This is a genomic window from Brevibacterium renqingii, from assembly GCF_017808105.1.
Taxonomy (GTDB): Bacteria; Actinomycetota; Actinomycetes; order Actinomycetales; family Brevibacteriaceae; genus Brevibacterium; species Brevibacterium renqingii.
In genome coordinates this window covers 57,672-115,342 of record NZ_JADBHF010000007.1, presented here as the reverse complement: position 1 = coordinate 115,342, position 57,671 = coordinate 57,672, and the positions used below count along the sequence as shown (strand labels likewise).

Below are 57,671 nucleotides of genomic sequence, written 5' to 3'. Positions count from 1 at the left end.
TTCATCGCCATCCTCGTGCTGTCGCGCAGACTCGCCTCAACCGCCTGGGCCACCGGTCTCGGCCTCCTTCTGGGCGGGCTCTTCGGCAACCTCGTCGATCGTCTGTTCCGCGAACCGGCCTTCCTGCACGGCGCCGTCGTCGACTTCATCGATCTGTCGCTGTTCATCTGCAATGTTGCGGATATCGCGATCTCCGCCGCTGCAGTCACGCTCGTCGTCGCCAGTCTCAAGGGCATCGAGATCGACGGATCGGACTCCACACGTGTGAAAGAGGACTCCCATGACTGAACGCTCAATCCTGGTCCCGGAAGGGCTCGAAGGCCAGCGCGTCGACGCTGCGATGTCGAAGCTGCTGGGGCTCTCCCGCACCGCCGCCGCTGATATCTGCGCAGACGGGGGAGTGCAGATGTCCGGGCGTCCGGTCATCAAATCCGATCGCGTCATCGCCGGCGAACGGCTCGACATCATGATGCCCGAGCCGCAGCGGCCCTTGGAAGTCGTCGCGGATCCGGTGCCGGGAATGAAGATCGTCCACGACGAGGACGCCTTCGTCGTCGTCGACAAGCCCGTCGGGGTGGCCGCTCATCCCGCGCTCGGCTGGTCCGGGCGCACTGTCGTCGGGGGACTCGCCGCGGCCGGTTTCCGGATCGCCACCTCCGGCGCCCCCGAACGCCAGGGCATCGTGCAGCGCCTCGACGTCGGCACCTCCGGGCTGATGGTCGTGGCGAAGAGCGAATACGCCTACAGTGTGCTCAAACGGGCGTTCAAGGAACGCACCGTCGAGAAGACCTATCACGCGCTCGTCCAGGGGCTGCCCGATCCGGTGCTCGGCACCATCGACGCCCCGATCGCCCGGCACCCGAAGCACGACGGCCTCTATGCCGTGCGCACGGGCGGAAAGAACGCGATCACCCACTACGAGGTGATCGAAGCCCATCGTCGTGCCGCTCTCGTCGAGGTCCATCTCGAAACCGGCCGTACGCATCAGATCCGGGTCCACTTCTCTGCGACCAAGCATCCGTGCGTGGGCGATCTGCCCTATGGGGCCGATCCCGTGCTCGCCAAGGAGCTCGGACTCGAACGGCAGTGGCTGCATGCTGTGAAGCTCGGATTCCAGCATCCCGACACGCACAAATGGGTCGAATTCGAAAGCGGCTACCCGGACGATCTGCAGACGGCGATCGACCGCATCCGGCCGCACTGAGGCACGAATCTCCGCGGGCCCCGAGGTGCCGCAGGGAACACTCCTCCGGGCGGTCCGGACCAGCTGGGATGGACTAAGCTGGGGGCGCAACACAGGCCAGATCAGGAAGGCGGCTGCCAGTGCCGAACGAGGACTTCGTCCACCTCCACGTCCACACCGAATACTCCATGCTCGACGGTGCGGCCCGCCTCGGAGATCTCATGGCGGCGACGAAGGCCTCGGGCATGTCCGCGATCGCCACGACCGACCACGGCTACCTCTTCGGCGCGTTCGACTTCTGGTCGCAGGCGACCGCGGCAGGCATCAAACCCATCATCGGGGTCGAAGCCTATGTCACTCCGGGCACGGACCGGCGCGACAAGACGAGGGTGAAATGGCGCACCGACGAATCGCAGAAGCGCGACGATCTCTCCGGCGGCGGTCTGTACACCCACATGACACTGCTCTCGCGGAACAACACAGGCATGCGCAACCTGTTCAAGGCCTCCTCGTACGCTTCGTTGGACTCCGTGACCTCGAAATGGCCCCGCCTCGACCAGGACCTGCTCGAGACCTACTCCGACGGGCTCATCGCCACCACCGGCTGCCCCTCGGGTGAGATCCAGGTCCGTCTGCGCCTGGGGCAGTACGAAGAGGCGCGTGCGGCAGCCGGGAAGTACCGCGAGATCTTCGGCAAGGACAACTACTACGTCGAGCTCATGGACCACGGTCTGTCCATCGAGAAGCGCGTGACCAAGGACCTCATCCGTCTGTCGAAGGAGATGGACATTCCGTTGGTCGCCACCAACGACCTGCACTACACGCACGAATCCGATGCGAAGGCGCACGAGGCGCTGCTGGCCATCCAGTCCGGCTCCAAACTCATCGAACCCACCTATGATCAGGGCGGGTCGCGCTTCGCCTTCTCGGGATCCGGCTACTACCTGAAGTCTCCGGCGGAGATGCGCGCTCTGTTCAGGGAATTCCCCGAGGCCTGTGACAACACGCTCGAGATCGCGGAGAAATGCGAGGTGTCCTTCGACACCGAGGCGAACTACATGCCGAAGTTCCCCTGCCCGCCCGGTGAGGACGAGACCTCCTGGCTGATCAAGGAAGTCGCTAAGGGACTCGACTACCGGTATCCCGACGGCGTGCCCGAGGACGTGCGGCGACAGGCCGACTACGAACTCGACATCATCATCTCGATGGGCTTCCCCGGCTACTTCCTCGTCGTCGCCGACTTCATCAACTGGTCGAAGGACAACGGCATCCGCGTCGGGCCCGGCCGAGGCTCGGGTGCGGGCTCCATGGTCGCCTACGCCATGCGCATCACCGACCTCGATCCGCTCCAGCACGGACTGTTCTTCGAGCGCTTCCTCAACCCGGACCGCGTGTCCATGCCCGACTTCGACGTCGACTTCGATGATCGTCGCCGCGGCGAGGTCATCGAGTATGTGACCGAGAAGTACGGCGACGAACGCGTGGCCATGATCGTCACCTACGGCACGATCAAGACGAAGATGGCGCTCAAGGACTCGGCGCGTGTGCTCGGCAAGCCCTTCTCCATGGGCGAGAGGCTGACGAAGGCGCTGCCGCCGGCCGAGATGGCCAAGGACATTCCGCTCAAGGACATCGAGGACCCCGAAGCCAAGCGGTTCAAGGAAGCCGGCGAGTTCCGCGAACTCGTCGACACCGATCCCGAGGCGCGGGAGACCTTCGAGACCGCGAAGGGACTCGAAGGACTGAAACGCCAATGGGGCGTCCACGCCGCCGGCGTCATCATGTCCTCGGACCCGATCATCGACGTCATCCCGATCATGCGTCGGTTCCAGGACGGCCAGGTCATCACCCAGTTCGACTATCCGACATCCGAGGGCCTCGGACTGATCAAGATGGACTTCCTGGGTCTGCGGAACCTCACGATCATCTCCGACGCCGTCGAGAACATCAAGGCCAACCGGGACTACGACCTCGACCTCGAGCATCTCTCGCTCGACGACCCGGCCGCCTATGAGCTGCTCACCCGCGGTGACACCCTCGGCGTGTTCCAGCTCGACGGCGGCGGACTGCGTGCCCTGCTGCGGATGATGAAGCCCGACAACTTCGAGGATATCTCCGCGACGCTGGCCCTCTACCGTCCCGGCCCGATGGGCGCTGACTCGCATACGAACTACGCCCTGCGCAAGAACGGTCTGCAGGAAGTCACCCCGATCCACCCGGAGCTCGAGGAGCCGCTCAAGGACATCCTCGACACCACCTTCGGCCTCATCATCTACCAGGAGCAGGTGATGGCGATCGCGCAGAAGGTCGCCGGCTACTCTCTCGGACAAGCCGATATCCTCCGTCGCGCCATGGGCAAGAAGAAGAAGGCCGAGCTGGACAAACAGCAGGTCGGGTTCTTCAGCGGGATGAAGGAGCGCGGCTACTCGGAGGCCGCCGCCCAGGCCCTGTGGGACATCCTGCTCCCGTTCTCCGACTATGCGTTCAACAAGGCCCACTCGGCCGCCTACGGGGTCGTGTCCTATTGGACCGCCTTTCTCAAGGCCCACTACACGGCCGAGTACATGGCCGCACTGCTGACCTCGGTCGGTGACAACAAGGACAAGCTCGCGATCTACCTCAACGAATGCCGTCGTCTGGGCATCACCGTGCTGCCGCCGGACGTCAACGACTCGGCGCTGCACTTCACCCCGGTCGGCACGGACATCCGCTTCGGCATGGGCGCGGTGCGCAATGTCGGCTCCCATGTGGTCGAAGGCATCGTCGAGGCCCGGGGCGAGAAGGGCGCCTACACCTCGTTCACCGACTTCCTCGACAAGGTGCCCAGCCATGTGTGCAACAAGCGCACGATCGAATCCCTCATCAAGGCCGGCGGCTTCGACTCCCTCGGACACAGCCGCCGCTCGCTCGTCGAAGTCCACGAGGAGGCCGTGGACTCGGTCATCGGGGTCAAACGCCAGGAGGCCAACGGCCAGTTCGACCTGTTCGCCGGGTTCGGCGGGGGAGACGACTCGCCGAGCTTCTCCGTCGCCATCCCCGACCGTCCGGAGTGGGAGAAGAAGGAGAAGCTCGCCTTCGAGCGCGACATGATCGGGCTCTATGTCTCCGATCATCCCCTCAACGGACTCGAAGGCGTGCTGGCCGCCGAATCCGAGGCCTCCATCGCCGAGGTCGTCGACCCCGAATCGCACCGCCACGACGGATCGCAGATCAAGGTCTGCGGAATGATCACGCAGGTCATGCGCAAGGTGTCGAAGAACTCCGGGCGTCCCTATGCGATCGTCACCCTCGAGGACCTCGAGGCCGAGATCGAAGTGATGTTCTTCGGCGACACCTACGAACCCGTGGCGAGCCTGCTGGCGACCGACCTCGTGATCTCGCTGACCGGACGGATCCGGACATCGGACGACCGCCCGACGTCGCTGATGGCGATGTCGATGACGATTCCCGATGTCACCGATCCCAACGATCGGCCGCTGAATCTCATGATGCCCATGGAGAAGGCGACCGAGGAGATGGCGACCAAGCTCAAACGGATCCTCGAATCCAACAAGGGCCAGACCGACGTGCACCTGACCCTGTCCCAACCGGGACGGCAGACGGTGATGCGACTCGACCGCTCGATCCGCGTGGATCCGAATCCGAGCCTGTACGGAGACCTCAAGGCCCTGCTCGGTTCTCGCTGCCTCAGCGGCTGAGGCGCGCCCGGTCCGAAGCTTGGGCCGGGGGAGCCGGAGTGACGGACGGCGACTAGAATGGCTCCGTGAACATTCTGGACTTCCGTGGCGAGAACCTGAACAAGCGATTCCTGGCGCAGCGGCTTCCCCGAGCCGCCGAGGCCCATGCCGATATCGAACGTCGCGTGGCCGACCTGCTCGAGGATGTGGCGACCGATGGAACCGCTGCGGTCAAGGATCTCACCGAACGCTTCGACGGGGTGCGCCCCGAGTCGCTGCGCGTGCCGGAATCCGCGCTGGCCGCCGCCGAGGCGGAACTCGATCCTGCGGTCAAGGCCGCGCTCGTCGAGTCCATCGACCGTGCTCGGCAGGTCGCCGCCGATCAGCGTCCTGCGGATGTGCGCACCGAACTGGCCTCCGGCGCATTCGTGACCACCCGCCACCTGCCCGTCGAGCGGGTGGGGCTCTACGTCCCGGGCGGGCTCGCCGTCTATCCCTCGACGGTGATCATGAACGTGGTCCCCGCTCAGACCGCGGGGGCGAGCTCCCTGGCGATCGCCAGTCCTCCCCAGAGCAACGGGTTGCCGCACCCGACTGTCCTGGCCACCGCCCGCATCCTCGGTGTGGACGAAGTGTGGGCGATGGGCGGCGCCCAGGCCATCGGCGCCCTGGCCTACGGATTCGACGACGAGGAGGAGCTCGAACCCGTCGATCTCATCACCGGCCCGGGCAATGCGTATGTGGCCGCGGCGAAGTCCCTCGTCCGGTCCCGGGTCGGCATCGACGCGGTGGCCGGGCCGACGGAGATCATCATCCTCGCCGATGCTCAGGCGAATCCGCGCTTCGTCGCCGCCGACCTGATCAGCCAGGCCGAGCACGACGAACTGGCCGCCTCGGTGCTCGTCACCGACTCCGCGGAACTCGCCGCACAGGTCGATGCGGAACTCGCCGAACAGGTTCCACAGGCCGAGCACAGCGCGCGCATCGCCACGGCTCTGGCCGGACGGCAGTCGGCCATCGTCCTCGTCGACGACCTCGACGCCGGCGTCGCCGTCGTCAACGGCTATGCCGGCGAACACGTGGAGGTCCACACGGCCGATGCCGCCGCGGTGGCGCGAAGGATCACGAACGGGGGAGCCGTGTTCCTCGGCGACTGGGCTCCGGTCGCGCTCGGAGACTACTGCGCTGGGTCGAACCACGTGCTGCCGACCATGGGCACCGCCGCGCACGGTTCGGGCCTCGGCGTCCACTCATTCATCAAGGTCAGCCAGGTCATCGACTATGATCGTGAGGCCCTGGCCGCCGTCGCCGAGCACATCGATGCATTGGCCGCCAGCGAACAGCTCCCGGCACATGGCCGGGCCGTCGACATCAGGTTCGAGGAGTAGAGATGCGTTGTCCCTTCTGCCGTGAGTCCGATTCGCGGGTCGTCGACTCGAGGACCAGCGAAGACGGCGCCGCGATCCGCCGCCGGCGACAGTGCCGGCACTGCGGTCGCCGATTCACGACGATGGAGGCCACGAGCCTGTCGGTGATCAAACGCTCCGGTGTGACCGAGGAATTCTCTCGGCAGAAGATCATGTCGGGCGTGCGCAAGGCCTGCCAGGGGCGTCCGGTCAGCGACGACGATCTCGCGAAGCTGGCCCAGAGGGTCGAGGAGAACATCCGTTCGAAGGGCATCGCCGAGATCGATGCCGACGAGGTGGGGCTGTCGATCCTCGAACCGCTGCGCGAACTCGACCAGGTCGCCTACCTGCGCTTCGCCAGCGTCTATCAGGGCTTCGACTCACTCGAGGACTTCGAGGCGGCGATCGACTCCCTCCGGGCGGATGCGCTGCTGCAGGCAGGACAGACCAGGGAACCTCTGCCCGAGGACTTCGCCGACTGATCCTCCACCAGCTGATCACTGACTGGGAATGTCGAAAATTCCTCTCAGAAATCTTCCCTGCGAGTGCGTCGGCACCCGAATAGTTGTGTAGTATTGAGAGTGCGCGCTGCGGCGCGCGGCCGCTTGCGGTTCGGAGGGGAAGCCGAACCCAAGCGGCCTTCTACTTTTCGGGTTGATGATGAACTGGTTTTCCGGCTCAGCCGGCGCGGCGGTCGGCCTCGGGGGAGAATAGCTCGCTGAGCTCGGTGCGCGCGGAGGCGAGGATGCGCAGCCGCTCCGTGGTCCGGGTCAGAGCCACATAGAGACCGCCGACTCCCGCTTCGCTGCCGACCGGGGCGATGCGGCCGGGCTCGACGATGATCACCGAATCGAATTCGAGGCCTTTGGCCTGCTGCGGGGTGATGAGGGCGATCTGGTGGTCGAGCCCGCTGACCGCGCGGCCGAAGTCGAAGCCGGCGAGCATCTCGGCGATGGGCTCGATGAGGCTCTCATCAGCGATCACGGCGATCTTTCCGCCCTCGGCCGCCGCGCTCTCCGCAGCGATCGCCTCGGCGAGTGCGCTGAGCGTTTCGGATTCGGACGCGAAGGTGTCCAGCTGCGGGTCGGCGCCGCCCTGACGCACCGATTCGACGAGTTCGAGCTGCGGGAAATGGCGGTGCAGGTACCGATTCGCCAGGTCCATCACCGACTGCGGTGTGCGATAGGACACGGTGAGCACCTGCAGGGCGAAACGGTCGCCGACGAATTCGGAGAGGATCGACGACCAGGTTCGAGCATTGTCGACCTGCGAGGACTGGGCGAGGTCGCCGACGACGGTCGCCGACTTCGACGGGACCCGGCGGAACAGCGCGCGCCACTGCATGGGGGAGAGCTCCTGGGCCTCGTCGACGACGAGGTGGCCGTACGTCCACTCCCGGTCCTCGACAGCGCGTTCGGCCAGGGTCGTCGCCGGTCCTTCCTCCTCCCACCGGGCCGCGAGCATCTCAGCGGACACCATGCCGCCGGTCTCGGTCATGTCGACCACGGCTTCGGCGTATTCGCGGGCAGAGTCGTCCCGTGCCTGCGTCGGCTGCGGGCTGGTGCCGAGCAGCTCGGCGAGCTCGTCGAGCAGAGGCACGTCCTCGACCGTGAATTCCTCGCGCCGATGCTCGAGCAGGGTCGCCTGCTCGGTGGGGCTGAGCAGATCGCCGGCGGCGGCACGCAGCTTGTGCGGCTTGCCGAGCAGGGCCCGCAGGGCACCGCTGGGGCCGATGGGGAACCAAGCGAGGTTGAGGGCACGGCGAACGTCGATGCTCGACCGCAGCTCTTCGAGCAGCTCCGGCAGGCGTTCGCCCGCGGCATCCAGACCCATCTCGCGGGCGAGGTCTTCGGCGAGGATCTTCAGCAGCCCGGTCACGAAGCCGTTGCGCGCGGCGTTGTGGGCATCGCCGCTGCGACGGGACCGATCGCGGGCGCTGCGGACGTCTTTCCGGCGCAGCACGATCGTGTGAGATCCGACGCGCAGCTCCTCGTCGCGCTCCGGCACCCGCTGATAGTTCGCGATGTGGTTCTTCAGGACCTCGGCCATGACCGAGCGTCCCTTGATCCTCGCCACGGCGGGAGCATCGGAGGCGTCCGTGTCGAGCCCGGGATAGAGCTGACCGGGGGTGAGGAGGACGGCACCGGTCTCACCGAGGCTGGGCAGCACCTTCTCGATGTACTTGAGGAACACAGTCGACGGTCCCACGAGCAGGACGCCGGACTTCGCGATGCGTTCGCGGTGGCGATAGAGGAGGAAGGCGGCCCGGTGCAGGGCGACAGCGGTCTTGCCGGTGCCCGGCCCTCCCTGGACGACGAGCACGCCGGAGAGCGGGCGCCGGATGATCGCGTCCTGCTCGGACTGGATGGTGGCGACGATATCGCCCATCCGGCCGGTGCGGTGGCTGGTGAGAGCGGCGAGAAGTGCTCCCTCGCCCTGCAGATTCGAACGCTGCGCATCGTCGAGGGCGTCGATGTCGAGCACGTCGTCTTCGATGCCGGTGACCTTCCGGTTGCCGGTCACGAGGTGGCGACGACGGGCGACGCCGTCCGGGTTGGCTGCCGTCGACTGATAGAAGCGCTCCGCGGCCGGTGCGCGCCAATCGATGAGGATCTGCTGGCGCTCGGCGTCGGTGAGACCGATCCGGCCGATATAGGTGGGGTCGTCCTCATCGACGAAGTCGAGGCGACCGAAGCACAGCCCCTCCTCGGCACTGTCGAGGCGGATGAGCTGATCTTCGTACAGTGTCGCGAAGGCGTCGCGTTCGGTGCGATGCTGGTGGTTGCCTCCGACCTCGGAGATCCTCACCGTTCCCAGGCGGGCTGTCGTCTCCTCCCGCAGCTCATCGAGTCGGGCGTAGAGTTCGTCGAGCTTGGCCTGCTCGACGCGAATTTCTGAAGTTTCCGTCATCTCACCTTCTTGGGTCGGCATTCAATTATGCCGAACTTTCGTCGGTGACTGTAGTCGGGACGTCATTTCGCCTCGGGGCGTTTCTCACATCGGAGTCTCCGCTCGGCTCACAGCCCGAGGCGGGAGCGCAGTCCTCGCCCGCTGAGGAATGTCGCCGCACTGGCGGCGGTGCGAAGACTGCGGTCGAGACCGGCCGTGTCGAGCGGAGTGTTCGAAGCCAGTACGACGACGTTGCCGTGCCTGCGGCCTTTGAGGATCGCCGGTTCGGTGGCCGCGGCGAGATGCGCGAAATGCTCTCCGAGCGCGCCGAGCTCCGCTCTGAGGACCCGGTGGTCCCCGGCATCGGGAACATTGGCGACGTAGAGTCCGGAATCCTTGAGCACATCGGCGCAGGCGGCGAAGAACTCTCCCGTCTGCAGAGCCGCCGGCACACAGTCGTGGTCGAAGGCGTCGCGGACGAGGACGTCGAGGGCATCGGTTCTGAAACTCCCGATCTCCACGGCTCCGTCACCAGCGCGCAGGGCCAGAGCGGGGGAGCGGGGCAGGTCGAACCACCGACGGGCGAAGTCGAGCAGGGCGGCATCGATGTCGATCGCCGTCTGCTTCGATCCCGGGCGTGCGGCATCGAGGGCTCGGGCCAGCGCACAGCCGGCCGCACCGATGTGCACGGCCCGCAGCGTCCGCTCGGGGAGTGTGACGTCGATGGCGCGACGCATCCAGTCGAGGTATTCGAAATCCAGGCGCTGCGGGTCGCTCAGCGTGATCGAGGACGAAGGGACCCCGTTGACATGGAGGACGTAGGAGTCGAGCTCGCCGTCGAGCTTCTCCAGCCGCGCGGTTCCCGTCGATATGTCGACCACTTGCGAGCCAGGTGCTGTGTATATCCGTCTCTTCGCCACCCTTCACTTCTATGCCAGTCAGACGCTCGTGGCAATTCGGGCCGGATCCTCGTGGGGACAGCGACGGCGACTCGACCGCCGCCGGCCTGTGGATCGAATTCCGATGTCCACAGGGCGTCGGACGAACGTGGTCGCATGACTGCGGGATCGGATTCAGTGGAAGCTCGACCGCAGCGTCGCGGCCCTGCAGCATTCGAGACGAGGAGAACCCATGCGAACACCGGCCCGCTCACCCGAGGACATCATCGGCATCATCCCCCACACCCTGGGCTACACGCCGCGCAACAGCCTCGTGGCCCTCATCGTCGGCTCCGAGGCCGATGGGACCCAGAGCTGTGCGACGACCCTGCGCACCGACTTCACGCGGGAGACCGCTGCCCAGATCATCGCCGAAGGCGGGGACTGGTACGTCGATCTCGTGTCTCGCGCCTGCACCGTCACCGGCGTCTTCCTCATCCTCTACGACGAGGACTATCAGCCGATCGATGCGCCGGGCCCCGAGGGAATCGATCCTCTCGCCTCCGAGCCGATCGGCTCGGTCACTGGCGCGGCAGCCGAGGACGCAGACGCCGAGGCGACTGCCCGCAGCGATGCCGGGTCAGCAGGCGACAGCAGTGCTGAAGCGGTGGGTGTCGACGCCGAGGTGGGAGACGACGACGCCGAGGTGGGAGACGACTCGGACGACGAATACGCCGAGGTCCATCGGGGGCTCGTCCGCGCTGCGATCGACGAACTCGCCGAGTCGTTCGCTGCCGGAGGCATCGATACCCTCAGCGCCTGGTGGGTCAGCCGCGATCGGTTCGGACGCATCGACGACGGGGGATACGACAGCACACCGTTGATCGCGGCGACCACCTCGGTGTGCGCCACCGAACTCGTGGCCGGGGGATCCAATCCGGCCGAAGACCCGGAGGAGCTGGTCATCGCCCCGATGACGGCAGAGGCCTTCGCCCACAGTCGCAAGGGCCGGATGGACGAATGGATGGACATGGACGAGGCCTTCTCCATCCTCGCCGACGTCTACCCTCGTCTGGAGGCGATGCGCGGTGATGATGAGCCCTTCGACGAGGGGCGTCTGCACGGGCTCATGGACCTGCCGACGGTGATGGCGCTCGACGCTCTGCTGGCCGAGAAATGGTCCCGCGATGCCCTCGAGATGATCCTCAGCTTCGACCACCCCGACTTCCCGCCCGCGCTGCTCACCGGACTCGACGGCCGGAGGCTGTGCGAACTGTCGCGTCGTGTCGGTTCCCTTCCCGACGCTGCACGGAAACTCGTGGGACTCTCCCCGCGCTCGCCGCAGCCGCGGGACGTCATGCTGTCCATCGCCTTCCTCAAGACATATCTGTCGTTGGGACATCCGGAAGTCCGCGCCACCGCCTATGCCGTCATCGCCTGGTTCGAATGGGCGCTGGGCGGCTCGACGATGGCCGAGATCTACGCGCTCGCCGCGCTTGAACTCGACCCGGAACACGGGCTCGCGCGGCTGATCGCGCACGCCGTGGCCTCGGGCTTCCTGCCGCGCTGGCTCGCGGACACCGAACGCACACGCCGTGGCCTCGGGCTTCCTGCCGCGCTGGCTCGCGGACACCGAACGCACACGATTCTGACCGCTTCGAATCCGTCCCCGGAAGCCGGCGGGCGGTGCGGGCAGCGTTGTCCATGCCGGATCGCTTGCGGGCACCACTGCCCAGGTCGGCAGAGCCGCTCGCGCGCGCGGGGACGATTCGCAAACCCGGGAATAACATGCGAAAATTAAGCGTTGACCCAGTCATTGCAGGATGGGCGAGCTATGCGTTCGCCCCGGACCGTACGCGGCCCACTTGACTTGGGTCTTAGTACTGTCCGAATGCATGGGGAAGTTTCAACGCTCGCGAAAGGTGAACACGTGCCGAGAGTCGACAAGGAATCCACAACGGTGACGGAGAAGTCGGAGGGAACGGCCGGCACGACCTCGACCGGTGGAACCAAGACCGCTGCGGCGTCGAAGTCCACTGCGAAGAAGACGACGAAGGCGTCGGGCACTGCCGGGACCAAGAAGGCAGCGTCCACGAAGTCGGCGACGACCAAGTCGGCTGCCGCGAAGACCCAGACGGCTGCGTCGAAGAAGACCACGGCCGCGAAGAAGACGACCGCGGCGAAGTCCGCAGCAGCGAAGGCCGAGCCGAAGGCCGCCACGACGAAGCCGACCGCCGCCAAGGAAGCGAAGAAGACGGCAAAGACGAAGAAGACCGTCGAGGATATCGACACCACTGAAGAGGTCGAACCCGCCGCAGACGCTCTGGCGACCGAGGAGAGTCCCGCCGAATCGACCGAGACGAAGAACTCCGAGGAGAAGGAGAAGAACGCCGCCGTCGCAGAGGCAGGCGGATTCATCGTCTCCGACGCCGATGAGGAGGACGCTCCTGCCCAGCAGGTCATCTCCGCCGGCGCCACGGCCGATCCGGTCAAGGACTACCTCAAGCAGATCGGCAAGGTGGCCCTCCTCAACGCAGCAGAGGAGGTCGACCTGGCCAAGCGCATCGAGGCCGGCATGTACGCTGAGCACCTCCTCGACGCCGGTGAGGTCACCGATCCGCGGGAGACCATGGACTACAAGTGGATCATCCACGACGGTCGGATCGCGAAGAATCACCTGCTCGAAGCCAACCTCCGTCTCGTCGTCTCCCTGGCCAAGCGCTACACGGGCCGCGGAATGCTCTTCCTCGATCTCATCCAGGAAGGCAACCTCGGCCTCATCCGCGCCGTCGAGAAGTTCGACTACACGAAGGGCTTCAAGTTCTCGACCTACGCGACCTGGTGGATCCGTCAGGCCATCACCCGCGCCATGGCGGACCAGGCTCGCACCATCCGCATTCCCGTGCACATGGTCGAAGTCATCAACAAACTCGCCCGTGTGCAGCGGCAGATGCTGCAGGACCTCGGTCGGGAACCGACCCCGGAAGAGCTCGCGAAGGAACTCGACATGACTCCCGAGCGTGTCGTCGAGGTGCAGAAGTACGGACGTGAGCCGATTTCGCTGCACACTCCGTTGGGTGAGGACGGCGATTCGGAGTTCGGCGACCTCATCGAGGACTCCGAGGCGGTTGTGCCCTCGGATTCGGTCAGCTTCACCCTGCTGCAGGAACAGCTGCACTCGGTCCTCGACACGCTCTCGGAGCGTGAGGCGGGCGTGGTGTCGATGCGCTTCGGTCTCAACGACGGTCAGCCGAAGACCCTTGACGAGATCGGCAAGGTCTACGGTGTGACCCGTGAGCGCATCCGCCAGATAGAGTCGAAGACCATGGCGAAGCTGCGTCATCCGTCGCGATCACAGGTGCTGCGCGACTACCTCGACTGATCGTCGAGCGCAGCGACCGAGGAGCGGCGTCCTTGACCGGACGCCGCTCCTCGCGACTGGGCATCGAGTGCCTCGGACGGCAACTCGTTGTCTGTGGCCGCACCGGCCGGTTCGGCCACACTCATTTCCTCAGCTCCTCGGCGCAGTCAGCCAGCTCATCGCCGCGCTCAGCGAAGCCCTTCGAAGGCGAGCTCATCGTCGCAGTCAGCGAGCCTTTCGAAGCCGCCGGTGCCAGGCGAAGCTGTCAGTACCAGCCGACGATGCCCTGGTACAGGGCATCCGCGTACTTCGCCCGGCCGGTTTTCGACTCCATGAGCTTCGCCTCTGTGGGATTGCGCATCTCTCCGCACTCCACGATGACGGCCGGCACGGACGCATTGTTCAAGCCTGCCAGGTCGGGCCGTCGACTGATCGCGTCCTTCCCGTAGGCACTGTTCGGGCTGAACGATTCGCCCATCGAGTGCCCCAGCGACTTCGCCAGGGTCGTCGAGGCCCTCTCCGTCTTCTCGTCCGTACCCGGATCAGCGACGATGAAGTGGAAGCCCTTCGGCGAACTCGACTCGCTGCCGTTGGCGTGGATGCTCACGAGCATATCGGCCCCATCGGCGAACGTGCCCCGCTCGTCCACGCAGGGTCCGACGCTCGTGTTGTCCTTCCGACTGAGCACGACCTTCGCCCCAGCGGCTTCGAGGGACTCGCGCAGGCGCGAACCCACGTCCCAGGTGAAATCCGCCTCGGGATAGTCCGAGTCCGTCGACGTGCCCGTCGTGTTGCAGTCCTTCGTGCCGCCCCGACCGTCGGGCACCTGGCGGGTGATCTCCGAGGGATGCGATGCATTGCCGCCGTTGTGGCCGGGATCGATCGCGATGGTCTTCCCCTCCAGATCGAACTCGCCAGGATCGCTCGCCGAGGCGGTGCCGTGCCTGCCGTCTGCGGTCTTCCCAGCCTGGCCGCTCTCCGTCTTCGACTTCGCGGGGGTTCGTTCGGAGACCTGTGTCGTCGCGGACGCCGAGCCGGACGAGCCCTGGTCGCATGCGGCGAGTCCGGGCAGGAGGAACACGGCGGTGAGCAGAAGGCTCGGGGCGAGAAGGCGATGGGTCATGGTCCCCATTGTTCCAGCAGAACCGACCCGTCCGTCGAATGCGAGCAAAACTCGATTCGACACGACCCGCCGGGAATAGGGTCCGCGTCGTCGAACGATTAGAATTTAATCGAACGAGAGGAAATGTGTGGAAGACGAAAGCTACGGCGCCAGGCACCTGTCCGTCCTGTCCGGACTCGAGGCCGTGCGCAAACGCCCCGGCATGTACATCGGCACGACGGATTCCCGCGGTCTCATGCACTGCCTGTGGGAAGTCATCGACAACTCCGTCGACGAGGCTCTGGGCGGTCACGGATCCGAGATCCTCATCGAGCTCGCTGCCGACGGCTCGGTGGCGGTCACCGACAGGGGACGCGGCATCCCCGTCGACATCGAACCGAAGACCGGTCTGAGCGGAGTCGAGGTCGTGATGACCAAGCTCCATGCCGGAGGCAAGTTCGGCGGCTCCTCCTATGCTGCCTCGGGCGGCCTGCACGGTGTCGGCGCTTCGGTCGTCAACGCGCTGTCCGCGCGCCTCGACGTCGAGGTCACGCGCGGATCAAAAGTGCACAAGATGTCCTTCCACCGCGGCGTGCCCGGCCGCTTCGACGACTCCTCGGGCACTCCGAGCCCGGACAACCCCTTCGAGGCATTCCAGGAGCCGACCGGCCTCGACATCGTCGGCAAGGCCAAGCGCGGTGTGACCGGCACCCGCGTGCAGTACTGGGCCGATCCGCAGATCTTCCTGGCCAAGGCCCAGTTCGACTATCAGCACCTCATCGAACGCGCCCGCCAGACGGCGTTCCTCGTTCCCGGCCTCGAACTGCGCATCATCGACCGGCGCGGAGTCGCCCGCGACGAGACGGGCGCCGTCATCGCCGAACGCGAAGAGGTCTTCAAATTCGACGGCGGCATCACCGAGTTCGTCGATCACCTCTCCATCGACCCGCCCATCACCGATACCTGGCGGCTGCACAGCACCGGCACTTTCAAAGAGACCGTGCCCGTGCTCAACTCCTCGGGCCACCTCGAGTCCAAGGAAGTCGAGCGCGAGGTCGGCGTCGACATCGCTCTGCGCTGGGGGACCGGATACGACACGAAGCTCAAATCCTTCGTCAATGTCGTCGCGACACCGCAGGGCGGCACCCACCTCGCCGGGTTCGAACAGGCCTGCCTCAAGTCGATGCGCAAAGCCGTCGACGCCAATGCGCGCAAGCTCAAGGTCGGCAAGGACAAGCTCGAGAAGGACGATGTCCTGGCCGGTCTCACCGCGGTGGTCACCGTGCAGCTGGCCGAGCCGCAGTTCGAGGGGCAGACCAAGGAGGTGCTGGGCACGGCGGCGGTGCGACAGATCGTTGCAAAGACCGTCGAAAGCCAGCTCGGCGCCGTGCTGGCTTCGACCAAACGTGCCGAGAAGCAGCAGGCCGCAGTCCTCATGGAGAAGGTCGTGGCCGAGATGAAGTCCCGCATCTCCGCGCGCACCCATAAGGAGAACCAGCGGCGGAAGACCGCGCTGGAGGCCTCCTCCCTGCCGGCGAAGCTCTATGACTGCCGCGACAACGGGGTGGAGAACACGGAGCTGTTCATCGTCGAGGGGGACTCGGCGATGGGAACGGCCAAAGCGGCCCGCAATTCCGACCACCAGGCGCTGTTCCCGATCCGCGGGAAGATCCTCAACGTCCAGAAGGCGGCGCTGGCCGATATGCTCGCCAACGTCGAATGCTCGGCGCTCATCCAGGTCATCGGGGCCGGCTCCGGACGCAGCTTCGACACCGAATCCGCTCGGTACGGACGTGTGATCATCATGACCGATGCCGATGTCGACGGTGCACACATCCGCACCCTGCTGCTCACGCTCTTCTTCCGCTATATGAAGCCGCTGGTCGAGGAGGGCCGGGTCTACGCTGCGGTGCCGCCGCTGCACCGAGTCGAAGTGGTGACGAAGCGCGGCACGCCGAACGAGATCATCTACACCTACTCCGAGGCGGAACTGCATACGCTGCTGAAGAAGCTGGAGAAGCAGAAGAAGACCTACAAAGAGCCGATCCAGCGCTACAAGGGGCTCGGAGAGATGGACGCCGACCAGCTGGCCGAGACGACCATGGATCCGAGTATGCGCACCCTGCGGAGAGTGACGATGGCCGACGCCGAGGCGGCGGAGAACACCTTCGAACTCCTCATGGGGGCATCGGTGGGCCCGCGCAGGGAATTCATCGTCTCCGGTGCCGCAGTCCTCGACGCCGAGCGAATCGACAGCTGACCAAACGCCGGGCCGATCCTGCGCATCGACCCGGCAGGTTCGCCCGGGTGCTGAGCGTCGGGATCAGATTCCGAAGGCTGCGGGGGCGAAGATCAGCAGAGTCGGCACGAGCAGCAGCAGGGCGGCTACCCCGATCGACATCAGGCGCACCGGGACACGCGTCGTGTCCAAGGGCTGCGACAGACGACGGATGCGCTGGACCGAGAGATCGCTGCGATGCTCGGGGCTGATGGCTGCCGCCGAGCGCACGGCATGGGCCAGAATCTGCGGGTCCACGCGCTCCCGGGCCTGATCGTCGGCCATGAGCTCGATGAGCCGGTTGACCGAGTTCAGCCCGATCGCCGTGGCGGAGAAGTAGGGCAGGGCCCGGTGCCACGCGGCGAAGGGGATGACGAGCACGTCGTGGCGGAAGTCGAGGTGCGCCCGTTCGTGAGCGATCACCGCTGTGCGCTGCTTCTCGTCGAGCGCCTCGATGAGTCCTGTCGACAGGACCGCGGTGCCCTTCCTGGGTCCCTTCGGCAGACAGTAGGCGACCACCTCATCGGTGGTGATGATGCGGGTGTCGGGATAGGTGGCCGAAGGCTCACTGAGCAGGTGGAGGATCTCGTCGTGACGCAGACGGGTCTTGCGCGCCGAATAGAAGGTCAGAGCGAGACAGCCGAGCAGCCGGCCGATGAGCAGAAGCGCGATGACGAGGAAGATCCACGCCATGAGCGAGAGCTCCGCATGGGACTGTCCGCGCAGCAGCGCCAGGATCCCCCGGGGCAGACTCGTCGATCCCGGGGCGACGGCGAAAGCGAGCGCGGCGCCGATGAGAGAGAGGCCGCCGGAGAGACCGACGGCCTGCCACAGGACGACCTCGGAGACCGGATCGCCGCGAAAGCGCGCGAGCGCCGCTGGAATCGGCCATGCGAGCAGAAAAGCGAGCACAGCCAGGATCGACCCCACGATGGTCATGGAAGTGACCGATCTGGGTCAGGACTGGGCGGAGTGATTGCGTCCGAGCAGACTGCGCAGCGCCTTGGTGTCGGCTTCGGTGACGGTGCCGAGGAAGCGCGCGAGGACGGCCTGACGGTCCGGGGCCTGCGAGAGCATCTCCGTCATCAGCTCTGCGACGTGATCCTCACGAGTCGACACCGCGAGATAGCGGTGCGGTCGGATGCTGCGATCGCGGGTGACGAAGCCCTTCTTCTCCAGCCGGGACAGGACAGTGTGCACCGTCGTCAGCGCGAGTTCCCGGTCGGCGAGGACCTCACGGAGTTCGGCGGCGCTCAGCCCGTCGTCATGCACCCAGATGGCGTCCATGACGCTGCGTTCGAGTTCACCCAGTGTTCCCACAGTTCGTAAGCCCCACAGTCAGTTGTCGGTCGATTGCCTCGAGTATATCTCTACAGACTGTCGAATTCCAGGCGGCCGAGCTGTGTGCCGCCCGTGAGTCGAGTCTGTTCGCGGTCGGTGGACGGAGAGCGCATTTGGTATCGGGCGTCTTGGATGGTGAAACGACTGCGACACGACTTCTACCCGATGTAGAATTCTACGAGACGTAGAAATACTGCCGAGCTCGAACGGAGAGCCCATGGATCTGGACCCAGTTCTCATCGGACGGTGGCAATTCGGAATCACCACGGTGTACCACTTCTGGATGGTGCCGCTGACCCTGGGACTCGGGATGCTCGTCGCGATCCTGCAGACGATCTATCACCGCACCGGCAACGAGGTCTACCTGAGGAGCACGAAGTTCTTCGGCAAGCTCTTCCTCATCAACTTCATCATGGGCGTGGCCACCGGCCTCGTCCAGGAGTTCCAGTTCGGTATGGCCTGGAGCGAATACTCCCGCTTCGTCGGCGACGTCTTCGGCGCGCCCCTGGCGCTCGAGGCTCTCCTCGCGTTCTTCCTCGAATCGACGTTCCTCGGTCTGTGGATCTTCGGCTGGGGTCGGCTGCACCGAGCGGTCCACCTCGGTGCGCTGTGGTGCGCGGTCATCGGATCGTGGATCTCCGCCTACTTCATCATCGTGGCCAACTCCTGGATGCAGCATCCGGTCGGCGTCGAACTGGTCGACGGGCGTCCGGTGATGACCGATGTCTGGGCGGTGCTGGGCAACAACACGGCCATCGCCGCCTACACGCACACCCTGTTCGGCGCGCTGGCGGTCGGAGGCTCCTTCCTGCTCGGCATCTCCTGGTACCACCTCTACCACCGGCGCAAGGACGGCATCGACACCGTCGGCGCAGACGGCACGGTCGTCGTCGGGTCCTCCTCCGAGCTGCCCGGCCGTGACGAGATCGACCACCGGGTGTGGATCAACTCCCTGCGCATCGGCGCCGTCGTGGGCATCATCGCCTTCGCGGGAGTGTCCATCACCGGCGACATCCAAGCCAAACTCATGTTCGAACAGCAGCCCATGAAGATGGCCTCCGCCGAAGCGGCCTGTCACGACGGGACCGAATTCTCGGTCCTCACGGTCGCCGACCCGTCCTCGAACGACTGCGACGGGGTGCAGAACATCTTCGAGATCCCCGGGCTGCTGTCCTTCTTGGCCAAGGGCGATTTCTCCACGCCCGTGCACGGAGTCACGACCCTCCTGCCCGAATACCAGGACAAGTACGGCACCCACATCCCCGACGACCCGCGCTACGGCGACCACGCCGGCGAACCGATCGACTACCAGCCGATCATGATCGTCACCTACTGGGGCTTCCGGATGATGATCGGCTTCGGCATCCTCGCCGCCGGAGTGTGCGCGATCGGACTGTGGCTGTCGCGCAGGGGCACGGTCCCCGACTCGAAATGGCTCAGCCGCGGGTTCCTCCTGGCCATCACGGCGCCTTTCATCGCGAACTCGGCGGGCTGGATCTTCACGGAGATGGGACGCCAGCCTTTCGTCGTGGCCCCGAACCCGGCGCAACTCGACGGGGTGTACATGTACACTCAGGCGGCCCTCTCACCTGAGGTGACCCCGGGCATGCTGCTGTTCTCACTGATCAGCCTGACGGCTGTCTACGGGGTGCTCATGGCAGTCGAACTGCGCCTGCTCACCACCTACGTCAAGGGCGGAGTCGCCTCGGCGATGCCGGAGCTCGCCTCCTCCTCGACCAAACCGACGATCACCGACGACGGCGACGATGTGCTGTCGTTCGCCTACTGAGGAGAGTCACCTATGGAAATCCTCGCCACGATCTGGTTCATCCTCATCGTCGTGCTGTGGACGGGATACCTGTTCCTCGACGGCTTCGACCTCGGGGTGGGCATGATGCTTCCCTTCCTCACGCGCGGCGAACGCGGCAAACGCGTGCTGCTCAACACCATCGGCCCGGTCTGGGACGGCAATGAGGTCTGGCTGATCACGGCCGCCGGAGCGATGTTCGCCGCGTTCCCGCACTGGTACGCCTCGCTCTTCTCCGCCCTCTACATCCCGCTGACCCTGTGCCTGCTGAGCCTGATCTTCCGCGCCGTGTCGATCGAGTACCGCGGCAAGGGGCACACACCGGCCTGGAGGTCGTTCTGGACCTGGGCGATGGCCGTCGGTTCGGCGGGCACCGCGTTCTGCATCGGTGCGTTGCTCGTGATCACGACCACCGGTCTGCCTCTCAACGGCCATGGGGACATCGTCGGGGGAGCGTTCGCCTGGATGTCCTGGCCGGTGCTGCTGGGAGGGCTCGGCGGCCTCGGGTTCGCGTTCGTCCATGGCCTCGTCTTCCTCGGTCTCAAGACCCAGGGCGACATCCGGGCCCGGGTCCAGCGGTGGGCCGCACGGGCCATGCTGCCGGCCGCGGTGCCGTTCCTCATCTGGTTCGCGCTCTCGATCACCCACCGCGCCTGGCTCTCGATCCCCGTTCTCGTCGGAATCATCTCGCTCATCGCCGCCGTCGTCGCGGTGCGCGCCGGCGCCGAGAAGCGGGCCTTCGTCCTCCACGGGATCCACCTTGTGGCCGGATTCGGTGCGGTGTTCGCCGGAGCCTATCCGAACGTGCTGCCGTCGACCCTGGATCCGGCGAATTCGCTGACGATCGCCACAGCTTCGTCCTCGGACTACACTCTGACCGTGATGCTCATCGTCACCGTGATCATCCTCCCGGTCATCATCGGCTATCAGATCTTCAGCTACCGCATGTTCCTGGGCCGCATCGCCGAGACCCACATCCCCGAGGCACACCGCGTGCCGGTGGCGATCCGGTCGTGAGCTCGCCCCTGTCGATCCTGCTCGAACTGCCGTCCGGGCGACGGGGGCTGGCTCTCTCGGTGTCCGGTGCTCTGGCCCGGGCGGTGGGAGTCGTGCTCGTCGCCGAGGCTCTTGTGCGGGCGATCGTCGGTCACAGCGCGCCGGGCCTGTGGCTCGTCCTCGTGATCCTCGGCGCCGGTCTGCGCGGCGGCGGGCTGTGGATCGACCGCCGTCTCGGCACAGCCTTGGCAGCCGAGTCGAAACGGGGCCTGCGGGCGGCGATCCTGTCTGCGCTGCTGAGCGGCCGCGGCCGTCCGAGGACCGCCGCGGCCGTGACGGTCACCCGCGGCATCGATGATCTCGACGACTACTTCACCACGGTCGTCCCGGCGCTCAGCGCTGCGGCCGTGGTGCCGGTGGTCCTGCTCGTGCGGATCGTCTTCAGCGACGTGCTCTCAGCCGTCATCATCGCTCTCTGTCTGCCGCTGGTCCCGCTGTTCATGGTCCTCATCGGTCGGTACACGGCCGAATCGACGAAGCGGACGATCACGGCACTGGAGAAGCTGTCCGATCACCTGGCCGAACTCGCCGAAGGACTGCCGGTGCTCATCGGCCTCGGCCGCTCGCGGGACCACGCTCGCCGCCTGCGCGAACTGGGGGAGCGCTACCACCACGCGAACCTCGCGACCCTGCGCATCGCCTTCCTCTCCAGCCTCGCCCTCGAGCTCATCGCCACGATCTCGGTCGCTCTCGTCGCCGTGGTCATCGGCCTGCGCTTGGTCAACGGGACGATGGATCTGAGTTCAGGACTGTTCGTCCTCCTCATCGCGCCCGAGTGCTTCATCCCCCTGCGCGAACTCGGGGCCGGATTCCATGCCAGCGAGAACGGCCGCGAGGCACGAAGCCGGGCGCAGACGCTGCTCACCGAGGCAGCGGCGCCGGTGCCGCCGACACCCGGAGCGCAGGCGATGGCAGAACCAGGAGCACAGACGTCCAGCGACTCGGGGGCAGGCTTCGGCCCGGGCGATGCCCGGGAGCGGGACGACCACGAGGTGATCTACGGCGACGGCACCATCGTCGGCTGGACGGGTGCGATTCCGCCCGGGCCCGGAGTGACCACGATCAGCGGACCCTCAGGCGCCGGCAAGACGACCGTGCTGTCCGCGCTGGTCGGCGGGCTGCCGGCCGATGCCCGCGCGACCATCGCGCCAGTGTCCGCCGCCTATGTGCCGCAGACCCCGCGCATGTTCGCCGCCACCCTCGGCGCCGAACTCGCACTCTTCGGACTCGAGCGACAGCGCAGCCTTGGGGCACTGACGGCGGCCGGGCTGCCGGCCGATCCGTCGACAGCGACCGCAGCCCTGAGCCCCGGTCAGCAGCGCCGACTTGCGCTCGTGCGGGTGCTGCACCGTCTCGGCCAGGGAGCCGATGTACTCGTCCTCGACGAACCCACCGCCCACCTCGACGCGGACAATGCCGATATCGTCATCGCCATGATCGCCGAGGCGGCCGCCTCCCACCGGGTCGTCCTCGCCAGCCACGACGACCGCGTCCGGGCGCTGGCCGAGACGGAGATCCGACCGACGAAGAGTCGGCTGCGGACAGCAGCGGGGGCCGACGGAGCAGGCACCGCTGAGGTGTCGGCCCCGACGGCGGCCCGGTCCGGGGCGGGCGCGGATTCCCCCGATGCGCTCGGTGACCGCGCGGCGGTCGCGGACTCCGTCGACGCGACGGGTTCGTTCGACATGACGGGTTCCGTCGACGCGACGGGTTCCGCAGACGGGGCTGACTCCTTCGACACAACGGGTTCCGCAGACGCGGCGGCGCTGTGGGAGGATGATGCCGAGACCGGTCGCAGAACGGACGCGGGCGCTGCGGCGCTGCGCCGCAGGTGGTCGGTCCTGCGTTCGAGCCTGCCCCTGTTCAGCCCCGCGATGGCACTCGCCGCACTCACCGCCTGCGCCTCGAGCCTGGCGGCAATCGCGCTCACGGCAGTGTCCGCCTGGCTCATCGTCGAGGCCTCCTACCAGCCGCCGATCATGCTGCTCATGGTCGCGATCGTCGGCGTCCGCTTCTTCGGGCTCAGTCGGTCCGTGCTGCTCTACGTCAGTCGGCTCAAACTCCATTCGGCGATCTTCTCCGCCCTCGCCAGACTGCGGGCGAACCTGTGGGAGCACTTCGAACGCGTGGGCATGAGCGATCGGAAGCTGCTGACCTCGGATACTGCGCTGCGTGCCATGGTCGCCGATGCCGATGATGTGCGCGACCTCGTCCCCCGTACGCTCTTCCCGCCGCTCGTCTCGGGCCTGGTCGTCCTGGGCGTCAGCATCACGGCAGCGCTGCTCGACCTCGGATCGCTGCCGTGGTTCCTCCTGCTCGCCGCAGTCAACCTCATCGGGCTGGCCTGCATCGTCGTTCCCGCCGAGAGCAGGCTGGCGCACGGCATCAGGGATGACCGCAGCCGCATCCTCTCGCTGCTGACCCGCGCACTCGATGCCAAGGACGATCTGCACACCAACGCCGCAGATGGCCGGGTGCTCGGCCTGCTGGCGGGTCTGGAACGCAGCCTCGACGCGAAGCAGACGGCCTCCGCACGGAACTTCGGGCTCGCCCATCTCTGGCTGCAGCTGAGCACCTCTGCCACAGCCGTGATGCTGGCCGTGACCTCCGAGGCACCGACGGAGATCGCTGCGGTCCTCGCGCTCATGGCACTGGGCCTCAACGAGGTGTTCGCCTCGGGGCTCGACGCGTTCCGCCAGCTGCCGGCGCTCGGAGCCGCCCTCGACTGCCTGCCGCCAGCCGTCACCGGCGAGGATTCATCGGCACGGCGGACTTGCACAGAGCCCATCGAGGCGCTCGACCTGGCCTCGATCACCGTGGGCTGGGACGAGACGCCGGTCCTCGAGGGCCTCGATCTGCACGCTGAACGCGGCGGTTGGACCCTGCTCTGCGGCGACAGCGGCACCGGGAAGTCGACGAGCCTGAGTGTTCTGCTCCGGTTCCTCGATCCCTGGGCCGGCAGCTACACCGCCGCCGATTCCCAGGGGGCGGCCTTCGATATGCTCAGCAGTGCGCCGACGGACTTGGTCGGTCGGATCGCCTGGTGTCCGCAGGAGGCCCACATCTTCCGCTCGACCGTCCGCGGCAACCTCTCCCTGGCCCAGTCGACCGTGCCCGGAGACGAAGAGATGATCGATGCCCTGCACGCGGCAGGACTGGCCGAATGGGCCGACGGCGAAGGCCTCGACCACTGGGTCGGTGATCACGGCTCAGATGTCTCAGGCGGTCAGCGGCAGCGACTGGCGGTGGCCCGGACGCTGCTGACCGGCGCGGATGTGATCGTCCTCGACGAACCGACGGCGCATCTCGACGACGAGACCGCCGCCCGGCTCATCGACGACCTGCGCAGGAATCTCGTCTCCCGCACAGTGGTCATGGTCACTCACGACCGGCGTCTCATCAGGAGCGAGGACACGGTCGTCGACCTCGGCGCCCAGGTGCCGGCGGTCAGCGGTCCCGCCTCGGCGGCGCCCGGCCTGCGGGAGGTCAGTCCCGCTTGGAGCCGAACATGATCTCGTCCCAGCTCGGGATCGAGGCCCGGGAGCTCTTCTTCGACTTCGGCTTCGCTCCCTTCGTCGCAGCCGCGTCCGCGCGCTGATCGGCGTGATCGCTGACACCGGGCTCATTGAGCAGTGAGAGCTGGTTCTCGTCGTCGAAGACGCCGACCTTCTCCGTGGGCTCCTGCGGGTCCTCGTCGGAGGGGACGGCATCTTCGAACGCGAAGACTTCGTCATCGGTCGCCGCCTCGGGCCGACCCGGCGCGGTATGGGCTCCCTGCGGGTGGGTCTCAGGGTCTTCGGTCACTGCGCGCAGACGGGTGCGCGGCTCCTCTTCGGCCTCATGATGGCGACGCTTGCGCAGGTTCTCCAGGATGCGGCCGGTTTCGGCCTGGTGATCACGTGCCTGCTGCGAGGGAGCCGAACCGGCAGCCGAAGGTGCCGGGGCATCGGAGGAGACGGGACCGGAGGCGGACTCGGAATGCGGGAACACGTCGACTTCCTCGGTGTTCCTCTGCCGTTCGGCACCGCTGCCGTAGTTCGGGATGGGACCGGTGTCGGTCGGGCCGGAATCGGCGAGCCATTTGGCCTCATCGTCGATCGGGGTCAGCGAGCGCCGGTAGTAATGCCAGCTGGCAGTCCGGATCCGATCGGCGGCAGTGAAGCTGAGCTGAACGTACCAGTTGCCGTCCTGCTGCTTCCAGGAGTCCCATTCCATCGTCTCGATGTCGACGTCGCGCATTGCCAGCCGCTCCTGGCAGAGTTCGATGAGGGGCGTCGGCTCGCCATTGGGATCGTGATCGGAGTAGATCGGATGGCGGCTGGCGAGATAGGCCATGCGGGAGCGTTCGGCCATGGCCGGGCCCTCGTAGGTGCGCACGTATTCGATGTCGGCGCCGGTGGAGGCCACGACCTCCTCGGCGTCCATGCCGCCGCGGATCATGGCCTGGATGTCCTTGGGACGCACGGGAGTCTCGGACTTGGACTGGGTGCGTTCCTTGCGCACCGCGGCCGAGAGAGCTTCGTCGAGAACGACTCGGTACTGAAGCCCGTTCTCGTCGTTCAACAGCAGATGGGTGCCATCCGCGTTGACTCCGTTCAAGATCAGTTCACGCATGCCATAAGCTCCTTTGTCGCGTCTCTCCTGCATCGTGTCACGTCCGGCGCGTCGAGGCGGGCAGATCTGCCCGCGAGTCGCGAAATCACGGGCCGCTTCGGCCCCTGGGAGGTCCGCTGGGAACCGGACCGAGGGATTATGACGGCGCTTAGTGCCCAAGGGTCTGAACGGTGAGTGGAAGAGACTCACTCTGCGGACATCGGACCGTTCCGCTCTACAGTCTGTAAAATCGGGAGCGTGAATAAGACTGCACCCATCGAAGCCCTGATCCTCATGTCGTTCGGAGGACCGGAGGCCCCAGAAGAAGTGGTTCCCTTCCTGCGGAACGTCACCGCCGGCCGCGGGATCCCCGAGGAGCGACTGGAGGAGGTGGGGGAGCACTACTTCGGTTTCGGAGGCCGGTCGCCGATCAACGACCAGAACAAGGCCCTGCTCGCCGCCCTGCGCGGCGAGCTCGACCGACGCGGCATCGACACCCCGCTGATCTGGGGCAACCGGAACTGGGATCCCTATCTCACCGATGAGGTCCGGACGCTGGCACAGGGCGGACGGACCCGGTTCCTCTCGATCGACACCTCCGCCTACTCCTCGTACTCCTCCTGCAGGCAGTACCGTGAGGACTTCGCGCAGACGATCGAGACGCTGGCCGGAGAAGGCCTCGAGGTCTCGATCGACAAGATCCGCCAGTTCTACAACCATCCCGGCTACGCCGACGCCTGCGCGGCCCGTCTGGAGGACGGTCTCGCCGAATTCCGCGGCCAGGTGGGCGAACTCGACGCCGACCGGCACCGCATCCTGTTCGTCACGCATTCGATCCCGAACGTCATGCAGGACGCCTCCGCAGTGGCCACCAACGGCTACCTCGCTCAGCACGAAGAGCTCATGGACCACCTCCTGGGGCGGTTGGACGCCTCCGAGCAGCTGCCCGCCGAGCTCGTCTACTGCTCCCGCTCGGGCTCGCCGGAGGTTCCGTGGCTCGAACCCGATGTGAACGACCGGATGACCGAACTCGCCGAGGAAGGCGTGACTGGGGTCGTGCTCGTGCCCATCGGCTTCATCTCCGACCACATGGAAGTCGCCTTCGACCTCGACACCGAGGCCAAGGAGACGGCCGAAGGCCTCGCTCTCGCCTTCACCCGAGGCGCCGCCGTCGGCACCCACGAAGCCTTCGTCGCGGGGCTTGTGGACCTTGTCGAGGAACGCGTCGCCCAGCTGCGCGGCGACGAGGTCGACGCCCCGGCGCTTCCCGGAACGACGGCACTGGTTCCCGGAAGCGGGGCCTGCAGCATCGCCTGCTGCCGCGGCCGCATCGAGCGCGCCACCTACCCGAACTGGGAATCCGTGAGCTGACCAGCCTCCGGGACGTCTCAGACGTCCGTCGGCGGACGCAGAGAACCCTCCCCACCGAATCGGTGGGGAGGGTTCTTCATCTCTGCGCCCATGGCGGAAGGCATCCGCTGGCAGACGAGGTGGTTCCTGAGGCTCAGGACTCTTCCGGGCTCGGGATGACGGGCAGTGCGCCCGTCTCGGCCTGGATCACCTCGGCGATGGGGCCGGTGTCGACATCATTGCGACCAGCCAGCTCCATGAGGCTCTGCAGGTCGTCGATGAGGTTTTCGACCAGGAAGTCATCACCGGCGGATCGGGCTTCGTGAATGCGATGACGGACATCATCGATTCGGGTGTCGAGTTGATCTGCGAATTCACTCATCGTGGATCCGTCCTTCCTCGGGCCGCCTCCGAAGGGGACGAACCCGGTAATCTACCGGCAGATCGAGCTGTCGGTGCTGTCCATCACAAGTATTCTTGCAGAGCTTTTCGAGAACTCTATGTGTGGCCGACCTGCGTCGACAAACTGGTGATGAGAATCACCGTAACGGGTCCTCATTCCATCTTGCCAACGGCAAGCATACAGTGCACAATGCTGAGGACACATCCCGCGAGAGGACGCTTCGGTCCTTCTCAGCACCCCTCGGACAGAGAGCGATGAGGCCATATGGCAACAGATTACGACGCACCTCGCAAGCAAGACGATGAGATCAAGAGCGATTCGATCGAGCAGCTCAAGGCTCAGCGCTCGCAGGCGCAGGCGAGCAAGATCGACGAAGACGAAACCGCAGTTGCCGAAGGCTTCGAACTGCCGGGAGCGGACCTGTCGAACGAAGAGCTCTCCGTTCGCGTCCTCCCCAAGCAGAACGATGAGTTCACCTGCATGGAATGCTTCTTGGTCCGGCATCGGTCGCAGCTTGCGAGCGAAGAGGGCGGTGTTCCCATCTGCACGGACTGTGCGGGCTGATTCGCTGCTCCATCCCCTCAGCACAACGCGCCTGACGAATCGTCAGGCGCGTTGTGCTTCCTCTGTCAGTCGTTGAGGGCGGCCGCGAGCTTCTCGGGGTGCTGTGAGGAGACGAGCCAGTACGGTGTGGGATCCGCGACATCGTCGATGTCGATGCGCACAACGGGCTTCGCCCACGGCCGGATCTTGAGGAAGGCGCGTGCGTCGAGATCGACTCCGCGAGCCTGACGCGCCGCCTCGGCGTCATAGGCGGTGGCGCCGGGAACGAACTTCCGGTCGATGTGCGCCTCGCCGACGAAGAGCTGCCTTTCGGTGACGATGATCGTCAGGGTCAGCGAAGTCAGCCACCAGGCGAGCAGGGCGAAGCTCACGAGGGGCAGGACGACGGCGCCGAGCTTCCAGACGGGCATGACCATGAGCGCCGTCGACGCCGCAGCCATCACGACGAGGGCCCACATGCCGATCGACGGTCGGACCTTCTCCTGGTAGACCACATGGGTTCCGGATTGCATTGTTGCCATGGTGCCATTGTCCCACAGTGAATGTTTTGGTCACGCTCAGACTTCGGCGTTAGAGTGCATCTTTGTGACGGAAACCCTCAAGATCGACCTTCAGCTCCTCGACGCGGGCACGAGCGCCCCCGCCTACGCGCACGCGCACGACGCCGGTGCGGACCTGTGCTCGACGATCGACTTCGTGCTCGAGCCCTTCGAACGCCGTGTGGTGCCCACCGGCATCGCGATCGCCCTGCCCGTCGGCTATGCGGCCTTCGTCCACCCGCGTTCCGGGCTGTCGAGCAAGCACGGGGTCACCGTCGTCAATGCACCCGGCACCATCGATGCCGGCTACCGGGGCGAGATCAAGGTGCCGCTGATCAACCTCGATGCGAAGACCCCGCTGCGAGTGGCTCGCGGGGATCGCATCGCCCAGCTGGTGATCCAGCGGATCGCACACGCAGACTTCACCATCGTCGACTCCCTCGACGGCAGCGATCGCGGGGCCGGGGGATTCGGATCCACCGGTGGCCTCGACGCCGCTCTCAGTGAAAAGGAGAAGTGAGGACTCATGGGACTGTTCTCCAAGTTCAGGAAATCCACACCGCAGACCGATGACGACGTCGTCTCGGACGAAGAGCTGAGCGACGAGGGCGACCTCGAGACCGCAGCGGCCGAGGACAGCGACGCCGCCGACGAAGAGGCTGCTGAAGCGGATGCGGATGATGCGGATCCGGATGAGGACCTCGAGGAGGAAGAGGCGCTGCTGGAGAAGTCAGCGCCTTTCGACCGGTCGGAGAAGGGTCCGTTCGACATCTCCGAGGACTACCCGGAGCACGACCGCCTCGACCTCGGCGCACTCAAGGTGCCTGTCGTCGACGGAATGCAGGTGCGCCTGGACACCGATGACGATTCGCAGCGGGTGCTGGCCGTGACGCTCATCCACGAGGGCGGAGGCATCCAGCTCCAGGCGTTCGCGACGCCGCGCTCCGAGGGGCTGTGGAACACCGTGCGCCAGCAGCTGTCCGAGTCCGTCTCCTCCCAGGGCGGCGAATCCTCGGAGCTGCACACGTCTCTCGGCAAGGAATTGGCCATCGAGGTTCCGGCGAAGACCGAGTCCGGCCGACCGGGCAAGAGGGCCATGCGCTTCGCCGGCATCGACGGCCCGCGCTGGTTCGTCCGGGCTGTGTTCTCCGGCAAAGCCGTGACCGATGACGAGGTCCGGGCCGAACTGTCGGCACTCTTCCGCGGGGTCGTCGTCGACCGCGGTCAGGAGGCCATGGCTCCCAGGGAGCTCATCGCACTCACCGCCCCGCAGGTCGACGGCGACGCTGGAGAGGACAAGAAGGACGAGGACGAGCTCAACCCCTTCGAGCGCGGTCCCGAGATCACAGAGGTCCGCTGACCGGGGATGTTGGATCTCATCACCCGCCTCGTGCGCGACTTCGGCTCCCGCGACGCGGAAGCCCGGGCCGATCTGCGCCTCGTCAGTCAGATACCGGGAGCCGTCCCGGTCGAGGACCTCGAAGCACGCAAGACCTCACGCATCGCCGGAGTCGTCTCCGCGACCACCCAATCGTGCAGCGCTGACAGCCCCCGGCTCGACATCACCGTGGCCGACGGCACCGGCGAGGCCCGCGCCCAGTTCCTCGGTCGACGCGAGATCAGCGGGATCCGCCCGGGCGCCCTCATCGTCCTCGAAGGCCGATTCTGCGGCACCGACGGGGTGCTGACCGCCCACAACCCCGTCTACGAGCTGCTGCAGACGCGGGAGGACACCGAGGTCTGAGGCCGTCACGGCCACCGGTGAACAGGCCCGGTGCCGCGTAACGTCAGTCGGAGCCGTCCTCCGCTGCGGCCCTAGTCTCCTGGAGCAGCGCCAGCAGCGCGGCCTCCTGGTCGGGGGATGAGAGGAAGAACAGTTCGTCCCCGGCCTCGATGACGTCATCGGCACTCGGAGCGAACGCCCGCGAATTGCGGATGATCGCCACCAGCACGGTATCGAGCGGGAACGTGATGCCGCCGATGCGTTCGGCCACGAGTCCGGCGCTCTCATGCACGGTGAACTCCAGCAGCCCCGCCTGGCCGCGTTCGAAGCTCATGAGGTGCACGAGGCCGCCGACCTCGACCGCCTCCTCGACCAGCGCGGTCATCAGCCGCGGAGTCGAGACCGCGACATCGACACCCCAATTGTCATCGAACAGCCATTCGTTCTTCGGGTTATTCACCCGCGAGACCGTCCGCGGCACGCCGAACTCGGTCTTGGCCAAGAGCGAGAGGACGAGGTTGGTCTTGTCATCGCCGGTCGCGGCCACGACCACATCCGCTTCCTCGAGGCCCGCCTCGGCGAGTCCGGCGAGTTCGCAGGCATCGGAGAGCAGCCATTCGGCACCGGGGATGCGTTCGTGCCCCAGGGCCTCCTTGCTCTGGTCGATGAGCAGCACCGAATGCTCCTTGTCGAGCAGCTCCCTGGCCACCGAGCGACCGACGGAACCGGCTCCGGCGATGACGACCCTCATTCTTCCTCCTCCACGGTTCGCACGGGCTGATCCAGGATCCGTTCGATCTCGCGGAGGCGGTCGACCGGACACATGAGATGGACGAGATCCCCATCCTGGAGCAGGAGATCCTCATGGGCGACGATGCCCTCGGACAGGCGGGTGACGTAGGCGACGCGTGCCCTGGTCCGGGATTCGATGTCCTTGATCGGACGAGCGACCCACCCGGGGTCGAGATGCACCTCGGCGAGGACGAGATTGCCCGAGGGCTCACGGTACTCGGTGATCGAGCCCTGGGGGACGAGCTTGCGCATCACCTGCTCGGCCGTCCACCGCACGGTGGGGACCGTGGGGATGCCGAGGCGCTCGAACACCTGCGCCCGGTCCGGGTCGTAGATGCGAGCGGCCACGTTCGTCACCCCGAAGGTCTCCCGGGCGACACGCGCGGCGAGGATATTCGAATTGTCCCCACTCGAGACCGCGGCGAAGGCGAAGGCCTCGGCAGTCTTCGCCTGCGACAGGGTCTCCCGGTCGAAGCCGATCCCAGTGATCGTCGAGCCGCTGAAATCGCGACCCAGTTTGAGGAACGCGTCCGGGTCCCGGTCGACGACGGCGACGGAGTGCCCATTCGCATCGAGGGCTTTGGCCAGGGAGGCCCCGACTCGGCCGCAGCCCATAATCACGAAGTGCATGGGTTTTCCTCTCCGCAGTGATCTACCATTGGTTGCCGTGGCCAGCAGTTTTTCTGATGCCGTCAAAAGACTACTCGTTGGACGGCCCTTCCGCAGTGAGGACAGGCGTGCGCCGGCGCTGAAGAAGCGCATCGCAATGCCCGTCTTCGCCTCCGACATGCTCTCATCGGTGGCCTATGCCCCGGACGAGATCCTCCTGGCACTGTCGCTGACCTCACTCGTGGCCCTGACCGTGGCACCCTGGATCGGTGTGGCCGTCGGTCTGGTCATCCTCGTGATCGTCGCCTGCTACCGCATCAACGTCAAGGCCTACCCCTCGGGCGGCGGAGACTACGAGGTGGCTTCGAAGAACCTCGGCTCCGGTGCGGGCCTCGTCGTCGCAGCCGCCCTGCTCGTGGACTATGTGCTCACCCTGGCCGTGTCGATGACGGTCTTCGCCGCATACATCACCACGGCGTTCCCGCCGCTGGCTCCCTACCGCGTGCCCGTGGCCATCGTCGGCATCCTGCTCATCTCGCTCGCCGGCCTGCGCGGGTCACGGGCGACGCCGATGCTGCTGGCGGTGCCGACCTACCTCTTCCTCGGCGCCGTCTTCCTCACCATGAGCGTCGGCCTCATCCGGGTCGGCATCGGCGATACCCCGCAGGCGCAGACGGCCGACTACACGGTCGTCCACAGCGGAATCGGCGATGAGGCGACACTGGGGCTGGCCACGGTGCTCATCGTCCTGCGCGCCTTCTCCTCGGGGTCCGTGGCCTTGGCCGGTGTCCAGACCGTGGCCACGGCGGTGCCTGCATTCAAGAAGCCGCGCGGCAGGAACGCCGGCAACACCCTGCTGCTGTCCGGTCTGCTCGCGGCCCTCATGCTCACCGGGCTGACCTACCTCGCCTCGGTCACCGGCATCAAATACGTCGACGATCCGCACCTCTACCTGGTGCGTGGGGACGGCAGCCCCGTCAGCGCCGAATACGAGCAGGAACCGGTGCTCGCGCAGCTGGCACATGCGATCTTCGACAATGCGCCGGTGATGTTCTACATCGTCGTCCTCATCACTGCGCTCGTGCTCATCGTCGCCGCGAACACGGCGGTCGAGGGCTTCCCGGGCCTGGCCTCCCGACTGGCCAGGGACGAATTCCTGCCGAAGCAGCTGGCGACGAAGGGAGACCGTCTCACCTTCTCCAACGGCATCCTCCTGTTGGCCGCGGCGGCGATCGTGCTCGTCATCGCCACCAGCGCATCGGCGACCACTCTGATCCAGCTCTACCTCGTGGGAGTCTTCGCCAGCTTCGTCCTCGGCCAGGCGGGCATGGTCCTGCACTGGAGGAAGCGCCTGCGTCTGGTCATCGACGCAAAGACCCGAGTCCGGATGCACATCAACCGGATCGTCAACAGCCTCGGCTGCCTGCTGGCCGCCGGGGTGCTCATCGTCGTCATCGTCTCGAAGTTCCTCGCCGGGGCCTGGCTGGCCGTGGTCGCGATGGCCGGCCTCTACCTCGTCATGGGCGCCATCCACCGCCATTACGCGCGGGTGACCCGGGAGCTGGCCCCCGATGCCGATGTGAACTCGCGGACCATTCCGTCGAACACGCATGCCATCGTCGTCGTGGGCGAGATCGACAAACCCACGATGCGGGCCCTGTCCTATGCCCGGGTGACCCGATCGAGCCAGCTCGAGGCCGTCACAGTGGCCGTCGACGAGGAGGCCGCCGCAGCCCTGCAGAAGAGGTGGAACGACATGGAGCTGCCGGTGCCGCTGACGGTGCTCGGCTCTCCCTACCGCGAACTCGTCCGCCCGCTCCTGGCCCACATCCTCGCCATCCGCAGGCGCTCCCCGCGCGATCTCGTCATCGTCTACATCCCGCAGTTCGTCGTGGGACGGTGGTGGGAGCACATCCTGCACAATCAGGTAGCGCTCAAACTTCGCACCCGGCTGCTGCTCGTCCCCAACGTCGTCGTGGTCTCTGTGCCCTGGCGCCTCAAGTCCTTCTCCCGCCAATACGGGGGAGACGGGCCCGATTCCGACACCAGGCTGTACAGACAGGCATAGACATCCATGAGTGACACGATGGTCCCCGCCCAGGAGCTGACTCTCGACATCGAATCACCGGCCGCAGGCGGCACGAGCATCGCCCGCCACGACGGGCAGGTCGTCTTCGTCTCCGGAGCCCTGCCCGGCGAACGTGTGAGGGTGATCACCGAGGCCGCGTCGGCTGCGAGATTCCTCCGCGCCGAGGTCGTCGAGGTGCTCGAAGCCTCGCAGCACCGAGTGGCCGATCGTCGCCTCGCCTACGTTCCCGGAGGGGCGGATCCATCGACGGCCGGATTCGGCGGCATGGAGTTCGCCCACGTCGACCTCGCCCACTCGCGCAAGCTCAAATCAGAGGTTCTGGCCGATCAGCTGAGCCGCATCGGGCACATCGACCGGCACGTCGAGGTCCGGCCGGCGCCGGGAGAGACGGACGGAACCGATTGGCGCACCCGCGTGCAGCTGGCCGTGGACGCCGAGGGACGAGCGGGAATGCTCGCACCCCGTTCGCATGATGTCATTGCTGTGACGAGCCCTCCGCTGGCGGCCGGCCCGCTCAATGCTCTCGACCTGACGGGACTGCGTCTGCCGGGAGTGCGCCGACTCGAGTTCGCCTGGGCCGACGACCAGGGGGCTCTGATCGTCCGCGGTCCGGCCTCGCCGCAGGTGATCGACGAGCTCGAGGAGTGGCTGCCCGCGTCCTTCTTCTTACTCACGGAGACTGCTGGAAGCGGCAGGGGGCACGACAGTGGTCGGTCCGGCACTCGGAGCCGCGGTGCCCGCGGAAAGCCGCGCTCCCGCCCGCGAGAGCGCGGCGCCGACCTCCGCGTCCACCGCGGCGGCTCCACCCTGACAGAGAGGGTCGACGGACGTGACTTCACCGTCGCCGCCGACGGATTCTGGCAGGTCCACCGTCGCGCGGCCGAGCTGCTCAGCGGCGAAGTGATCGGCGCCCTTCCCGATAGCGTCGACTCGATCGGCGACCTCTACTGCGGGGTGGGGCTGCTCGGCATCGGGGCGGCCCGAGCCGTCGGCGCACCTCTGTTCGGCATCGAGGGAGTCGAGACGGCTATCGCCCATGCGCGTGCCAATGCGGCGGACCTCGACGCCCGCTTCCTTGCGCGCAGCGTCGACCGGGCGCGCCTGCCCGAATCCGATGTCATCATCCTCGACCCGCCGCGAGCGGGAGCAGGCAAGGCTGTCACCTCGGCGCTCGTCGCATCCGCGGCCCGCACGCTCATCTACGTGTCCTGCGATCCTGCGACGCTGGCGAGGGACTTGGCGCAGCTGACGGACGGCGGCTTCGCGATCGAGAGCCTCACCGGCTTCGATCTCTTCCCGCTCACCGCGCACCTGGAGACGGTCACCATTCTGCGACGGTGACGGACAGGGCCGCTCGGGGCCGCCTCGGCGGGGGACCCGGAGGGACCTGCGGGGATCGACCGTGGTCCTCAGCGGAGACTGGGCAGCGGTCAGGCCGCGGTCTTGCGGGGGAGGAGGACGAGGACGATGAGGGCGATGAAGGTCGTGAGGAATCCCCACAGTGCCCACCAGCCGGCCGAGCGGTCCTTCTCCCTGGCCAGCGTATTGCAGATGACGGCGAAGATGATGCCGACGAGCAGGGCGCCGAATCCGAATCCGGCACCGAGCGCGAACGGGTCCATGAGATCTCCTCGGTGGCGCTGGGCGTGCCCGACGGTGGTGTCGATGCGGTTCTCACAGTAGGCCGCGGTGGGCGACGGCGTCCCTGGTGATGACCGGATTCGCGGCAGAGGAAAACCCGAGCGACCGGTTTCGGCCGCCGGTGTGCCACGGTGGTCAAAGCTACTCGGATGCGATAGAATTTATCTTGACGTCAAGATACTTTTGGAAACATATGTGTCGCGTAAATCGGTGCGCGGTGCAAGGGCTCGCCCGGTTTCTTGGATGAGTGTCGGATGAAACAGGAGAATCACGATGAGCAACGTCGATACGTTCAAATCGAAGAGCACCCTGACCGTAGGCGATAAGGATTATGAGATCTATCGCCTGGACAAGGTCCCAGGGTCGGAGAAGCTTCCCTTCAGCCTCAAGGTGCTGTTGGAGAACCTGCTGCGCACGGAAGACGGCGCGAACATCACTTCGGAGCATATCGAGGCACTCGGCAGCTGGGACCCCAGTGCCGAACCGGACACCGAGATCCAGTTCACCCCGGCCCGCGTGGTGATGCAGGACTTCACCGGTGTGCCCTGCATCGTCGACCTCGCCACCATGCGTGAGAAGGTCGTCGAACTCGGTGGCAACCCGGACCAGGTCAACCCGCTGGCTCCGGCCGAACTGGTCATCGACCACTCGGTGCAGATCGACCGCTTCGGCACCGCCGACGCCGTCGAGCTGAACATGGACATCGAATACCAGCGCAACGGGGAGCGCTACCAGTTCCTGCGCTGGGGCCAGACCGCCTTCGAAGACTTCAAGGTCGTCCCTCCGGGCATGGGCATCGTCCACCAGGTCAACATCGAGCACCTGGCTCGCGTGGTCATGCCGCGCGAGGTCGACGGAGTCCTCCGCGCCTACCCGGACACCCTGGTCGGCACGGACTCGCACACCACCATGGTCAATGGCCTCGGTGTGCTCGGCTGGGGCGTCGGCGGCATCGAGGCAGAGGCGGCCATGCTCGGCCAGCCCGTGTCGATGCTCATCCCGCGCGTCGTCGGCTTCAAACTGACCGGTGAGATCCCTTCGGGGGTCACGGCCACGGATGTCGTGCTCACGATCACCGACATGCTCCGCCAGCACGGCGCCGTCGGCAAGTTCGTCGAATTCTACGGCAACGGCGTCGCCGAGGTGCCGCTGGCCAACCGCGCTACGATCGGCAATATGAGCCCCGAGTTCGGTTCGACCGCCGCGATCTTCCCGATCGACGAGGTGACCATCGACTACCTCAAGCTCACCGGCCGCTCGGACGAGCAGATCCAGCTGGTCGAGGACTACGCGAAGGCCCAGGGCCTGTGGCACGATCCGAGCAAGGAAGTCGAGTACTCCGAGTACCTCGAGCTCGACCTCTCGACCGTGGTGCCCTCGATCTCCGGACCGAAGCGCCCGCAGGACCGCATCGAACTCTCCGATGCGAAGAACCAGTTCGCCAAGGACATCCACAACTACGCCGCACCCGGCGAAGAGGGCAAGTCCGTGGACGTCACCACCGCCGACGGCCGCAACTTCGAGCTGGCCAACGGTGCCGTGGCGATCGCATCGATCACCTCGTGCACCAACACCTCGAACCCCTCGGTGATGATGGCCGCTGGTCTGCTGGCCCGCAACGCCCGCAAGCGCGGACTCAACTCGAAGCCGTGGGTCAAGACCTCGATCGCACCGGGTTCGAAGGTCGTGACGAACTACTACGAGAAGGCCGGGCTCATCGAGGACCTCGAGGCGCTCAACTTCTACATCGTCGGCTACGGCTGCACGACCTGCATCGGCAACTCGGGACCGCTGGACTCGGAGATCTCGAACAGCATTCAGGACAACGATCTCTCGGTCACCGCCGTACTCTCGGGCAACCGCAACTTCGAAGGCCGCATCAGCCCTGATGTGAAGATGAACTACCTGGCTTCGCCTCCGCTGGTCATCGCCTACGCCCTGGCGGGAACCATGGACTTCGACTTCGCGAACCAGCCCCTGGGCAAGGATTCGGACGGTGTGGACGTCTATCTGGCCGACCTCTGGCCCTCGCCCGAGGAAGTCGAGTCCGTCATCTCCTCGTCGATCTCGACCGACATGTTCGACAGCGAATACGGCCGGATCTTCGACGGTGACGAGCGCTGGCAGCAGCTCGAGACCCCCGAGGGCAAGATCTTCGAATGGGACGACAAGTCGACCTACGTGCGCAAGCCCACCTTCTTCGACGGCATGGGCCTCGAGCCCGAAGCCGTCGAGGACATCAAGGGTGCCCGCGTGCTCGCGAAGCTCGGCGACTCGGTGACCACCGACCACATCTCGCCCGCAGGCTCCTTCAAGGCCGACACCCCTGCCGGCAAGTACCTCGTCGAGCACGGTGTCCAGCGCAAGGACTTCAACTCCTATGGCTCCCGCCGCGGCAACCATGAAGTCATGATCCGCGGAACGTTCGCGAACATCCGCCTGCAGAACCAGCTCCTCGACGGAGTCCAGGGCGGGTTCACCCGCGACTTCACGCAGGAGAACGGACCGCAGACGACGATCTACGATGCTTCTGTGAACTACCAGGCAGCCGGCACACCGCTGGTCGTCCTCGGCGGCAAGGAGTACGGTTCGGGATCCTCGCGTGACTGGGCTGCCAAGGGCACCAAGCTGCTCGGCGTCGAGGCCGTCATCGCCGAGAGCTTCGAGCGCATCCACCGCTCGAACCTCATCGGCATGGGCGTCCTGCCGCTGCAGTTCCCCGCCGGCGAGTCCGCCGATTCGCTCGGCCTCGACGGCACCGAGACCTTCTCCATCGAGGGCGTCACGGAACTCAACGAGGGCACGACCCCGGCGACTGTCACGGTCACGGCGACGAAGGACGACGGCACGACCGTCGACTTCGACGGCGTTGTCCGCATCGACACACCCGGTGAGGCCGACTACTACCGCAACGGCGGCATCCTGCAGTACGTGCTGCGTCAGCTCGCGAACTCCTGATCGCAGATGTCGCGCTGAGTCAGTGACTCGGAGCTGAGCGAAGGCCGGTGGGTGAGAACCCGCCGGCCTTCGTCGTGCCTGAGTGCCTGTGCGGGGAGCATCCTTCACCGCAGTGCCTGTGCGCGGAGCATCCCTCACCGCTGGCGACGAGCCGTACAGGTACTGCGGCATCCGTGACCGTCAGCGATAAGACACCGCGTTGCACCGGGGCGATGTGAAGCTAAGGGTGTCGGATGCGTCGGCAGCTGAAGGAGAGCAACGGCGCAAGATGGGATGAGTCACATTCCGCGGTGGGCGATAGGATGGGGCGAATGGAATCTGTCCGTCAGCGAAGCCGTCAGAAGTGAGGCCGAATGACATTTCTCGAATCGCTCGGCTCACCGGCCGATCTGCGTCGGCTCGACGATGAGGAGTGCGAGGTCCTGGCCAAGGAGATCCGGGATCACCTCATCACGAGCGTGGCCGGAACCGGCGGACACCTCGGGCCCAACCTCGGCGTCGTCGAGCTCACCATGGGCCTCCACCGGGTGTTCGACTCCCCGCGGGACACGATCATCTTCGATGTCGGCCACCAGACATACGTGCACAAGCTGCTCACCGGCCGATCCGAGCAGTTCTCCACCCTGCGGCAGCGCGAAGGGCTCTCCGGCTACCCGAGCCGCGCCGAGAGCGAACACGACGTCCTCGAGAACTCGCACGCCTCCGCCTCCCTGTCATGGGCCGACGGCATCGCCAAAGCCCGCCAGCTCACGGGCGAGACCGACCGGCACGTCGTGGCCGTCATCGGCGACGGAGCACTGACAGGCGGCATGGCCTGGGAGGCGCTCAACACGATCGCCGCGGACACCTCGGCCCCGCCTCGCAGACTCGTCATCATCGTCAACGACAACGGACGGTCCTACGCTCCGACCGTCGGCGGTTTCGCCGCCCACCTCGACGAGCTGCGCACCATGTCCGGCTATGAGAGGCTCCTGTCCTGGGGCAAGGAGACCCTGCGCCAGTCCGGAGCGCCCGGGCGCGCAGCCTACAGTGCCATCCACGGAGTCAAACGCGGCCTCAAGGACATGGTCAGCGCCGCCCAGACGGGGATGTTCGACGAGCTCGGTATCAAATACCTCGGCCCCGTCGACGGCCACGATCTGTCTTCGGTCGAAAAGGCCCTGCAGCTGGCGAAGCAGTTCGAGGGCGGCCCCATCATCGTCCACATGATCACGCAGAAGGGCCACGGCTTCGACCCGGCGGTCAACGACGACGCCGATCAGTTCCACTCCGTCGGCGTCATCGACCCCGTGACCGGGAGGTCGACTCCGTCGAAATCGACCTCATGGACCTCGGTGTTCGGCGCGGAGGTGTGCGAACTCGCCGCAGAGCGCTCCGACATCGTCGCGGTCACGGCGGCCATGCTCCTGCCGGTCGGACTCGCGGAGTTCGCGAAGCAGTTCCCCCAGCGTGTCTTCGACGTCGGCATCGCCGAACAGCACGCGGTCGCCTCGGCGGCGGGACTGTCCTATGGCGGTCTCCACCCGATCGTGTGCATCTACTCGACCTTTCTCAACCGGGCCTTCGACCAGATGCTCATGGACGTGGCGCTGCACCGGCAGGGCGTCACCTTCGTCCTCGACCGGGCGGGCGTCACCGGCCCGGACGGGGCCAGCCATCACGGCATCTGGGATATCGCGATGCTGCGCATCGTGCCCGGTCTCCGTCTCGCCGCGCCCCGCGACGCAGCCCGCCTGACCGAGGAGCTGCGCGAAGCGGCGGCTGTCACGGACGGGCCCACGGTGCTGAGGTTCCCGCGCGGCAGCGTCGGCTCCGACATCCCGGCGCTGCGGCGGCTCGATGACGGAGTCGATGTCCTCCGCGAGGTGCCTGCCGGTTCTGCCGAGGATGTGCTCATCGTCTCGGTCGGCCCCTTCGCGGTGCGGGCCGAAGCGGTGGCCGAGCAGCTGGCCGGACAGGGGATCTCGGCCACGATCGTCGATCCCAGATGGGTGCTGCCCGTGCCCGAGAGCGTCATCGCTCTGGCCGCCGGGCACAGTCTCGTGGCCGTGCTCGAGGACGGGGTGAAGATCGGCGGTGTCGGTTCGCAGATCCGATCGGACCTGCGCGAGGCCGATTCGCGGATCGGAGTCCTCGAACTCGGGGCCCCCGACGAGTTCCTCCCGCAGGGCTCGCGTGAGGAGATCCTCGAACACGTCGGCCTCGATGTCGACACGATCGTGTCACGAATCGTCCGGGCCCTGCCCGCTGAGGTGGCCCGCCGAGCCGAGGAAGGCACCCGCCGAGCCGTGTGAGCACGGGCCGGGATCGGGCAGAGCGGCAGTCCGCCTCAGGCGCGAGCAGGCCAGGTGCTGGGGCCCGGAGCCATCGCGCCCGGACGGAGAACTCGACCGTCTCAGGCGCGGGGCAGCCGGTCCAGTGCTTTCGTCAGCGTCGGACCACTCAGCTCGATCTGCCAGGGCCGTGCGCCCGCCTCAGCGAGGAAGTGCTCGACATCGACGGTCGGCTGTGCAGCCAATGTTTTGACCAGGGCCGGTTGGAGCAGCACATCGTGGGGGATCAACAGCTTCTCCGACAGCTCACCCATCGCCGCTTTGAGCGCGGCGACGCGTTCCTTGAGATCCGTGTGGCTGAATGGGCTGCGCCGCTGACGCCCCTTCTCCTGCCGGGTCGGGAGTTCGTCGACGGTCAGGCGCGAGGCCTTGCGGTAGGCGCGGAACAGCCGGGCCGCCTCGGCGCGTGAGAGCCTGCGCCACTGAGCCATGATGTCGTCGCTGGATTTCACGCCGGACTGGGCGAGGGCGATGAGGTCACGATCGCGCAGAAGCCGGCTGGGCGCGATATCGGCCTCGCGGGCCATGGAGTCGCGGGCCTGCCAGAGTTCGCGGACTCGGGCGATATCGCGGCGAGACCTGACCTTCGACAGCCCGTGGGTGCGTCGCCAGGGCTCGTCGAAGTGCTTGGGCTCGAATTCGAGGAGGTGGGAGAACTCCTGCTCGGCGAACTCCCAGCGACCGGCCTCGAGCAGCTGCTGGCAGAGGATGTCGCGAATGGGCAGCAGCACCTCGACATCGAGGGCAGCATAGTTGAGCCAGGCCTGCGGCAGGGGCCGCGTGGACCAGTCCGCCGCCGAATGCTCCTTGGCCAGACGCACACCCAGAGTCCGTTCGGCGACCGCGGCCAGACCGAACTTCTCCCAGCCGAGCAGACGGGCGGCGAGTTCGGTGTCGAAGAGGGCCGCCGGACGCATTCCCCTCTCCTGCAGGCAGGGCAGGTCCTGGGTGACGGAATGGATGACCCATTCGTCGCGGCCGAGAGCGGGGTTGAGGCCGCTGAGGTCGCCGAGGGTCTCGGAGTCGAGGAGGAACGTGCCGGCCCCCTCCCGCCGCAGCTGGATGAGGAAGGCGCGTTGGCCGTATCTGATGCCCGAGGCGCGTTCGGCGTCGACGGCGATCGGTCCAGCGCCTGCTGCCAGGCAGGTGACCGAGGAGGAGAAGCCCTCAGCAGTGTCGACGACCTCGGGTATGCCGTTCGCGGGTGTGTCCAGAAGCGGTAGTTCAGATGTCATCGACGGCGCCCGGGCAGGGCTGTGACTCCTTCAGGAAGTGGTGGCAGTCCGGCGACTGTGCTGAGCAGATCGATCCAGGCCTCGAAGTGATTGCCGATCAGATCCGGCTCGTCAATCACGGGTGTCCACGAAGCCCGCAGCTCCAAGTCTATCGTGGCCGGGCGATCGGCCAATGTGCCGAAGCTCTCGGACAGCACTCGGGTCGTCGTCCCGCCGGCGGCGAGCACTTCGCAGCCGTTGGCATCGAGAGCGTCTTCGAGCCAGCTCCAGGCAACGTGGCCGAGCAGCGTCTCATTGCCGAGTTCATGCTCGAGCTCGGCCCGAATATAGGACACCACCCGGAACCGGCCCTCCCATTCCTCGGGCGCGCTGGGGTCGAAGAGGACGACGATGCGTCCGGTGGCCAATTCGTCGATGGTCTCTCCGCTGGCGCGCAGAAAGGTCTCGTCGGCACTGACCTCGGCACCGAGCGCATAGGAGTAGGGCGCGAGGCGGGCCGGCGCCGGAATCTCGGAGATCGACACATTGTTCGTGCTGCGTGCTTCACGCAGCACCGAAGTCACGGCCGAGAACTCCGCCGGAATGCGATTGAGAGGTGAGGTGTTGACCACACTGGCCACGATAGGCCAGCACTGCGGGCAGTGGAATCATCCACGCCGAACGGGGCCGGAGAATCGGCGGACGTCCGGCCTGCGGGTCGCCCCTCGAGCATGCAAGACTCGGCGTCTTGAAACCGGAGTCCGGTGGGCATCGGCGGACGAAGAATGGGAGGATGGGGCCATGACATCACCCCTGTTGACCGCCCTGCGTTCGGAACCGGTGGAGCACACTCCCGTCTGGTTCATGCGGCAGGCCGGCCGCTCCCTGCCCGAGTACCGGAAGCTGCGTGAGGGCACTGCGATGCTCGACGCCTGCCGCGACCCCGAGCTCGTCTCCGAGATCACGCTCCAGCCCGTCCGCCGCCACGGCGTCGACGCCGCCATCTTCTTCTCCGATATCGTCGTCCCGCTCCAGGCCGCCGGGGTCGACGTCGAGATCGTGCCCGGCACCGGCCCCGTCATCGCCGAACCCGTGCGCAGCCGCGCCGACATCGACGCACTGCCCGAACTCGATGCCGCCGACATCCCCGATATCACCGAATCGATTCAGCGGATCACCGCCGAACTCGACGGGGCGACGCCGCTCATCGGATTCGCCGGAGCCCCCTTCACGCTGGCCAGCTACCTCATCGAAGGCGGTCCGAGCAAGAACCATGAGAAGACGAAGTCTCTCATGGCCTCCGATCCCGAGGCCTTCTCCACCCTGCTGGGCAAGCTCGCCCGCATCTCCACGACCTTCATCGATGTGCAGCTGCGGGCCGGCGCCGAGGCCTTCCAGCTCTTCGACTCCTGGGCCGGCTACCTCTCGCGTCAGGATTACGAGGACCATGTCCTCGAACACTCCACCGCGGTGTTCTCGGCCCTGGCCGGCCACGAGGTTCCCAGCATCCACTTCGGCGTGCAGACCGGTGAGCTGCTCGGCTCCATGTCGCGTGCGGGCTCGACCGCCGTCGGCGTCGACTTCCGAGTCGACCTCGCCGATGCCGCGACCCGGATCCAGCCCGGACAGGCTCTGCAGGGCAATCTCGATCCCGCGCTGCTCTTCGCCCCGTGGGAGGCGCTGGCCCCGCGCATCGAGGCCATCGTGGCCAAGGGGCTCGAACACGAGGGCGGTTTCGTTTTCAACCTCGGCCACGGAGTGCTGCCCGACACCGACCCCGAGGTGCCCGGTCGCATCGTCGACCTCGTGCACCGGGTCTCGGCCGAGATCCTCGGCCGCAGCTGATCCGATGAGCGAGATCACCGTCGTCGGGGGAGGCGTCTCCGGCCTCGTCGCCGCCTACCGCCTCTCCGCCGAACACCGGGTCACAGTGCTCGAGGCCCGAGGCCGCCCGGGCGGCTGCCTCAAGCAGACCACCCTCGACGGCGCCGTGCCCATCGGGGTCGACGCCGGTGCCGAGGCGAGCCTCAACCGGCGATCCGAGACCCGCAGCCTGGCCGCCGAGCTCGGCCTCGACACGGTGTTCCCCTCGACCGCGCACAGTTCGCAGGTGCTCAATCGGGGACAGCTGCACCGGATTCCGAAGGCCACGATCATGGGCGTTCCCGCTTCGGCCGCTGAGGTGGAGCCGCTCATCGGTGTCGACGCCGCACAGCGGCTGGCCGCCGAACGGATCACGCCCCCGATCGTCGGGGACGATGTCTCTCTCGGGGACTTCCTGGCCGCCCGCCTCGGCGATGCCATCGTCGACTCGCTCGTCGATCCGCTCCTCGGCGGGGTCTACGCGGGAAGGTGCCGGGACCTGTCCCTGGCCGAGACCGTCCCCGCGCTCCTGCCTGCGGCTGTCGAAGGCACCTCCGTGCTCGACCTCGCAGCCGATCTCCTCGCCGCGCGCCGAGCCCGCACCGCGGCAGCAGGGACCGGGTCATCAGGCGCGGCGGCCGAACCGGTGTTCATGAGCTTCGAAGGCGGGATCAACCGGCTCATCCCCGCCCTGTGCGAGGCGATCGAGTCCAACGGCGGGACGATCCGCCTCGGCGCCGGCGTCACCCGGATCCGCCGCAGCGGTCGGACCTGGACGGTCACCGGTGAGGGGATCGACGTCGAATCCGACGGGCTCGTGCTGGCGACTCCGGCGCATGTGACCGCCGGGCTCCTCGCCGATGCGGCCCCCGCGGCGGCGTCCCTGCTCGGGGACGTCCCCTACGCCACCACGGCCTTGGTCGCTGCGCTGATCGACCTCGACGGGGTCGAGCTGCAGGGTTCGGGGTTCCTCGTGCCCGCGACCGAAGACACCTTCATCAAGGCCTCGACGTTCGTGTCGAACAAATGGCCGTGGACGGCCGCGCACATTCCGGCGGGGACCGCTCTGGTGCGGATGAGCATCGGACGCTTCGGAGACGACCACGAAGGCTGGCCGAGCCTCTCCGACGAGGAGATCACCGATCGCGCCTTCGCCGACTGGCGCTCGATCACTGCACGTCCGACGGCACGCATTCTGGCCGCCGAGGTCCAGCGCTGGAACTCCGCCCTGCCGCAGTACCTGCCCGGCCACGCCTCGCGCATCGGCGAGGTCGATGCGCAGATTGCGGGCATCGAAGGACTCGAACTGGCCGGTTCGGCCTTCGAAGGGGTCGGGATCCCGGCCTGCATCTCCCGCGCCGAGGCGGCCGCCGGACGGCTGCGGGTGCCCGCCGGCCAGGAACACCCGCCCGCCCAGGCGCTGCTCGCCGATGGGGAGTCCGCCCTCGATGATCGAGGCACGCCGATAACAGACCGACAGAGAACGAAGAGATCACAGAAGGAGCAGGAATGAGCGACCACACTCAGCCCACCGAAGCCCAGATCGAGGCAGCGAACAAGCAGACGAGGTACATCGCCTATTCTGTCTACGCCTCGGCCGGTGAGCTCGGCGACGCCGACCGGACCGAACTCGCCGATGAACTGCTGACGGCCCTGGAACCGCTCAAGGAACAGGGACTCGTCGTCCGCGGCATCTACGACGTCTCCGCCCTGCGCGCCGACGCCGACGTGCTGTTCTGGTATCACGCACCCAGCATCGAGGTCGTGCAGGCCGCCTATTCGGTGATTCGCCGCAGCCTGCTCGGCGGGGTCCTCGAACCCATCTGGTCCGTCGTCGGCATCCATCGCCCGGCCGAGTTCAACAAGGCCCATCTGCCGGCGCTGCTGGTCGACGACGTACCGGGTGACTACATCTGCGTCTATCCGTTCGTGCGCTCCTACGACTGGTACCTCCTCGACCCGGCCGACCGCTCGAAGATGCTGCGTGACCACGGCATGGCCGCTGCCGACTACAAGGACGTCAAGGCGAACACGATCGCGTCCTTCGCTCTCGGCGACTACGAATGGCTGCTGGCCTTCGAGGCCCCCGAGCTGCACCGCATCGTCGATCTCATGCGCGATCTGCGCGGAGTCGAGGCGCGACTGCACGTGCGCGAGGAGATCCCGTTCTACACGGGTCCGCGCCGGGAACTCGTCGACATCATCTCCGACTGGAGGTGACCGGCTCCCTCAGGAGGTGACACAGATCAGCCGCCGCACCCATCTGGATGCGGCGGCTGATCTGTGTGCCGACAGGGGTCAGTCGGTCTTCTTCACCACATAGGAATGCCCATTGGCATCGGTGCGCATCTCCAGGCCCATGGCGGCGAGCTGCTCGTGGCGGAGGCTCTCGTCCTCGTAGTAGCCGCCGGGGCGGGAGTTGTCGACCTGGGCCGGGCCGACGATCTTGCGGAAGAAGCTGTTGAGCCAGCCGACGCCGCGCTGAGAATCGTGCTGTCGGCGCGGCTGCTGCTCGGAGGCGCCGGAGGGGGTCTGCGAGGAGGATGACATCTGAGGATCCTAACGAGAGGGCACCGCTCGGGCGGGTTGCCGGACTGATTTCGAAGACTCGTCCAGTGTACACTAATCATTAGTGCACGAACTGAATGCCGGTGCGACAGGAAGTAGGGACAGACGATGCGCGAAACCGACGATGCGGCGGAGCGGTTGAGCGATCCGTTGGCGCTCGAAAGCCAGATCTGCTTCGCTCTGGCCGTCGCCTCCCGCGGGGTGATCAGCGCCTACCGCTCGGTGCTCGAGCCGATCCACCTCACGCATCCGCAGTATCTCGTCATGCTCGCGCTCTGGCAGCACGAGAGGCTGACCGTGCGGGAGATCGCACAGCTGCTGCGGCTCGAACCCGCTACCGTCTCGCCGCTGATCAAGCGGCTCGAAGCGCTGGACTATGTGACGAAGACCCGCAGCGAACGCGATGAGCGGGTCGTCGAGGTCACGCTCACGGCCACCGGAGTCGAACTGCGCAGGACTGCCGAGGCCATTCCCGGGCAGATGATGGACAAGCTCGGCATGGACGTCGACGGGGTGCGCGAGCTGCACGCGGTCATGCAGCAGATCATCGCTTCCGTCGACGCCGCCGCCGCCGAGGCCGAGAACCGCTGAGAACTCAGCCGACACGGCGCTGAGAGCTCAGCCGCCCGGACGCTCCATCGGGGTGTGCTCGATACCGTCCTCGAAGAAGCGAGGGCCATTGGGCGCGAACCCGAACGAAGCGTAGAGGCCTTCGAGGTGAGACTGCGCGTTGAGGGTCAGAGGCTGACCCGCGAGGCGATCGACGATGTCTTCCAGCAGCCTGCGTCCCCACCCCTGGCCGCGAGCCTCGGGGTGGGTGGCGACCCGGCTGATGCTTCGGGCGCCCGGTCGCGCGGCCGGTCCGTCGGGGACGTCCGCGGGCAGGATGCGGGCATAGGCCCAGGGCCCGAGGTCCCGACCGAAATCGGCTCCATGGGTGTCGGCCATCGCCCGTGCCGGCCGCGGGTGGAACACATGCAGCGTCTCGGGCAGTGTGTCGACGCCGTCGAGATCGAGGAACAGGCACTCCTGCTCGACGACGAAGACCTGGGAGCGCAGCTGCATGATGCCGTAGAGCTCTTCCGGGCGGAGCTCGGCGAAGGACCGAACGAGCGGTTCGGCGCGCGCCTCAGCCCTGAGCATCGGCGGTGTCGAGTCTCAGAGAGATCGAGTTGATGCAGTAGCGCTGATCGGTGGGCGTGTCATAGCCCTCGCCCTCGAACACGTGCCCCATATGGGAGTCGCAGTTCGCGCACCGGACCTCGATGCGCTCCATGCCCATGGAGGTGTCTCGGATGTAGCGGACGCGGTCCTCGGCGAGGGGCGCGTAGAACGACGGCCATCCGCAGTGGGAGGCGAACTTCGTATCCGAGGGGAAGAGGTCGGCGCCGCAGGCCCGACACTGGTACATGCCCGTCGCGGTCTCGTTGTTGTACTCGCCGGTGAAGGGCCGTTCGGTCGCACCCTGGCGCAGCACCGCGTACTCCTCGGCGGTGAGCACGTCCTGCCAGCGGATCTCCGTCCCGGTCGAATCAGTGCGACCGGCTTCCGCGGCTGCGGCTTCGCCTCCGTTTCCGTGGGTGGGAGCGTTCGGGTTGTGCGTCATGGTGACCTCCGGTGTGCGTTGACATCTGTCGGGTGCGGGCGCGAGTCCGCGCGCGGATTCCGTCATCCCTCTGATGCGCACAACAGCGTTTGGCTCCTGCTCATTCCTTAGGCAACAATGAACACAGGAGGTTTTCATGGTCCGCGAGACGAAATTCCCTGCCCGTCTGCTGGTGGCCGCTGTGGGCGTCGGTGCCGGGCTCGGCGCGTTGATCTCGGTGGCGTCCTCGGGATTGGCCGCCTACTTCGCCCGGCGGATAGTGGTCCCGGAGAATGCGCCCGAGGAACTCGACATTCTGCACATCGACGGCTTTCCGCCGAATATGCGCATCCATCTGCCTGCCGATGAAGAGACGACGGTGCCCGGCATCTACGGCCTCTACTTCAACCAGGGGGCGGGCCATGCGGTGATCGGAGACATCGTCGAGTACGATCCGCGATCGCGCACGGTCTCCCGCGAGATCCGCTCCGTCACACGCGGAGACATCCGCCGGGCCTGGAGCGGTCGCTGGACCGGTGTGGTCTTCCCCGACCCGTTGGCTGCCGGAGTGAACTTCGACGACATCGAGATCCTCTCCGACGGCGGTGCCCTGCCCGCCTGGCTGCTGCCCACCGACCATCCCGAACCCCATGACACATGGGCGATCCTCATCCACGGTCGTGCGAGCACGCGGGCCGAAGGTCTGCGCGCGGCCCCTGTGCTCAACGCCCTGGGCGTGCCTGCGATCGCCATGTCCTATCGCAACGACGCCGAGGTGCGGGTCGAGACCAACTCCCGCTACGGGCTCGGGGACACCGAATGGATCGATGTCGATGCCGCCATCGACTACGCCGTGTCCCAGGGAGCGAAGAACGTCGTCCTCTTCGGCTGGTCCATGGGCGGGGCCATCGCCCTGCAGGCCGCCTCACGCGGCCGCAACCGTCGCCATGTCACCTCCCTCGTCCTCGACGGGCCCGTCGTCGACTGGGTGGACGTGCTCGACGGGCAGGCGAAGAAGAACCTGCTGCCGACCCCGATCGCCAAGCTCACTCTGGAGATGATCACCCAGCCGTGGGCGCGTCCGATCACCGGTCTGCAGACCCCGCTCGATCTCGATCGCATGGATTGGGTGACGCGGGCGGCCGAACTCGACGTTCCCGTGCTGCTCATCCACTCCGATGACGACGAGTTCGTGCCCTCCGGTCCCTCGCGGGCCCTGGCCTCGGTCCGACGGGACCTCGTGACCATGCCCGAATACGGCAAGGCACGCCACACGAAGGAGTGGAACGTCGACCCCGTGCGCTGGGAAGACGATGTCGCGAACTTCCTCGAAGCGAAGATCCTGCCGAAGCCCTGACCGACGAAGCCCTGACCAGCATCAGGGCTCGAGCGTGAGCGTCTCCTCCGCCGCAGCCGCCACGGCCTGCCGGGAGTACGGCCAGGGGCGGTTGACGTTCGACGCCCAATCGTCCGTCTGATCGTCGTAGTGGGTGTGGAAGGCATGCCCCGAGGCGCCTGTGAGGTTGATCCAATTCGAGGCGTCGAAGTCAGACAGGTCGACGGTCTGCCGCATCGAGGGCACCCAGTTGGTCTCGTAGCCGGCCGAGGCGTCCCAGCCGGTGGCGTGAACGACCCCGGACCCTCCGGAGACTTCGTAGGGGCCGCGGTTGAACAGCTTCTCGATCGGGGTGATACCGGATTCGCCGAGGCTGGCGTTGCGGATCGTCAGCCTGTGCAGGATTCCCCACCGCCAGGTCACGGGTTCGGGGCCGAGCAGGTCCTCTGTCGTCGCCCACGCCGTCGACATCGCTCTGCGGAGCGCTTCGTCACGGCCATCGACGTCCTCGCCGGTCCACCACGATGAGTCCGGGTCCTCGAGGAGGTCGGAGAGCACGAGGTACCAGCGTGAGCCGCCGGTCGGCTCCACGCCCTCGGGCAGCTTCGGAGCGATCACCTGGTCGAGCAGGGTCTTGGTGAGCACGTTGAAATAGGCGGCTCCGGCGCTGCTCGCGGCGTCGTGACCGTCCCACTCGGAGAGCATCTCCTGCGCCCGCGCGATATCGGGGTCGTCCCCGCCGTCGATCTTCAGCGCAGCGGGCACGAGCTTCGCGGCGAAGGGGTTGAGGTCATCGCCCTGGATGGCGGACATGTCCTTGGGAGTGAGCTTCCTGCCCTCACCCACCGCATCCTTGATGCGTTTGGTGATCCGTCTGGCCCGGTCACCGTAGTCGAAGTCATTGCTCAGCTGCACGGCTTCGCCGGGAGCGGCGACGGGGTTGTTCGCGGTCACGATCCAGCCGCGCTCGGGGTTGTACAGGCTCGGCAGCTCGTCGAAGTCGATCCAGCCCTGCCAGTCCTCGTCGGATCTCCATCCTCGGCGCGGCAGTGTTCCATCGGCTTCCCCGCGGCGGGGGATCGTCCCCGGCGCCTGGTAGCCGATATTGCCGGCGACGTCGGCGTAGATGAGGTTCTGCGAGGGGACGTCGAACATGGAGGCCGCGTGGCGGAACTCCTTCCAGTTCGTGGACTTGTTGATCGCGAAGATCGCCGAGGCGGTGGTGCCCGGACGCAGAGCGGTCCAGTCGAGGGCGATGCCGTAGTGCTCATCGGCGGGCCCGGACTTCGGATCCTCGGTGTCCGCGCCCGTGGAGGCATCGAGGACTTCGCGGTAGGAGCCCTCGAGCCTCGAGACCAGAGGACCGTTCCGCGTGGAGCGGATGGTGATCTCACGGGGGTCCTCGTTCGCGACCTTCACCGTCTCCTTGCGCGTTCGGACGGGTTCGTCACCGTCGTCGTGGACGACCTTCCCGTCGCGGATCCTCTCCACCACCAGGTCGGTGACATCGGCGCCGAGATTCGTCAGCCCCCAGGCGATCGACTGGTTGTGGCCGATGACGATGCCCGGCAGCCCGGAGAACGAGAAGCCGGTGACATCGAACGGGCACTCCTCGGTGACCTTCTTGCAGCGCAGTCCGACCTGATACCAGACCGAGGGCATCGTCGGCGACAGATGCGGGTCATTGGCCAGAAGCGGCGAACCGGTGCTCGTGTGCTCGCCGGAGATCACCCACGAATTCGACCCGATGTCGTCGCTGCTCATGCCCAGCAGCTGGGGGAGCGACGCGACCGTCGACTTGAGGTCGACGAGGCTGTCGGCCTGGCTCGGGACATCGGTGACCGTGCCACCCGCCTGTGCCTCCTCGCCTGCGGCCTCCTCATCGCCTTTCTCCTCGTCGCCCCTGCCGCTGCGCGTCTGCGGGGCCGAAGCACCGGCGATGCCGCCGAGGATCGTCGGGCGCGTGGCATAGGGGTATTCCGGGAAGAGGTCAGCGACCTGCTGCTCGTCGAGTTCGGAGGTCAGCAGTGCGCGGTCGATCTCGTCCTCGAGGTTCGACCGCAGGTCCCAGGCCATGGCCTTGAGCCAGGCGACGCTGTCGGCCGGTGTCCACTTCTCGATCTCGACCGAGCCGGCTTGGAGACCGAGGACGCCGTACTCGAGTGACACCTCTGTGGGGGATTTGTCCGCCAGGTAGGCGTTCACGCCGTCGGCATAGGCCTGATAGTAGCCCAGGCTCGTCTCGTCGAGCCTCTTCACCTCCTCCTCGGCGACCTTCCTCCACCCGAGCGTGCGGATGAAGGTGTCGGTGCCGAGCTGGGATTCGCCGAACAGCTCGGACAGTCGGCCGGAGGTGACATGACGTCGGAAGTCCATCTCCCAGAACCGGTCCTGAGCATGGACGAAGCCCTGGGCGAGGAACAGGTCATGGGCGGTCTCGGCCTCGATGGTGGGAACACCCGACTCGTCGCGGTGGACGGTGACCGGGGCGTCGAGACCGGGCAGCGAGATCTCGCCGTCGGTGGTGGGAAACGACCTGCGGACGATGAAGACGCCGATGAGAGTGAGGACGAGGGCGAGAGCGAGGACTCCGGCCAATACACGCAGGAGTATGCGTGCGCTCACGGACAGGTGAGAGCCGCTCGACGGGCGGAACACCTTGAGCAATGCGCTCGATTCTTTCTCATCCTGCGCATCGGGTGCCGCCATGAGTCTCCTTCGGCCGTCCAAAATCCTTCAGCTCACAGTATCAGTGTCGACCCCTGTGACCGGGGGTTTCCGCCGTTTTCACATCGGTGTCGGCGGCGGTTCCAGGCGACCGTGCTCCGGGGGCCGGGGGCGATGGACGAAGGTGACGAGGACGACGGAGATCATCATCAGCAGGAACCAGGCCACGAGCTTCGTCAGCGGCACCGGGTGCCAGCCGTCGTCCTGGCTGGGATAGAGCCAGGCGCCTGCGGCGGTGCCGATGTTCTCGGCCAGCCAGATGAAGAAGGCCACGAGGACGAAGGCGAAGAGCACAGGCATGCGCAGAGTCCTCCTGTGCACGCTGAAATGCATCCGGCAGCGGAAGAAGACGAGCACGGTGACGGCCACGAGCGGCAGACGCAGGTCGAGGACGAAATGGTGGGTGAAGAAGTTGACGTAGATGGCGGCTGCGATGACCGCCGTCAGCCACCTCGGCGGATAATGCGTGAAGCGGAGGTCGAAGAGGCGATGGACGCGGACGAGGTACGAGCCGACCGCGGCGTACATGAATCCGGTGAACAGGGGCACGGCGCCGATGTGGAGCCAGCCTCCGGGAGCGTAGTTCCACGAACCGACCGCGGTCTTGAAGATCTCCATGCCCGTGCCCACGATATGGAAGACGATGATGACGATGAGCTCACGGCCGGTCTCGAGACGGGCGGCGAGCATGCCGATCTGGATGAGGACGGCGAGGACGACGAGCAGATCGTTGCGTGCCAGCCAGGCGTCGTCAGGATGGAACCAGGCGGTGAGGACGATGGCAGCGAGCATGAGGGCACCGAACAGGCACGCCCACGCCTGCTTGATTCCGAAGGCGAGGAATTCCTGCACGCCGGCGGGTACGCGGGGGAGGACGCGATCGGCGACGCCGTCGAGCACGGCTTCCAAACGGGTGAGTTCGCTGCGATCGGTCATGCGCTCCTTCGGCTCGCAGGGGTGCTGAGGTCGACTCTAGCGTGTGACTCGCGAGCGCCGACGGCAGACGGCCGGTGCACACACCCGGCCTCGGACCTAGACTCGACACATGCATATACTCCTCTTCGGCGCCTCCGGCCATGTCGGAACGGGGCTGGCACGGCGGCTGGGCCGCGACCATCGCATCACCGGAATCGTGCGCAGGCCGCCCGAACCCGAGACCCCTTACACACCCGTGGTGGTGCCTGACTGGGTGGACGAACCCGAGCAGGTCCTCACGGCGCTCGCCGCCGCTGACCTCGATCAGGTCGACGCCGTCATCGCCGCCATCGGCGGGTGGTTCATCGACGAACCGGTGCTCGAGCGCGGACTGTCGAAGTTCGACGAGGACTACGCGGACTACCTGCGTGGACACTTCACCGCCTGCACGGTCTCCGAGCGCCTGGCCCAGACCGGTCCACGTGCCCAGTCAGGCTCGCGCCCGCTGGTCCATCTGGCCCTCAACGGCGTCGCCAGCGTCGAGGCGCTGTCCGGGTCCGGGGCGATCAGCGTGTTCGGGGCGGCGCAGAATATGCTCATTCGTGTCGCGGCCGCGGAATCGACGACGGCCGACTTCCATGAGCTGCGGATCATGGCACCCGTCGGCGGCGACGATCGCAATGACCTCAGCGGAGGAGTGGAGACGATCGCCCTCGACGAGGTGGCCGCAGCGGTGGAATCGATCGTCCGCTCACCCGACCGCTTCGAAGTGTGCACGGCTATCGGCGCGAACGACTGAGATCAGACGAGTGCCGAGACCGCGGATCAGCGCCCGGTCTCGGCTCGGTTCTGCGGCGGACGGGCCTTGCGGTAGCGGAGGAAGACCTGATCGTCCTCGGCGCGCACGTCGAGGAGGTCGAGCTCGATCTCCGTCTGCAGCCGGGAGAAGTGGCTCGTGGCCGTGTGGATGTAACGCGGGCTGATGCTCAGCTGCAGTTCGGCCGCGGGATAGCACTCGAGCAGCCGGAACGCGAGATGGGGGCCGGATTCGCAGACGATGTTCTCCTCACCGTCCGCCTCATCGGTGCGCGTGTCCAAGGAGGAGATCACCTCGGCGACGGTGTCCGGGGCGAACTGCCGGGCACGGTAGTCGACGCCGAGCTCAGCCAGCTGCCGGGAGAGCGGGAGGGGATCGGATTCGGTGAGCACATGCACGGGCGTGTGCTCGAGCGCCTTGCCAGGGGCATTGATGACGGGCAGCTGCGGATTGAGTGCGGTGCGGCGGTCGATGACGAGGGCTGCGGCACGGCGGCGCAGAGCGACGAAGTGCCGGAAGTCAGTGTCGGTCGAGACCCCGGTGGACCAGCCGTCCTGGGCGAAGGAGCCGTTGATCGACTGCACGAGGGAGATGACGAGACGACGCAATGGGGCATCACTCCTTCAGTTCGGATTGCGGACCCATCGCGATGCGCGGGTGGGCATCGGGGTCGATGGTGCGCAGGATCCACTTGAGATCGGACTCCTCGAGCGTCACACAGCCGTTGGTGCCCGAATCATGGTCGAGATGGAGCCAGATGCCGCCGCCCTTGTCCCAGCCCATCGGGCGGGTCCTGTCGGTGGGCGGTGTCCCCGGCTGCCGGTTGTAGTCGATGGCGATGATGTAGTCGAACACCGACTCGTAGTCGGCACCGTAGGCCACCGTCGCCGAGGAGGGCAGACGGTCGTCCTGAGTGTAGGGCAGCTCGGTGCCCGGATCGGGCTTGAAGCCGCCCGCGTCGCTGAGCGTGAAGACGCCGATGGGTGTCGTCCTGTCTCCTTCGTGTCGGTCCTTGAGCCACCCATTGCTGCCGTTGTGGGTGGAGAAGGTCTTCAGCTTCGTCCACTCCTCGTCCGCGAACTGATAGAAGCTCAGCGTCGACTCCTCGGATTCCGCATCGGGCGAGGTGGCGACGAGGACCTGTGAGGTCTCCTCCGGGATCTGCTCCGCGTACTCTTTCGCGAGCCCCGGAACCGGGACGGAGTGGGCCGGTCCCGCCGGTTCGGCGCTCGCCTCCGCAGGGGAGCCGTCACCGCCCGAGTCCGAGCCGTTCTGGGATCCGCTCGGCGAGGCTTGGGCCGGGGCGGCGACATCACCGATGCGCGTCTGCTGTGCGGGTGCGGCCAGGCTCGTGGAGTCGGCGCGGGCGGACTCATCGCCGCCGCCGGCATCGGTGCCACAGGCGGTCAGCGTCAGAGCGAGGACGACGAGCACGGGCAGGCCGGCGCGCCGGTGGACACCACTGGACATGAGGTCATCATCTCACGAAGCTTGAGAATTCCCGGGCAGCGACTATGCGAAAATGACTCCATGAGCATTCCACCTGTGCCGAACCATCCTCCGCGCCCCGGGCGCCGGAAGCCGGCCGAGGAGTCTCCGGAGTCGATCACAACCCAGTTGTTCATCGGCCAGGACGAATCCGCGGCCGCAGATGGCTCCACTCAAGCACTCACCCCCGAAGAGCTCCAGCGGCTGCGGTCGATGGTCGACTCCGACGGCACCGAGGCCACCGAGGTCCTCAGCCTCGAGGAGCTGCGAGAGCTGGCGGCGGCCGAAGGCCATGAGACAGGCGGTCTGCCGGCCGCGCCGCGGAAGGCGAACTCCGATGACATCGCGGCGGCCGAGGCCGCTTCGGAGCCCAAGCAGTGGAACCCGATGGGCGCCTCGGAGCAGGGCGCGGCAGATTCCGCCGAACCGCATCCGCACCAGGGCCAGTGGGGACCGGAATTCGGAGCCGCCGGGCAGACGGCGGCGACCGCATCGCCCCACTCCGGCCCGATGCAGTCACCGGCTGGGCCTGGAGCTCCCGGGCCGGCCCAGTCCCCGGCTCGTGCGCAGCAGTCCGCGGCCGGACCCCAGCAGAGCCCGGCGGCTCCGGCCCGCCCCGAGGCGGCTCCGACCGGATACGGCTATGCCGCGGCCTACGCCGCCCCCGCAGGTGCGGCGAGCTACGGGCCCGGCGGACCGGGAGGGCCCTCCGGCCCCGGAGGGCCGGGAGGACCCGGGGGACCGGGAGGTCCGGGAGAACCCCACCGTCGGCAGCCCGAGACGAAGAAGGTCCCGCCATGGCTGTGGGTCCTCGCCGTCCTCGCTCTCGTACTCGCCCTCGGCATCGTCGGCTACATCGTCTGGGACTCCACCCAGGGCACCGATGAGACGGCGTCGGCACCAGGTCAGCCCTCCATCGGCCAGACCGATGATCCTGAGCCGTCGCCGTCTGAGAGTTCCGGACCGCCCGTGGCAGAGGAGGCCTTCACCTCGCCGTCGGGCAACATCTCGTGCACGATCGACTCCGAACGCGCCCGCTGCGTGATCAAGGACTACGACTACTCGCCGCCGGAGAAGCCGGAGGACTGCCGACTCGACGACTGGGGCGCCGTCGTGGTGGCCAATGAGGAAGGCGCAGGGTTCTCCTGCGTCGAAGCCCCCGAGGCGGACGGCCCCGCCCGAGTGCTCGGGTACGGCGACTCGATCTCCGCAGCCGGAATGACCTGCACCTCCGCGAAAAACGGCATCACCTGCAAATCCGATGACTCGGGAGTCGGATTCAACGTCCGTCGGGCCTCGGTCGACTTCCTCAAGTGAGGGAGCACGGCCAGCCCGCGGCCGCCTCGGCGATCTTATGATGTGGACGGATGTGGGACAGGCGGAGGCAACCGGTCTACGGTGAAGACGTGGCACACAGGTTCCTCCTCCTTCCTTGCCGCGACGAGTCCTGAACGGACAGCACACTCGTCGCGGAGTCTTCCTATGCTGGTCAAGCGTACGAACTGAAGATAGAGGAACAATGAAACTGCAGAAGCCTTCTCCCATGCCGTTCGGCAAGTACAAGTCCTTCCAGGAGCGCATCGACCTCGACATGCGCGACCGCACCTGGCCGGATCAGACGATCCGCAAGGCTCCCCGTTGGCTGAGCACCGATCTGCGCGACGGCAACCAGGCCCTCATCGATCCGATGACCCCCGACCGCAAGCGCAAGATGTTCGATCTGCTCGTGCGGCTCGGATTCAAAGAGATCGAGGTCGGATTCCCCGCCGCCAGCCAGGTCGACTTCGACTTCGTCCGCGAGATCATCGAACAGGATGCGATCCCCGACGATGTGCGCATCTCCGTGCTCACCCAGGCCCGTGAGGACCTCATCGAACGCACCGTCGAATCCCTCGTCGGAGCCAAGAAACCCACCGTCCATCTCTACAATGCGACCGCGCCCGTCTTCCGCAAGATCGTCTTCGGCTTCGACGGCGACGGCTTCGACCAGACTCGTGACATCGCCCTGCAGGGCACGCAGGCGGTGATGAAGCACGCGGAGACGCTGCTGTCCGATGCCGAGTTCGGCTACCAGTACTCGCCGGAGATCTTCGTCGACACCGAGCCCGAGTTCGCCCTCGACATCGTCGGATCAGTCCTCGACATGTGGCAGCCGGCCGCCGGACGCGAAACCGTCGTCAACCTGCCCGCCACCGTCGAACGCGGCACCCCGAACACCTATGCGGATCAGATCGAATGGTTCTGCCGCAACATCCCCTACCGTGACGAGGTGGCCGTCTCCTTGCACCCGCACAACGACCGGGGCACCGGGGTCGCCGCCGCCGAGCTCGGCATGATGGCCGGTGCCGACCGCATCGAAGGCTGCCTGTTCGGCAACGGAGAGCGCACCGGCAACCTCGATCTGGTCACCGTCGCCCTCAACCTCTATACCCAGGGCGTGGACCCCGAACTCGACTTCTCCGACATCGACGAGGTCATCCACACCGTGACCGAGTGCAATCAGATCGGCGTCCACGAACGCCACCCCTACGGCGGCGACCTCGTGTTCACCTCGTTCTCCGGATCGCACCAGGATGCGATCAACAA

48 protein-coding genes (2 of these 48 cut by a window edge) are annotated in these 57,671 nt (G+C 66.6%); 28 read left to right on the top strand and 20 right to left on the bottom strand.

The window, feature by feature from the left end; genetic code table 11:
• The 5 genes from IHE57_RS08925 to nrdR all read left to right on the top strand — a co-directional run.
• Nucleotides 1–288 carry the 3' portion of a signal peptidase II gene (locus IHE57_RS08925; RefSeq protein ID WP_209372534.1) on the top strand. The gene continues 249 nt to the left of window position 1, outside the view, so 288 of the gene's 537 nt are visible here — the last part of the coding sequence; the start codon falls outside the window, past its left edge; the stop codon is at nucleotides 286–288.
• Entirely contained in the window at nucleotides 281–1,204 is a 924-nt protein-coding gene (locus IHE57_RS08920; protein WP_209372532.1) for an RluA family pseudouridine synthase, read from the top strand. Before IHE57_RS08925 ends, IHE57_RS08920 begins: the two co-directional genes overlap by 8 nt.
• A 167-nt stretch (nucleotides 1,205–1,371) precedes the next feature.
• Nucleotides 1,372–4,881 carry a DNA polymerase III subunit alpha gene (gene dnaE, locus IHE57_RS08915; RefSeq protein WP_246475841.1) on the top strand — a complete coding sequence of 1,170 codons (3,510 nt, stop codon included), beginning with the start codon at nucleotides 1,372–1,374 and terminating at the stop codon, nucleotides 4,879–4,881.
• 65 nt (nucleotides 4,882–4,946) lie between these two features.
• Nucleotides 4,947–6,248: a histidinol dehydrogenase gene (gene hisD, locus IHE57_RS08910; RefSeq protein ID WP_209324697.1), complete on the top strand. Its 1,302-nt coding sequence runs from the start codon at nucleotides 4,947–4,949 to the stop codon at nucleotides 6,246–6,248.
• A 2-nt stretch (nucleotides 6,249–6,250) separates the two neighbouring features.
• Nucleotides 6,251–6,748 carry a transcriptional regulator NrdR gene (gene nrdR, locus IHE57_RS08905; RefSeq protein WP_209372530.1) on the top strand — a complete coding sequence of 166 codons (498 nt, stop codon included), beginning with the start codon at nucleotides 6,251–6,253 and terminating at the stop codon, nucleotides 6,746–6,748.
• Between the two features lie 196 nt (nucleotides 6,749–6,944).
• On the opposite strand, the gene IHE57_RS08900 is transcribed toward nrdR, so the two are convergent.
• Entirely contained in the window at nucleotides 6,945–9,176 is a 2,232-nt protein-coding gene (locus IHE57_RS08900) for a HelD family protein (protein ID WP_209372528.1), read from the bottom strand.
• Between the two features lie 107 nt (nucleotides 9,177–9,283).
• A complete protein-coding gene (locus IHE57_RS08895) occupies nucleotides 9,284–10,036 on the bottom strand; it encodes a spermidine synthase (RefSeq protein WP_366933910.1) in 753 nt (250 codons plus the stop codon).
• Nucleotides 10,037–10,286: 250 nt separating this feature from the next.
• On the opposite strand from IHE57_RS08895, the gene IHE57_RS08890 reads away from it, so the two are divergent.
• A complete protein-coding gene (locus IHE57_RS08890) occupies nucleotides 10,287–11,834 on the top strand; it encodes a DUF4192 family protein (RefSeq protein ID WP_209372525.1) in 1,548 nt (515 codons plus the stop codon).
• 90 nt (nucleotides 11,835–11,924) lie between these two features.
• On the top strand, nucleotides 11,925–13,415 hold the full coding sequence (locus IHE57_RS08885; RefSeq protein WP_209324702.1) for an RNA polymerase sigma factor: 1,491 nt from the start codon (nucleotides 11,925–11,927) through the stop codon (nucleotides 13,413–13,415).
• Nucleotides 13,416–13,659: 244 nt separating this feature from the next.
• On the opposite strand, the gene IHE57_RS08880 is transcribed toward IHE57_RS08885, so the two are convergent.
• Entirely contained in the window at nucleotides 13,660–14,517 is an 858-nt protein-coding gene (locus IHE57_RS08880) for an N-acetylmuramoyl-L-alanine amidase (RefSeq protein WP_209372523.1), read from the bottom strand.
• Between the two features lie 127 nt (nucleotides 14,518–14,644).
• Between IHE57_RS08880 and IHE57_RS08875 the strand changes: the two genes are divergently transcribed.
• Nucleotides 14,645–16,756, top strand: a complete 2,112-nt coding sequence (locus IHE57_RS08875; protein WP_209372521.1) for a DNA gyrase/topoisomerase IV subunit B — start codon at nucleotides 14,645–14,647, stop codon at nucleotides 16,754–16,756.
• Nucleotides 16,757–16,819: 63 nt separating this feature from the next.
• On the opposite strand, the gene IHE57_RS08870 is transcribed toward IHE57_RS08875, so the two are convergent.
• Nucleotides 16,820–17,713, bottom strand: a complete 894-nt coding sequence (locus IHE57_RS08870) for a M56 family metallopeptidase (RefSeq protein ID WP_209372519.1) — start codon at nucleotides 17,711–17,713, stop codon at nucleotides 16,820–16,822.
• 18 nt (nucleotides 17,714–17,731) lie between these two features.
• Nucleotides 17,732–18,094, bottom strand: a complete 363-nt coding sequence (locus IHE57_RS08865) for a BlaI/MecI/CopY family transcriptional regulator (protein WP_209372517.1) — start codon at nucleotides 18,092–18,094, stop codon at nucleotides 17,732–17,734.
• 244 nt (nucleotides 18,095–18,338) lie between these two features.
• Here IHE57_RS08865 and IHE57_RS08860 point away from each other — a divergent pair, with 244 nt between their 5' ends.
• From IHE57_RS08860 to cydC, 3 genes are read left to right on the top strand one after another with little or no spacing between them, the layout of a single operon-like run.
• Nucleotides 18,339–19,904, top strand: a complete 1,566-nt coding sequence (locus tag IHE57_RS08860) for a cytochrome ubiquinol oxidase subunit I (protein WP_209372686.1) — start codon at nucleotides 18,339–18,341, stop codon at nucleotides 19,902–19,904.
• Between the two features lie 12 nt (nucleotides 19,905–19,916).
• Nucleotides 19,917–20,939 carry a cytochrome d ubiquinol oxidase subunit II gene (gene cydB, locus IHE57_RS08855; protein WP_209372509.1) on the top strand — a complete coding sequence of 341 codons (1,023 nt, stop codon included), beginning with the start codon at nucleotides 19,917–19,919 and terminating at the stop codon, nucleotides 20,937–20,939.
• Nucleotides 20,936–24,490, top strand: a complete 3,555-nt coding sequence (gene cydC / locus IHE57_RS08850; RefSeq protein ID WP_209372507.1) for a thiol reductant ABC exporter subunit CydC — start codon at nucleotides 20,936–20,938, stop codon at nucleotides 24,488–24,490. The genes cydB and cydC overlap by 4 nt, the downstream gene beginning before the upstream one ends.
• Here the strand turns inward: cydC and sepH are convergent.
• A complete protein-coding gene (gene sepH, locus IHE57_RS08845; protein ID WP_209372505.1) occupies nucleotides 24,465–25,592 on the bottom strand; it encodes a septation protein SepH in 1,128 nt (375 codons plus the stop codon). The two genes, cydC and sepH, sit on opposite strands and share 26 nt — an antisense overlap.
• Before the next feature lie 237 nt (nucleotides 25,593–25,829).
• Between sepH and IHE57_RS08840 the strand changes: the two genes are divergently transcribed.
• Nucleotides 25,830–26,942 carry a ferrochelatase gene (locus IHE57_RS08840; protein WP_209372503.1) on the top strand — a complete coding sequence of 371 codons (1,113 nt, stop codon included), beginning with the start codon at nucleotides 25,830–25,832 and terminating at the stop codon, nucleotides 26,940–26,942.
• Between the two features lie 133 nt (nucleotides 26,943–27,075).
• Here the strand turns inward: IHE57_RS08840 and IHE57_RS08835 are convergent, their stop codons facing one another.
• Nucleotides 27,076–27,303 (bottom strand): hypothetical protein, encoded by a 228-nt coding sequence (locus IHE57_RS08835; protein ID WP_209324711.1) that lies wholly within the window; start codon nucleotides 27,301–27,303, stop codon nucleotides 27,076–27,078.
• 285 nt (nucleotides 27,304–27,588) lie between these two features.
• Here IHE57_RS08835 and IHE57_RS08830 point away from each other — a divergent pair, with 285 nt between their 5' ends.
• On the top strand, nucleotides 27,589–27,888 hold the full coding sequence (locus IHE57_RS08830) for a DUF4193 domain-containing protein (RefSeq protein ID WP_166972303.1): 300 nt from the start codon (nucleotides 27,589–27,591) through the stop codon (nucleotides 27,886–27,888).
• A gap of 65 nt (nucleotides 27,889–27,953) precedes the next feature.
• On the opposite strand, the gene IHE57_RS08825 is transcribed toward IHE57_RS08830, so the two are convergent.
• Nucleotides 27,954–28,409: a DUF3093 domain-containing protein gene (locus IHE57_RS08825; RefSeq protein ID WP_209324712.1), complete on the bottom strand. Its 456-nt coding sequence runs from the start codon at nucleotides 28,407–28,409 to the stop codon at nucleotides 27,954–27,956.
• 64 nt (nucleotides 28,410–28,473) lie between these two features.
• Between IHE57_RS08825 and dut the strand changes: the two genes are divergently transcribed.
• The 3 genes from dut to IHE57_RS08810 are packed head-to-tail and all read left to right on the top strand — an operon-like array spanning nucleotide 28,474 to nucleotide 30,171.
• Nucleotides 28,474–28,947 (top strand): dUTP diphosphatase, encoded by a 474-nt coding sequence (gene dut, locus IHE57_RS08820; protein ID WP_343071845.1) that lies wholly within the window; start codon nucleotides 28,474–28,476, stop codon nucleotides 28,945–28,947.
• A gap of 6 nt (nucleotides 28,948–28,953) precedes the next feature.
• Complete coding sequence (locus IHE57_RS08815; protein WP_209372501.1) at nucleotides 28,954–29,787, top strand: DUF3710 domain-containing protein; 834 nt, start codon at nucleotides 28,954–28,956, stop codon at nucleotides 29,785–29,787.
• A gap of 6 nt (nucleotides 29,788–29,793) precedes the next feature.
• Nucleotides 29,794–30,171: an OB-fold nucleic acid binding domain-containing protein gene (locus IHE57_RS08810; protein ID WP_209324715.1), complete on the top strand. Its 378-nt coding sequence runs from the start codon at nucleotides 29,794–29,796 to the stop codon at nucleotides 30,169–30,171.
• Nucleotides 30,172–30,214: 43 nt separating this feature from the next.
• Here IHE57_RS08810 and IHE57_RS08805 read toward each other — a convergent pair whose 3' ends face one another.
• Nucleotides 30,215–30,901, bottom strand: coding sequence for a potassium channel family protein (locus IHE57_RS08805; RefSeq protein ID WP_209324716.1), 687 nt, complete (start codon nucleotides 30,899–30,901; stop codon nucleotides 30,215–30,217).
• The gene (locus IHE57_RS08800; protein ID WP_209324717.1) at nucleotides 30,898–31,572 is read right to left on the bottom strand and encodes a potassium channel family protein; all 675 of its coding nucleotides are present in this window, start codon (nucleotides 31,570–31,572) and stop codon (nucleotides 30,898–30,900) included. Before IHE57_RS08800 ends, IHE57_RS08805 begins: the two co-directional genes overlap by 4 nt.
• Before the next feature lie 136 nt (nucleotides 31,573–31,708).
• Here IHE57_RS08800 and IHE57_RS08795 point away from each other — a divergent pair, with 136 nt between their 5' ends.
• Complete coding sequence (locus IHE57_RS08795) at nucleotides 31,709–33,619, top strand: APC family permease (protein ID WP_209372499.1); 1,911 nt, start codon at nucleotides 31,709–31,711, stop codon at nucleotides 33,617–33,619.
• A 6-nt stretch (nucleotides 33,620–33,625) separates the two neighbouring features.
• Nucleotides 33,626–34,981 carry a class I SAM-dependent RNA methyltransferase gene (locus tag IHE57_RS08790; protein ID WP_246475824.1) on the top strand — a complete coding sequence of 452 codons (1,356 nt, stop codon included), beginning with the start codon at nucleotides 33,626–33,628 and terminating at the stop codon, nucleotides 34,979–34,981.
• A gap of 89 nt (nucleotides 34,982–35,070) precedes the next feature.
• Here the strand turns inward: IHE57_RS08790 and IHE57_RS08785 are convergent, their stop codons facing one another.
• Nucleotides 35,071–35,262, bottom strand: coding sequence for a hypothetical protein (locus IHE57_RS08785; protein ID WP_209324719.1), 192 nt, complete (start codon nucleotides 35,260–35,262; stop codon nucleotides 35,071–35,073).
• Between the two features lie 292 nt (nucleotides 35,263–35,554).
• Here IHE57_RS08785 and acnA point away from each other — a divergent pair, with 292 nt between their 5' ends.
• Together acnA and dxs are read left to right on the top strand one after the other, a co-directional pair.
• Nucleotides 35,555–38,239, top strand: coding sequence for an aconitate hydratase AcnA (acnA, locus tag IHE57_RS08780; RefSeq protein WP_209324720.1), 2,685 nt, complete (start codon nucleotides 35,555–35,557; stop codon nucleotides 38,237–38,239).
• A gap of 353 nt (nucleotides 38,240–38,592) precedes the next feature.
• Nucleotides 38,593–40,533 (top strand): 1-deoxy-D-xylulose-5-phosphate synthase, encoded by a 1,941-nt coding sequence (gene dxs / locus IHE57_RS08775; protein WP_209372497.1) that lies wholly within the window; start codon nucleotides 38,593–38,595, stop codon nucleotides 40,531–40,533.
• A gap of 101 nt (nucleotides 40,534–40,634) precedes the next feature.
• Here the strand turns inward: dxs and IHE57_RS08770 are convergent, their stop codons facing one another.
• Nucleotides 40,635–41,807 (bottom strand): HRDC domain-containing protein, encoded by a 1,173-nt coding sequence (locus IHE57_RS08770; protein ID WP_209372495.1) that lies wholly within the window; start codon nucleotides 41,805–41,807, stop codon nucleotides 40,635–40,637.
• Complete coding sequence (locus IHE57_RS08765; protein ID WP_209324723.1) at nucleotides 41,804–42,418, bottom strand: DUF3000 domain-containing protein; 615 nt, start codon at nucleotides 42,416–42,418, stop codon at nucleotides 41,804–41,806. The genes IHE57_RS08770 and IHE57_RS08765 overlap by 4 nt, the downstream gene beginning before the upstream one ends.
• Before the next feature lie 169 nt (nucleotides 42,419–42,587).
• Between IHE57_RS08765 and hemE the strand changes: the two genes are divergently transcribed.
• Genes hemE through hemQ form a run of 3 tightly spaced genes read left to right on the top strand, consistent with a single transcriptional unit; the run spans nucleotide 42,588 to nucleotide 45,869 of the window.
• Complete coding sequence (hemE, locus tag IHE57_RS08760; RefSeq protein WP_209372493.1) at nucleotides 42,588–43,631, top strand: uroporphyrinogen decarboxylase; 1,044 nt, start codon at nucleotides 42,588–42,590, stop codon at nucleotides 43,629–43,631.
• Between the two features lie 4 nt (nucleotides 43,632–43,635).
• Nucleotides 43,636–45,162 carry a protoporphyrinogen oxidase gene (gene hemG, locus IHE57_RS08755; RefSeq protein ID WP_209372491.1) on the top strand — a complete coding sequence of 509 codons (1,527 nt, stop codon included), beginning with the start codon at nucleotides 43,636–43,638 and terminating at the stop codon, nucleotides 45,160–45,162.
• A complete protein-coding gene (gene hemQ, locus IHE57_RS08750) occupies nucleotides 45,159–45,869 on the top strand; it encodes a hydrogen peroxide-dependent heme synthase (protein ID WP_209372489.1) in 711 nt (236 codons plus the stop codon). The genes hemG and hemQ overlap by 4 nt, the downstream gene beginning before the upstream one ends.
• Before the next feature lie 78 nt (nucleotides 45,870–45,947).
• Here the strand turns inward: hemQ and IHE57_RS08745 are convergent, their stop codons facing one another.
• Nucleotides 45,948–46,199 (bottom strand): hypothetical protein, encoded by a 252-nt coding sequence (locus IHE57_RS08745; RefSeq protein WP_209324727.1) that lies wholly within the window; start codon nucleotides 46,197–46,199, stop codon nucleotides 45,948–45,950.
• A 126-nt stretch (nucleotides 46,200–46,325) separates the two neighbouring features.
• On the opposite strand from IHE57_RS08745, the gene IHE57_RS08740 reads away from it, so the two are divergent.
• Nucleotides 46,326–46,808, top strand: coding sequence for a MarR family winged helix-turn-helix transcriptional regulator (locus IHE57_RS08740; RefSeq protein ID WP_209372487.1), 483 nt, complete (start codon nucleotides 46,326–46,328; stop codon nucleotides 46,806–46,808).
• Between the two features lie 27 nt (nucleotides 46,809–46,835).
• On the opposite strand, the gene IHE57_RS08735 is transcribed toward IHE57_RS08740, so the two are convergent.
• Both IHE57_RS08735 and msrB read right to left on the bottom strand, forming a co-directional pair.
• Nucleotides 46,836–47,360: a GNAT family N-acetyltransferase gene (locus tag IHE57_RS08735; RefSeq protein ID WP_209372485.1), complete on the bottom strand. Its 525-nt coding sequence runs from the start codon at nucleotides 47,358–47,360 to the stop codon at nucleotides 46,836–46,838.
• Nucleotides 47,347–47,823 (bottom strand): peptide-methionine (R)-S-oxide reductase MsrB, encoded by a 477-nt coding sequence (gene msrB, locus IHE57_RS08730; protein WP_209372483.1) that lies wholly within the window; start codon nucleotides 47,821–47,823, stop codon nucleotides 47,347–47,349. The genes IHE57_RS08735 and msrB overlap by 14 nt, the downstream gene beginning before the upstream one ends.
• Before the next feature lie 136 nt (nucleotides 47,824–47,959).
• Here msrB and IHE57_RS08725 point away from each other — a divergent pair, with 136 nt between their 5' ends.
• Nucleotides 47,960–49,159: an alpha/beta hydrolase family protein gene (locus IHE57_RS08725; RefSeq protein ID WP_209324731.1), complete on the top strand. Its 1,200-nt coding sequence runs from the start codon at nucleotides 47,960–47,962 to the stop codon at nucleotides 49,157–49,159.
• A gap of 21 nt (nucleotides 49,160–49,180) precedes the next feature.
• Here IHE57_RS08725 and IHE57_RS08720 read toward each other — a convergent pair whose 3' ends face one another.
• Together IHE57_RS08720 and IHE57_RS08715 are read right to left on the bottom strand one after the other, a co-directional pair.
• A complete protein-coding gene (locus tag IHE57_RS08720; protein WP_209372481.1) occupies nucleotides 49,181–51,847 on the bottom strand; it encodes a penicillin acylase family protein in 2,667 nt (888 codons plus the stop codon).
• A gap of 78 nt (nucleotides 51,848–51,925) precedes the next feature.
• On the bottom strand, nucleotides 51,926–52,801 hold the full coding sequence (locus IHE57_RS08715; protein WP_209372479.1) for a DUF817 domain-containing protein: 876 nt from the start codon (nucleotides 52,799–52,801) through the stop codon (nucleotides 51,926–51,928).
• A 109-nt stretch (nucleotides 52,802–52,910) separates the two neighbouring features.
• On the opposite strand from IHE57_RS08715, the gene IHE57_RS08710 reads away from it, so the two are divergent.
• Nucleotides 52,911–53,579, top strand: coding sequence for an NAD(P)-dependent oxidoreductase (locus tag IHE57_RS08710; RefSeq protein WP_209372477.1), 669 nt, complete (start codon nucleotides 52,911–52,913; stop codon nucleotides 53,577–53,579).
• A 26-nt stretch (nucleotides 53,580–53,605) separates the two neighbouring features.
• Here IHE57_RS08710 and IHE57_RS08705 read toward each other — a convergent pair whose 3' ends face one another.
• Complete coding sequence (locus IHE57_RS08705) at nucleotides 53,606–54,205, bottom strand: dihydrofolate reductase family protein (RefSeq protein WP_209372475.1); 600 nt, start codon at nucleotides 54,203–54,205, stop codon at nucleotides 53,606–53,608.
• Nucleotides 54,206–54,212: 7 nt separating this feature from the next.
• Entirely contained in the window at nucleotides 54,213–55,067 is an 855-nt protein-coding gene (locus tag IHE57_RS08700) for a L,D-transpeptidase family protein (protein ID WP_209372473.1), read from the bottom strand.
• A 60-nt stretch (nucleotides 55,068–55,127) separates the two neighbouring features.
• On the opposite strand from IHE57_RS08700, the gene IHE57_RS08695 reads away from it, so the two are divergent.
• Nucleotides 55,128–56,402, top strand: coding sequence for a DUF6636 domain-containing protein (locus IHE57_RS08695; protein ID WP_209372471.1), 1,275 nt, complete (start codon nucleotides 55,128–55,130; stop codon nucleotides 56,400–56,402).
• 202 nt (nucleotides 56,403–56,604) lie between these two features.
• Nucleotides 56,605–57,671 carry the 5' portion of a 2-isopropylmalate synthase gene (leuA, locus tag IHE57_RS08690; protein WP_209324738.1) on the top strand. The gene runs 706 nt beyond the window's last position, so the window shows 1,067 of its 1,773 coding nt (coding positions 1–1,067); the start codon lies at nucleotides 56,605–56,607; the stop codon falls past the right edge of the window.

Bases quoted from the DNA above. Each gene is read 5' to 3' on its own strand.
- IHE57_RS08700 (WP_209372473.1), bottom strand. From the start codon at position 55,067: ATGTCCAGTGGTGTCCACCGGCGCGCCGGCCTGCCCGTGCTCGTCGTC.
- IHE57_RS08770 (WP_209372495.1), bottom strand. From the start codon at position 41,807: ATGACATCTGAACTACCGCTTCTGGACACACCCGCGAACGGCATACCC.
- acnA (WP_209324720.1), top strand. From the start codon at position 35,555: ATGAGCAACGTCGATACGTTCAAATCGAAGAGCACCCTGACCGTAGGC.
- IHE57_RS08800 (WP_209324717.1), bottom strand. From the start codon at position 31,572: ATGCACTTCGTGATTATGGGCTGCGGCCGAGTCGGGGCCTCCCTGGCC.
- IHE57_RS08835 (WP_209324711.1), bottom strand. From the start codon at position 27,303: ATGAGTGAATTCGCAGATCAACTCGACACCCGAATCGATGATGTCCGT.
- IHE57_RS08890 (WP_209372525.1), top strand. From the start codon at position 10,287: ATGCGAACACCGGCCCGCTCACCCGAGGACATCATCGGCATCATCCCC.
- IHE57_RS08870 (WP_209372519.1), bottom strand. From the start codon at position 17,713: ATGACCATCGTGGGGTCGATCCTGGCTGTGCTCGCTTTTCTGCTCGCA.
- IHE57_RS08710 (WP_209372477.1), top strand. From the start codon at position 52,911: ATGCATATACTCCTCTTCGGCGCCTCCGGCCATGTCGGAACGGGGCTG.
- IHE57_RS08885 (WP_209324702.1), top strand. From the start codon at position 11,925: ATGCATGGGGAAGTTTCAACGCTCGCGAAAGGTGAACACGTGCCGAGA.
- IHE57_RS08880 (WP_209372523.1), bottom strand. From the start codon at position 14,517: ATGACCCATCGCCTTCTCGCCCCGAGCCTTCTGCTCACCGCCGTGTTC.
- hemQ (WP_209372489.1), top strand. From the start codon at position 45,159: ATGAGCGACCACACTCAGCCCACCGAAGCCCAGATCGAGGCAGCGAAC.
- IHE57_RS08830 (WP_166972303.1), top strand. From the start codon at position 27,589: ATGGCAACAGATTACGACGCACCTCGCAAGCAAGACGATGAGATCAAG.
- IHE57_RS08720 (WP_209372481.1), bottom strand. From the start codon at position 51,847: ATGGCGGCACCCGATGCGCAGGATGAGAAAGAATCGAGCGCATTGCTC.
- nrdR (WP_209372530.1), top strand. From the start codon at position 6,251: ATGCGTTGTCCCTTCTGCCGTGAGTCCGATTCGCGGGTCGTCGACTCG.
- IHE57_RS08785 (WP_209324719.1), bottom strand. From the start codon at position 35,262: ATGGACCCGTTCGCGCTCGGTGCCGGATTCGGATTCGGCGCCCTGCTC.
- IHE57_RS08815 (WP_209372501.1), top strand. From the start codon at position 28,954: ATGGGACTGTTCTCCAAGTTCAGGAAATCCACACCGCAGACCGATGAC.
- IHE57_RS08725 (WP_209324731.1), top strand. From the start codon at position 47,960: ATGGTCCGCGAGACGAAATTCCCTGCCCGTCTGCTGGTGGCCGCTGTG.
- IHE57_RS08825 (WP_209324712.1), bottom strand. From the start codon at position 28,409: ATGGCAACAATGCAATCCGGAACCCATGTGGTCTACCAGGAGAAGGTC.
- sepH (WP_209372505.1), bottom strand. From the start codon at position 25,592: ATGCGTGAACTGATCTTGAACGGAGTCAACGCGGATGGCACCCATCTG.
- IHE57_RS08920 (WP_209372532.1), top strand. From the start codon at position 281: ATGACTGAACGCTCAATCCTGGTCCCGGAAGGGCTCGAAGGCCAGCGC.
- hemE (WP_209372493.1), top strand. From the start codon at position 42,588: ATGACATCACCCCTGTTGACCGCCCTGCGTTCGGAACCGGTGGAGCAC.
- IHE57_RS08790 (WP_246475824.1), top strand. From the start codon at position 33,626: ATGAGTGACACGATGGTCCCCGCCCAGGAGCTGACTCTCGACATCGAA.
- dxs (WP_209372497.1), top strand. From the start codon at position 38,593: ATGACATTTCTCGAATCGCTCGGCTCACCGGCCGATCTGCGTCGGCTC.
- IHE57_RS08810 (WP_209324715.1), top strand. From the start codon at position 29,794: ATGTTGGATCTCATCACCCGCCTCGTGCGCGACTTCGGCTCCCGCGAC.
- hemG (WP_209372491.1), top strand. From the start codon at position 43,636: ATGAGCGAGATCACCGTCGTCGGGGGAGGCGTCTCCGGCCTCGTCGCC.
- IHE57_RS08900 (WP_209372528.1), bottom strand. From the start codon at position 9,176: ATGACGGAAACTTCAGAAATTCGCGTCGAGCAGGCCAAGCTCGACGAA.
- IHE57_RS08735 (WP_209372485.1), bottom strand. From the start codon at position 47,360: ATGCTCAGGGCTGAGGCGCGCGCCGAACCGCTCGTTCGGTCCTTCGCC.
- IHE57_RS08715 (WP_209372479.1), bottom strand. From the start codon at position 52,801: ATGACCGATCGCAGCGAACTCACCCGTTTGGAAGCCGTGCTCGACGGC.
- msrB (WP_209372483.1), bottom strand. From the start codon at position 47,823: ATGACGCACAACCCGAACGCTCCCACCCACGGAAACGGAGGCGAAGCC.
- dnaE (WP_246475841.1), top strand. From the start codon at position 1,372: ATGCTCGACGGTGCGGCCCGCCTCGGAGATCTCATGGCGGCGACGAAG.
- cydB (WP_209372509.1), top strand. From the start codon at position 19,917: ATGGAAATCCTCGCCACGATCTGGTTCATCCTCATCGTCGTGCTGTGG.
- IHE57_RS08805 (WP_209324716.1), bottom strand. From the start codon at position 30,901: ATGAGGGTCGTCATCGCCGGAGCCGGTTCCGTCGGTCGCTCGGTGGCC.
- IHE57_RS08695 (WP_209372471.1), top strand. From the start codon at position 55,128: ATGAGCATTCCACCTGTGCCGAACCATCCTCCGCGCCCCGGGCGCCGG.
- IHE57_RS08745 (WP_209324727.1), bottom strand. From the start codon at position 46,199: ATGTCATCCTCCTCGCAGACCCCCTCCGGCGCCTCCGAGCAGCAGCCG.
- IHE57_RS08795 (WP_209372499.1), top strand. From the start codon at position 31,709: ATGCCCGTCTTCGCCTCCGACATGCTCTCATCGGTGGCCTATGCCCCG.
- IHE57_RS08740 (WP_209372487.1), top strand. From the start codon at position 46,326: ATGCGCGAAACCGACGATGCGGCGGAGCGGTTGAGCGATCCGTTGGCG.